Annotated in this window: 54 protein-coding genes and 2 tRNA genes (2 of these 56 only partly in view); 25 read left to right on the top strand and 31 right to left on the bottom strand. The window is 63.2% G+C overall.

The window, feature by feature from the left end; translation table 11 throughout:
* A protein-coding gene (ilvD, locus tag P3T18_RS28705) for a dihydroxy-acid dehydratase (protein ID WP_429303327.1) crosses the window boundary here: on the bottom strand, positions 1-759 show its start. The gene continues 1,104 nt to the left of window position 1, outside the view; only the first 759 of its 1,863 coding nucleotides appear in the window; it begins with the start codon at positions 757-759; its stop codon lies off the left edge, out of view.
* Between the two features lie 197 nt (positions 760-956).
* Here ilvD and ribBA point away from each other — a divergent pair, with 197 nt between their 5' ends.
* From ribBA to P3T18_RS28685, 4 genes are all read left to right on the top strand, one after another.
* On the top strand, positions 957-2,093 hold the full coding sequence (gene ribBA / locus P3T18_RS28700; RefSeq protein WP_429303326.1) for a bifunctional 3,4-dihydroxy-2-butanone-4-phosphate synthase/GTP cyclohydrolase II: 1,137 nt from the start codon (positions 957-959) through the stop codon (positions 2,091-2,093).
* A gap of 51 nt (positions 2,094-2,144) precedes the next feature.
* Positions 2,145-2,651: a 6,7-dimethyl-8-ribityllumazine synthase gene (gene ribH / locus P3T18_RS28695; RefSeq protein ID WP_115098789.1), complete on the top strand. Its 507-nt coding sequence runs from the start codon at positions 2,145-2,147 to the stop codon at positions 2,649-2,651.
* A complete protein-coding gene (gene nusB, locus P3T18_RS28690; protein ID WP_429303325.1) occupies positions 2,648-3,082 on the top strand; it encodes a transcription antitermination factor NusB in 435 nt (144 codons plus the stop codon). Before ribH ends, nusB begins: the two co-directional genes overlap by 4 nt.
* Before the next feature lie 165 nt (positions 3,083-3,247).
* Positions 3,248-4,444, top strand: coding sequence for a pyridoxal phosphate-dependent aminotransferase (locus tag P3T18_RS28685; RefSeq protein WP_429303324.1), 1,197 nt, complete (start codon positions 3,248-3,250; stop codon positions 4,442-4,444).
* Between the two features lie 101 nt (positions 4,445-4,545).
* On the opposite strand, the gene P3T18_RS28680 is transcribed toward P3T18_RS28685, so the two are convergent.
* Complete coding sequence (locus P3T18_RS28680) at positions 4,546-5,730, bottom strand: transglycosylase SLT domain-containing protein (RefSeq protein ID WP_429303323.1); 1,185 nt, start codon at positions 5,728-5,730, stop codon at positions 4,546-4,548.
* 605 nt (positions 5,731-6,335) lie between these two features.
* Between P3T18_RS28680 and P3T18_RS28675 the strand changes: the two genes are divergently transcribed.
* Positions 6,336-7,904, top strand: coding sequence for a UbiD family decarboxylase (locus tag P3T18_RS28675; RefSeq protein WP_429303322.1), 1,569 nt, complete (start codon positions 6,336-6,338; stop codon positions 7,902-7,904).
* 81 nt (positions 7,905-7,985) lie between these two features.
* Positions 7,986-8,663 carry a LysE family translocator gene (locus tag P3T18_RS28670; RefSeq protein WP_429303321.1) on the top strand — a complete coding sequence of 226 codons (678 nt, stop codon included), beginning with the start codon at positions 7,986-7,988 and terminating at the stop codon, positions 8,661-8,663.
* Between the two features lie 32 nt (positions 8,664-8,695).
* Here the strand turns inward: P3T18_RS28670 and P3T18_RS28665 are convergent, their stop codons facing one another.
* Positions 8,696-9,661: a threo-3-hydroxy-L-aspartate ammonia-lyase gene (locus tag P3T18_RS28665; RefSeq protein WP_429303320.1), complete on the bottom strand. Its 966-nt coding sequence runs from the start codon at positions 9,659-9,661 to the stop codon at positions 8,696-8,698.
* Positions 9,662-9,881: 220 nt separating this feature from the next.
* Complete coding sequence (locus tag P3T18_RS28660; protein ID WP_429303319.1) at positions 9,882-10,184, bottom strand: hypothetical protein; 303 nt, start codon at positions 10,182-10,184, stop codon at positions 9,882-9,884.
* A 789-nt stretch (positions 10,185-10,973) separates the two neighbouring features.
* Between P3T18_RS28660 and P3T18_RS28655 the strand changes: the two genes are divergently transcribed.
* The 5 genes from P3T18_RS28655 to trmB all read left to right on the top strand — a co-directional run bounded on the left by P3T18_RS28655 (position 10,974) and on the right by trmB (position 14,235).
* Positions 10,974-11,912, top strand: coding sequence for a Rossmann-like and DUF2520 domain-containing protein (locus P3T18_RS28655; RefSeq protein WP_429303318.1), 939 nt, complete (start codon positions 10,974-10,976; stop codon positions 11,910-11,912).
* A 77-nt stretch (positions 11,913-11,989) separates the two neighbouring features.
* Positions 11,990-12,310, top strand: a complete 321-nt coding sequence (locus P3T18_RS28650; protein WP_429303317.1) for an EthD family reductase — start codon at positions 11,990-11,992, stop codon at positions 12,308-12,310.
* Positions 12,311-12,505: 195 nt separating this feature from the next.
* Entirely contained in the window at positions 12,506-13,069 is a 564-nt protein-coding gene (locus P3T18_RS28645; RefSeq protein ID WP_429303316.1) for a YggT family protein, read from the top strand.
* Between the two features lie 75 nt (positions 13,070-13,144).
* Positions 13,145-13,218: transfer RNA gene (locus tag P3T18_RS28640), tRNA-Gly, on the top strand.
* A 252-nt stretch (positions 13,219-13,470) separates the two neighbouring features.
* On the top strand, positions 13,471-14,235 hold the full coding sequence (gene trmB, locus P3T18_RS28635; protein WP_429303315.1) for a tRNA (guanosine(46)-N7)-methyltransferase TrmB: 765 nt from the start codon (positions 13,471-13,473) through the stop codon (positions 14,233-14,235).
* Between the two features lie 144 nt (positions 14,236-14,379).
* On the opposite strand, the gene P3T18_RS28630 is transcribed toward trmB, so the two are convergent.
* The 3 genes from P3T18_RS28630 to P3T18_RS28620 form a co-directional block, all read right to left on the bottom strand.
* Positions 14,380-15,216 (bottom strand): undecaprenyl-diphosphate phosphatase, encoded by an 837-nt coding sequence (locus P3T18_RS28630; RefSeq protein WP_429303314.1) that lies wholly within the window; start codon positions 15,214-15,216, stop codon positions 14,380-14,382.
* Positions 15,217-15,291: 75 nt separating this feature from the next.
* Positions 15,292-15,885, bottom strand: coding sequence for a DUF1439 domain-containing protein (locus P3T18_RS28625; RefSeq protein ID WP_429303313.1), 594 nt, complete (start codon positions 15,883-15,885; stop codon positions 15,292-15,294).
* 68 nt (positions 15,886-15,953) lie between these two features.
* Positions 15,954-16,277, bottom strand: coding sequence for a YkgJ family cysteine cluster protein (locus P3T18_RS28620; protein WP_429303312.1), 324 nt, complete (start codon positions 16,275-16,277; stop codon positions 15,954-15,956).
* A gap of 248 nt (positions 16,278-16,525) precedes the next feature.
* On the opposite strand from P3T18_RS28620, the gene hemN reads away from it, so the two are divergent.
* The gene (hemN, locus tag P3T18_RS28615) at positions 16,526-17,911 is read left to right on the top strand and encodes an oxygen-independent coproporphyrinogen III oxidase (RefSeq protein ID WP_429303311.1); all 1,386 of its coding nucleotides are present in this window, start codon (positions 16,526-16,528) and stop codon (positions 17,909-17,911) included.
* A 130-nt stretch (positions 17,912-18,041) separates the two neighbouring features.
* Positions 18,042-18,126 (top strand) — tRNA-Leu (locus tag P3T18_RS28610).
* A 98-nt stretch (positions 18,127-18,224) separates the two neighbouring features.
* Here the strand turns inward: P3T18_RS28610 and P3T18_RS28605 are convergent.
* Positions 18,225-18,479, bottom strand: a complete 255-nt coding sequence (locus tag P3T18_RS28605; protein WP_429303310.1) for a DUF6900 domain-containing protein — start codon at positions 18,477-18,479, stop codon at positions 18,225-18,227.
* A gap of 163 nt (positions 18,480-18,642) precedes the next feature.
* Complete coding sequence (locus tag P3T18_RS28600; protein WP_429303309.1) at positions 18,643-20,028, bottom strand: amino acid permease; 1,386 nt, start codon at positions 20,026-20,028, stop codon at positions 18,643-18,645.
* A 227-nt stretch (positions 20,029-20,255) separates the two neighbouring features.
* On the opposite strand from P3T18_RS28600, the gene P3T18_RS28595 reads away from it, so the two are divergent.
* Positions 20,256-21,206, top strand: a complete 951-nt coding sequence (locus P3T18_RS28595; protein WP_429303422.1) for an alpha/beta fold hydrolase — start codon at positions 20,256-20,258, stop codon at positions 21,204-21,206.
* Positions 21,207-21,232: 26 nt separating this feature from the next.
* Here the strand turns inward: P3T18_RS28595 and P3T18_RS28590 are convergent, their stop codons facing one another.
* From P3T18_RS28590 to P3T18_RS28555, 8 genes are all read right to left on the bottom strand, one after another.
* Positions 21,233-22,072: a M55 family metallopeptidase gene (locus tag P3T18_RS28590; protein WP_429303308.1), complete on the bottom strand. Its 840-nt coding sequence runs from the start codon at positions 22,070-22,072 to the stop codon at positions 21,233-21,235.
* On the bottom strand, positions 22,072-23,154 hold the full coding sequence (locus tag P3T18_RS28585; RefSeq protein WP_429303307.1) for a P1 family peptidase: 1,083 nt from the start codon (positions 23,152-23,154) through the stop codon (positions 22,072-22,074). Before P3T18_RS28585 ends, P3T18_RS28590 begins: the two co-directional genes overlap by 1 nt.
* On the bottom strand, positions 23,151-24,056 hold the full coding sequence (gene gsiD, locus P3T18_RS28580) for a glutathione ABC transporter permease GsiD (protein WP_429303306.1): 906 nt from the start codon (positions 24,054-24,056) through the stop codon (positions 23,151-23,153). The genes P3T18_RS28585 and gsiD overlap by 4 nt, the downstream gene beginning before the upstream one ends.
* Before the next feature lie 7 nt (positions 24,057-24,063).
* Positions 24,064-24,984, bottom strand: coding sequence for a glutathione ABC transporter permease GsiC (gene gsiC / locus P3T18_RS28575; RefSeq protein WP_429303305.1), 921 nt, complete (start codon positions 24,982-24,984; stop codon positions 24,064-24,066).
* 116 nt (positions 24,985-25,100) lie between these two features.
* Positions 25,101-26,663: a glutathione ABC transporter substrate-binding protein GsiB gene (gene gsiB, locus P3T18_RS28570; protein WP_429303304.1), complete on the bottom strand. Its 1,563-nt coding sequence runs from the start codon at positions 26,661-26,663 to the stop codon at positions 25,101-25,103.
* 62 nt (positions 26,664-26,725) lie between these two features.
* Positions 26,726-28,648: a dipeptide ABC transporter ATP-binding protein gene (locus P3T18_RS28565; protein WP_429303303.1), complete on the bottom strand. Its 1,923-nt coding sequence runs from the start codon at positions 28,646-28,648 to the stop codon at positions 26,726-26,728.
* Positions 28,649-28,706: 58 nt separating this feature from the next.
* Complete coding sequence (locus P3T18_RS28560) at positions 28,707-29,711, bottom strand: isoaspartyl peptidase/L-asparaginase family protein (RefSeq protein WP_429303302.1); 1,005 nt, start codon at positions 29,709-29,711, stop codon at positions 28,707-28,709.
* On the bottom strand, positions 29,708-30,703 hold the full coding sequence (locus P3T18_RS28555; RefSeq protein ID WP_429303301.1) for a MurR/RpiR family transcriptional regulator: 996 nt from the start codon (positions 30,701-30,703) through the stop codon (positions 29,708-29,710). The genes P3T18_RS28560 and P3T18_RS28555 overlap by 4 nt, the downstream gene beginning before the upstream one ends.
* 159 nt (positions 30,704-30,862) lie before the next feature.
* Here P3T18_RS28555 and P3T18_RS28550 point away from each other — a divergent pair, with 159 nt between their 5' ends.
* A complete protein-coding gene (locus P3T18_RS28550; RefSeq protein ID WP_429303421.1) occupies positions 30,863-31,582 on the top strand; it encodes a pseudouridine synthase in 720 nt (239 codons plus the stop codon).
* A gap of 178 nt (positions 31,583-31,760) precedes the next feature.
* Positions 31,761-31,949, top strand: coding sequence for a hypothetical protein (locus P3T18_RS28545; protein WP_429303300.1), 189 nt, complete (start codon positions 31,761-31,763; stop codon positions 31,947-31,949).
* 66 nt (positions 31,950-32,015) lie between these two features.
* Here P3T18_RS28545 and P3T18_RS28540 read toward each other — a convergent pair whose 3' ends face one another.
* A complete protein-coding gene (locus P3T18_RS28540) occupies positions 32,016-33,092 on the bottom strand; it encodes an NAD-dependent epimerase/dehydratase family protein (RefSeq protein WP_429303299.1) in 1,077 nt (358 codons plus the stop codon).
* Between the two features lie 123 nt (positions 33,093-33,215).
* Between P3T18_RS28540 and P3T18_RS28535 the strand changes: the two genes are divergently transcribed.
* The 3 genes from P3T18_RS28535 to P3T18_RS28525 all read left to right on the top strand — a co-directional run bounded on the left by P3T18_RS28535 (position 33,216) and on the right by P3T18_RS28525 (position 36,297).
* Positions 33,216-34,247, top strand: a complete 1,032-nt coding sequence (locus P3T18_RS28535) for a CDP-6-deoxy-delta-3,4-glucoseen reductase (RefSeq protein ID WP_429303298.1) — start codon at positions 33,216-33,218, stop codon at positions 34,245-34,247.
* A gap of 384 nt (positions 34,248-34,631) precedes the next feature.
* Positions 34,632-35,816 (top strand): acetylornithine transaminase, encoded by a 1,185-nt coding sequence (locus P3T18_RS28530; RefSeq protein ID WP_429303297.1) that lies wholly within the window; start codon positions 34,632-34,634, stop codon positions 35,814-35,816.
* Between the two features lie 16 nt (positions 35,817-35,832).
* A complete protein-coding gene (locus P3T18_RS28525; protein ID WP_429303296.1) occupies positions 35,833-36,297 on the top strand; it encodes a GNAT family acetyltransferase in 465 nt (154 codons plus the stop codon).
* 120 nt (positions 36,298-36,417) lie between these two features.
* Here the strand turns inward: P3T18_RS28525 and P3T18_RS28520 are convergent, their stop codons facing one another.
* From P3T18_RS28520 to P3T18_RS28490, 7 genes are all read right to left on the bottom strand, one after another.
* Entirely contained in the window at positions 36,418-37,122 is a 705-nt protein-coding gene (locus P3T18_RS28520; RefSeq protein ID WP_429303420.1) for an ABC transporter ATP-binding protein, read from the bottom strand.
* Positions 37,123-37,139: 17 nt separating this feature from the next.
* Entirely contained in the window at positions 37,140-37,913 is a 774-nt protein-coding gene (locus P3T18_RS28515) for an ABC transporter ATP-binding protein (RefSeq protein ID WP_429303295.1), read from the bottom strand.
* A gap of 17 nt (positions 37,914-37,930) precedes the next feature.
* Positions 37,931-39,100: a branched-chain amino acid ABC transporter permease gene (locus P3T18_RS28510; protein WP_429303294.1), complete on the bottom strand. Its 1,170-nt coding sequence runs from the start codon at positions 39,098-39,100 to the stop codon at positions 37,931-37,933.
* An 18-nt stretch (positions 39,101-39,118) separates the two neighbouring features.
* A complete protein-coding gene (locus tag P3T18_RS28505; RefSeq protein WP_007180636.1) occupies positions 39,119-40,069 on the bottom strand; it encodes a branched-chain amino acid ABC transporter permease in 951 nt (316 codons plus the stop codon).
* Between the two features lie 227 nt (positions 40,070-40,296).
* A complete protein-coding gene (locus P3T18_RS28500) occupies positions 40,297-41,496 on the bottom strand; it encodes a branched-chain amino acid ABC transporter substrate-binding protein (RefSeq protein ID WP_429303293.1) in 1,200 nt (399 codons plus the stop codon).
* Between the two features lie 542 nt (positions 41,497-42,038).
* A complete protein-coding gene (gene ispH, locus P3T18_RS28495; protein WP_429303292.1) occupies positions 42,039-42,998 on the bottom strand; it encodes a 4-hydroxy-3-methylbut-2-enyl diphosphate reductase in 960 nt (319 codons plus the stop codon).
* 2 nt (positions 42,999-43,000) lie between these two features.
* Positions 43,001-43,456, bottom strand: a complete 456-nt coding sequence (locus tag P3T18_RS28490) for an FKBP-type peptidyl-prolyl cis-trans isomerase (RefSeq protein ID WP_429303291.1) — start codon at positions 43,454-43,456, stop codon at positions 43,001-43,003.
* 284 nt (positions 43,457-43,740) lie between these two features.
* Here P3T18_RS28490 and radC point away from each other — a divergent pair, with 284 nt between their 5' ends.
* The 4 genes from radC (at position 43,741) to nadB (ending at position 46,947) form a co-directional block, all read left to right on the top strand.
* Complete coding sequence (gene radC / locus P3T18_RS28485; RefSeq protein WP_429303419.1) at positions 43,741-44,463, top strand: RadC family protein; 723 nt, start codon at positions 43,741-43,743, stop codon at positions 44,461-44,463.
* A gap of 237 nt (positions 44,464-44,700) precedes the next feature.
* Positions 44,701-44,934 carry a 50S ribosomal protein L28 gene (rpmB, locus tag P3T18_RS28480; RefSeq protein ID WP_007180631.1) on the top strand — a complete coding sequence of 78 codons (234 nt, stop codon included), beginning with the start codon at positions 44,701-44,703 and terminating at the stop codon, positions 44,932-44,934.
* Positions 44,935-44,944: 10 nt separating this feature from the next.
* A complete protein-coding gene (rpmG, locus tag P3T18_RS28475) occupies positions 44,945-45,112 on the top strand; it encodes a 50S ribosomal protein L33 (protein ID WP_007180630.1) in 168 nt (55 codons plus the stop codon).
* 236 nt (positions 45,113-45,348) lie between these two features.
* The gene (nadB, locus tag P3T18_RS28470; RefSeq protein WP_429303290.1) at positions 45,349-46,947 is read left to right on the top strand and encodes an L-aspartate oxidase; all 1,599 of its coding nucleotides are present in this window, start codon (positions 45,349-45,351) and stop codon (positions 46,945-46,947) included.
* Between the two features lie 68 nt (positions 46,948-47,015).
* Here the strand turns inward: nadB and nadC are convergent, their stop codons facing one another.
* From nadC to purN, 6 genes are all read right to left on the bottom strand, one after another.
* The gene (nadC, locus tag P3T18_RS28465; protein WP_429303289.1) at positions 47,016-47,927 is read right to left on the bottom strand and encodes a carboxylating nicotinate-nucleotide diphosphorylase; all 912 of its coding nucleotides are present in this window, start codon (positions 47,925-47,927) and stop codon (positions 47,016-47,018) included.
* Positions 47,927-49,066, bottom strand: a complete 1,140-nt coding sequence (nadA, locus tag P3T18_RS28460; RefSeq protein WP_429303288.1) for a quinolinate synthase NadA — start codon at positions 49,064-49,066, stop codon at positions 47,927-47,929. Before nadA ends, nadC begins: the two co-directional genes overlap by 1 nt.
* Positions 49,067-49,196: 130 nt before the next feature.
* Complete coding sequence (locus P3T18_RS28455; RefSeq protein ID WP_429303287.1) at positions 49,197-50,393, bottom strand: DesA family fatty acid desaturase; 1,197 nt, start codon at positions 50,391-50,393, stop codon at positions 49,197-49,199.
* Between the two features lie 202 nt (positions 50,394-50,595).
* Positions 50,596-51,969: a mechanosensitive ion channel family protein gene (locus P3T18_RS28450; RefSeq protein WP_429303286.1), complete on the bottom strand. Its 1,374-nt coding sequence runs from the start codon at positions 51,967-51,969 to the stop codon at positions 50,596-50,598.
* A gap of 73 nt (positions 51,970-52,042) precedes the next feature.
* The gene (locus P3T18_RS28445; RefSeq protein WP_429303285.1) at positions 52,043-53,302 is read right to left on the bottom strand and encodes an RsmB/NOP family class I SAM-dependent RNA methyltransferase; all 1,260 of its coding nucleotides are present in this window, start codon (positions 53,300-53,302) and stop codon (positions 52,043-52,045) included.
* Positions 53,299-53,952, bottom strand: a complete 654-nt coding sequence (gene purN, locus P3T18_RS28440; RefSeq protein WP_429303284.1) for a phosphoribosylglycinamide formyltransferase — start codon at positions 53,950-53,952, stop codon at positions 53,299-53,301. The genes P3T18_RS28445 and purN overlap by 4 nt, the downstream gene beginning before the upstream one ends.
* A 117-nt stretch (positions 53,953-54,069) precedes the next feature.
* Here purN and P3T18_RS28435 point away from each other — a divergent pair, with 117 nt between their 5' ends.
* Complete coding sequence (locus P3T18_RS28435) at positions 54,070-55,065, top strand: bifunctional riboflavin kinase/FAD synthetase (RefSeq protein WP_429303283.1); 996 nt, start codon at positions 54,070-54,072, stop codon at positions 55,063-55,065.
* A gap of 169 nt (positions 55,066-55,234) precedes the next feature.
* On the top strand, positions 55,235-56,587 hold the beginning of the coding sequence (gene ileS / locus P3T18_RS28430) for an isoleucine--tRNA ligase (RefSeq protein WP_429303282.1). It continues 1,485 nt past the right edge of the window; the window shows 1,353 of its 2,838 coding nt (coding positions 1-1,353); its start codon is at positions 55,235-55,237; its stop codon lies off the right edge, out of view.

Below are 56,587 nucleotides of genomic sequence, written 5' to 3'. Positions count from 1 at the left end.
TTCTTCCTGATAGTAACGGCGGCACAGATCGACCACGAGACGGCCGGCCTGTTCGAACAGACCCTTGCGCCATGCGTGCGTCGCGACGATCGTGCCGTTGCCCGGCAACGCCAGACCGATCGCTTCGGTCAGGCAGTTCATCGAATTGGCGGTGAACATGCCCGAGCACGAACCGCACGTCGGGCAGGCGTTGCGCTCGATTTCCGCCACTTCGGCGTCGCTCACGCGCGTATCCGCCGCCTTGATCATGGCGTCGATCAGGTCGATCTTGGCGATCACCTGGCCGTCCGTGGGCGACTTGACCTTGCCCGCTTCCATCGGACCGCCGGACACGAACACGACCGGGATGTTCAGGCGCATGGCGGCCATCAGCATGCCGGGGGTGATCTTGTCGCAATTGGAGATGCAGACCATGGCGTCGGCGCAATGCGCGTTGACCATGTATTCCACCGAGTCGGCGATCAGTTCGCGCGACGGCAGCGAGTACAGCATGCCGCCGTGTCCCATGGCGATGCCGTCGTCCACGGCAATGGTGTTGAATTCCTTGGCCACACCGCCCGCCGCTTCGATCTCTTTCGCGACCAGCGCGCCCAGGTCGCGCAGGTGCACGTGGCCCGGCACGAACTGGGTGAACGAGTTCACCACGGCGATGATCGGCTTGCCGAAGTCGCCGTCTTTCATTCCGGTGGCGCGCCACAGGGCGCGGGCGCCGGCCATGTTGCGGCCGTGAGTCGAGGTGCGTGAGCGGTAGTGCGGCATGATCTGTCTCGAACGTTGAGCGGGGAAATTGTTGTGAAGGCAGCCTTCGCAGGCGCGACGAATTATAACAACGTCACCCTCGCGGACCGCCGCGGAACGCCCGCCCGCCTGACCGAACGGCCTATACCGTCCAGCGGAGGCGACTTGGACGGCCGCGTGGCGTAAAATACGCGCTTTCTTCGAAAAACTCCGCCAACATGACGCTCGCCTCCACTCAAGAGATCATCGCCGAACTGAAAGCCGGCCGGATGGTGATCCTCGTCGACGAAGAAGACCGCGAAAACGAGGGCGACCTGGTGATCGCCGCCGAATTCGTCACGCCGGAAGCGATCAACTTCATGGCCCGCTACGGCCGTGGCCTGATCTGCCTGACCTTGACGCAGGAACGCTGCAAGCTGCTGAACCTGCCGCTCATGACGTATCGCAACGGCACCCAGTACGGCACCGCGTTCACGGTCAGCATCGAGGCTGCCGAAGGCGTCACCACCGGCATTTCCGCCGCCGACCGCGCCCGCACGATCGCCGCGGCAGTCGCGCCGGACGCGAAGGCGGAGCATATCGTCCAGCCGGGCCACGTGTTCCCGATCATGGCGCAGCCCGGCGGCGTGCTGGTGCGCGCGGGCCACACCGAAGCCGGTTGCGACTTCACGGCGCTGGCGGGCCTCACGCCGGCCGCCGTGATCTGCGAAGTCATCAACGACGACGGCACGATGGCGCGTCTGCCCGACCTGATGGAATTCGCCGCGCAGCACGACCTGAAGATCGGCACGATCGCGGACCTGATTCATTACCGCAGCCGTACCGAGTCGATCGTCGAGCGTATCTGCGAGCGCACCATGCAAACGGCGCACGGCGCCTTCCGCGCGGTCATGTATCTCGACCAGCCGAGCGGCCAGCCGCATATCGCGCTGGTACGCGGCACACCCACGGCCGAGCAGGAAACGCCGGTGCGTGTTCACGAACCGCTGTCGGTGCTGGATCTGCTCGAAGTCGGCGAATCCACGCATTCATGGACGCTCGACGCGGCCATGAAGGAAATCGCACAACGCGATCTCGGCGTGATCGTGCTGCTGAATTGCGGAGACTCGAAAGACCATCTGATCGACGTGTTCAAGGCGTTCGATTCGAAAGAAAAGGCCGAGGCGCTCAAACGCCGGCCGGTCGATTTCAAGACCTACGGCATCGGCGCGCAAATCCTGCGCGAACTCGGTGTCGGCAAGATGCAGGTGCTGTCGAACCCGCGCAAGCTGGGCAGCATGTCGGGCTACGGGCTCGAAGTCACGGGCTTCGTGCCGATGCCCGGCAGCACCGCGCAGGCTCCGCAACAAGGCTGATCCGACCATTCACGCGCTTTACGCGCCCACTCAAAACACTACGGAATTCACATGGAAATCGGACAATACCAACCGAATCTCGACGGCGACGGACTGCGCATCGGCATCGTCCAGGCGCGCTTTAACGAACCGGTCTGCAACGGCCTCGCCGATTCGTGCATCGAAGAACTCGAACGCCTCGGCGTGACCGGCGAAGACGTGTTGCTGGTCACGGTGCCGGGCGCACTGGAAATCCCGCTGGCCCTGCAAAAGCTGGCCGAAAGCGCGCAATTCGACGCACTGATCGCGCTCGGCGCGGTGATTCGCGGCGAGACGTATCACTTCGAACTGGTGTCGAACGAAAGCGGTGCGGGCATCACGCGTATCGGTCTGGACTTCGGCATTCCGGTCGCCAACGCCGTGCTGACCACGGAAACCGACGAACAGGCCGTTGCGCGCATGACCGAGAAGGGTCGTGACGCAGCACGCGTGGCCGTCGAAATGGCCAACCTCGCCGTCGCGCTCGAACAACTCGGCGGCGACGACGAAGAAGAAGACGAAGAAGAGGAAGAGGCATGAAGAGCGCACGCCGACGCTCCCGCGAACTGGCCACGCAGGGGCTTTACCAGTGGCTGCTGTCGGGTTCGCCCGGTGGCGAAATCGACGCGCAATTGCGCGGCGCGCAAGGCTTCGACAAAGCCGACCACGAACATCTGGACGCGATCCTGCATGGCGTGATCCGCGATTCTGAAGCGCTCTCCGCCGACATCGCGCCCTGCCTCGACCGTCCGATCGAGCAACTGTCGCCGGTCGAACGCGCCGTTCTGCTGGTCGCCGCATTCGAGCTGAAAAATCACCTCGATATTCCGTATCGCGTGGTGATCAACGAAGCAGTCGAACTCGCCAAGACCTTTGGCGGCGCGGACGGCTACAAGTACGTGAATGGCGTACTCGACAAGCTGTCGGCAAAACTGCGCACGGCTGAAACGCAGGCCGCCCGCAAATCGTGAGCGCGAGGCGCGTGAAGCACGCCGGTCACGCGCCCTTTCTCGCCCGAAACACCTGAAGCCGGCTTAGCGGATAAAGGTATGGCCGGCACGCCGGCCGCACCGGTTGCCGGCTCGTCGTTCTGCTCTTCGCTTTCTGTATGTCGCTTCTGAACTGGATTTGACCGCATGAACTCCGTGACCGAACCTTTGGTGCGGCTTGCTGCCCGCGTCGACGCCATCCAGCCGTTCTACGTGATGGAGCTGGCCAAGGAAGCGGCGCTTCTCGAACGCGAGGGGCGCGACATCATTCATATGGGAATCGGCGAACCCGATTTCACCGCGCCCGAGCCTGTCATCGAGGCTGCCGCCAGCGCACTGCGCCGCGGCGTGACGCAATACACCAACGCACTCGGTTTGCATGCGCTGCGCGAGGCGATTTCGGCGCACTACGCCGAGGTCTACAACGTCGAGGTCGATCCGGCGCGTATCGTCGTGACCGCGGGCGCTTCCGCTGCCCTGCTGCTGGCGTGCGCCGCGCTCGTCGACCGCGACGACGAAGTGCTGATGCCCGACCCGTGCTATCCGTGCAACCGCCACTTCGTGATTGCCGCCGAAGGCAAGCCCGTCATGGTGCCGAGCGGACCGGCCGAACGCTTCCAGTTGACCGCCGCGGACGTCGAACGTTTGTGGACCGAGCGCACGCGCGGCGTGCTGCTGGCGTCGCCGTCGAACCCGACCGGCACGTCGATCGAGCCGGCGGAACTCGAACGCATCGTCAAGGCCGTCCGCGCGCGCGGCGGCTTCACGATCGTCGACGAGATTTACCAGGGCTTGAGCTACGACGCGAAGCCCGTTTCGGCGCTCTCCTTCGGCGACGACGTCATCACGGTCAACAGCTTCTCCAAATACTTCAACATGACCGGCTGGCGGCTCGGCTGGCTGGTCGTGCCGCCCGGCATGGTCGGCGCGTTCGAAAAACTCGCGCAGAACCTGTTCATCTGCGCGTCGGCGCTGGCGCAACACGCCGCGCTGGCGTGCTTCGAGCCGGAAACGATCGCCATCTACGAAGCGCGGCGCCTCGAATTCAAGCGTCGCCGCGACTTCATCGCACCGGCGCTCGAGTCGCTTGGTTTCTCCGTACCGGTGATGCCCGACGGCGCGTTCTACGTGTACGCAGACTGCACGACCGTCGCGCACCCGGCGGCCGGCGACAGCGCCGCGTTGACGAAGGCGATGCTGCACGACGCAGGCGTGGTGCTGGTGCCGGGCATGGACTTCGGCACGAGCGCACCGCGGGAGTACATCCGCCTGTCTTACGCAACCGCCTATCCGAAGCTCGAAGAGGCGGTCGAGCGGTTGGCCAGGCTGTTCGGCCGGCCCTGAGCCGCCACGGCGCGCGACTCCAGACAAAGTCTCCGCGGAAATGAAAAAAGGACACCCAGTGGGTGTCCTTTTTGTTTGGCGACCGATTTCGCGTTACACGCTCAGGCGCCCAGTTCCGAAGCCGAAGCGACGTGTTTCGTCGCATTGGCGCTGGCGTCGTCTTGCTCCGAGACCGGCGTCTTCACCGGCGTGGCGGAACTCAGCGGATGGCCGCCGTCGAGCGTCATCTGCACACGCTTGCCGTTGCCCGAAGCCGCTGCCGGCGTAGCCGTGTTCGAGGCCGTCAGCACCGGCGCCTGCGGCGCGTTGATCGGCACCTTGCGGCCACGCGCCACGTCGCGCAAACGGCCACGCTCGGCCATGACCTTGGCGCCGTAGCCGCCGTCGTCAGGCGAGGTCGAGCCGACGTACAGACGCAAACCACCCGGCAGCGAGCCGCCGCGTGCGATGCAATCCTTGAGCACCAGCGCGCCCACCTTGATGTTGGCGACCGGTTCGAGCGCCGCGCTCTGTCCACCGAAATACTGGAACTTGTCCGAGTGCACCTTGGACATGACCTGCATCAGACCCTGCGCGCCCACACCGCTCTCGGCGTACGGGTTGAAGCCGGATTCGATAGCCATCACGGACAGCAGCAGCAGCGGGTCGAGGCCGACTTCACGGCCGGTGTCGAACGCCGCCTTTACGAGCTCGCTGACGGGCTCCTGAGCCACGCGATAACGCCGCGCCAGATAGGACGCCACGAGATCCTGCTCGCGGGTCGAAACCAGCACGCGGTCGTCGCGCGCGTCGGCAGACACGCGTTGCGCCGGGATCAGGCGCGCGAGCGCCGTGACGCTCTGCATGGTGCGCGGATCGAGGCCGTTCAGCGCCGCTACGCCCATTCCGGCAGAGCCGGAGCCGTCGAATGCGCCGTCGTAGCTGGTATTGCTGACGGTGACGCTGGTGTTGCCGCTGTTCGCGCCGCTGGCGGCGTCGTTGTTGATCGAGTTCGCCGACAGCGAGTCGTCGGCGGGTGCGCCGCTGGGCGGACCGAAGGCCGGCAGCGGGTTGCCCTGGAGGAGACGGGCGGGTCCGGCTTGCACGGCGGCCGAAATGACCGGCATCAGCTTGGCGGCGAGAGTGCCGCGCCAGGCCGGCATCAGCCACAGTGCGAGTGCCAGCACGACAGCGAAACCGCCGACAATGCTGAACAGGTGATGACTCATTCGCGTCCCGCGACGCAACGCACCACGCACGATCTGCGCAATACGTTCATCGGGACGCCACGATAACCAGGCGTTCATTCAGATCTCCCATGTTGCATGATCCGCGAACATCGCCGGTAGAGCAGGCGCAAACACTTGTTCGCAGAGTCAAGACATCGCGTGCTCTGTCTGGTTAGGGCAGCAGCGACGTCGGGAAAACGGCAAATACCGTCTGTGGGGAGCCATCAAAAAAATGGTCCGCGGCACGCAAATTGCGGGCGGGCGGAAGCTCCCACGCGAAAAACCAGCGTCAGAAAACGCTGGCGAGGACTTCAGTAAGACCGTCAGATACCGTGCAGGGAGTCGGCAAACGGTGACGCGTTGCGTCGAGTGGGACCGGGGGCAGTGGTAAAAAGGTTCACGCCCTGCAACCAATGTGGACGGATTCTATGCAGGGTTTTATAGATCGTCAACACTATAGATGGGCAAATGTATAACTAATTGTAATAATGAACAGTGTTCAGTCCGTCCAGAACCGCGTGCCGCGCGCCTTTTGAGCTATCTCAATTAGGTCTATCGGGATAAGCCGTTTGGCCAATCCACGTGCGCCAGCCAACACAGGTAAAATCGACAATCTTTTTGGCGCCATCATCCAGTCGCGCGCCGCCCTTTTTTGCCGCTTGCGCGGCCTTGAACCGCACCAGATGAAATACAAAGACCTGCGTGATTTCGTCGGCCGTCTCGAGTCGATCGGTGAACTGCGCCGCATCCCGCAGAGCGTCTCGCCCGTCTTGGAAATGACCGAACTGTGCGATCGCGTTCTGCGTGCCGGCGGGCCGGCGTTACTGTTTGAGAGCAAGGCACAGCATGCGTTCCCGGTGCTCGGCAATCTGTTCGGGACGCCCCGCCGTGTCGCGCTGGGCATGGGCATCGATGCCGAGCCCGGCGCAGGCGACGCGGCCGCGCTGGAGTCCTTGCGCGACGTGGGCCGTCTGCTTTCCGCGCTGAAGGAACCGGAGCCGCCCAAGGGTCTGCGCGACGCGGGAAAACTGCTCACGCTGGCGAAGGCAGTGTGGGACATGGCGCCGAAAACGGTGAGCGCGCCGCCATGCCAGGAGATCGTCTGGGAAGGCCAGGATGTCGACCTCGGCAAGTTGCCGATTCAGACCTGCTGGCCGGGCGACGCAGGGCCGCTGATTACATGGGGCCTGACCGTCACAAAAGGCCCAAATAAGAGCCGACAAAATTTAGGCATATATCGCCAGCAGCTAATCGGCCGTAACAAACTCATCATGCGCTGGCTCGCGCATCGCGGCGGCGCGCTCGATTTTCGCGAGTTCGCGCTGCAGAATCCGGGCAAGCCGTATCCGGTCGCCGTCGTGCTGGGCGCCGATCCGGCAACCATCCTGGGCGCGGTCACACCGGTCCCGGATACCTTGTCCGAATATCAGTTCGCGGGCCTTCTGCGCGGCGCCCGCACGGAACTGGCGAAGTGCATTACCCCCGGCGTCGACGGCTTGCAGGTGCCTGCGCGCGCCGAGATCGTGCTCGAAGGCTTCATCTATCCGCAGGAAGGCACGCCCTCGCCCGCCCCGGCGGGCGCGCCGCCGCGTCCGTCGAAAGGCGCCTCGGCCGCCTACGAACATGCGCTCGAAGGTCCGTACGGCGACCACACCGGCTACTACAACGAGCAGGAGTGGTTTCCCGTTTTCACCGTCGAGCGGATCACCATGCGGCGCGACGCGATCTACCACTCCACCTACACCGGCAAACCGCCCGACGAACCCGCCGTGCTCGGCGTCGCGCTGAACGAAGTGTTCGTGCCGCTGTTGCAGAAGCAGTTCACCGAAATCACGGATTTTTATCTGCCGCCCGAAGGTTGCAGCTACCGGATGGCGATCGTGCAGATGAAGAAGAGCTACCCCGGTCACGCCAAACGCGTGATGTTCGGCGTGTGGAGCTTCCTGCGCCAGTTCATGTACACCAAGTTCATCGTCGTGGTGGACGAAGACGTGAACATCCGCGACTGGAAAGAGGTGATCTGGGCAATCACCACCCGCATCGACCCGGTGCGCGACACGGTGCTGGTCGATCGCACGCCGATCGACTACCTGGATTTCGCCTCGCCGGTCGCGGGACTCGGCTCGAAGATGGGCCTCGACGCAACCAACAAATGGCCGGGCGAAACCGACCGCGAATGGGGCCGCCCTATCGTCATGGACGAAGCGGTCAAGCGGCGCGTCGATACCTTGTGGGGCGAGTTGGGACTTTAAGCGTACCTATAAACACGAAGTTCTCGGGCGTCACGCGTTCGAATCGATCAGAAACAGAATAGAGCTGGAGCAGTCGCGCGGATGCATGCCTTTTCAATGATGTCGGATGGTTTCTTTCTGTCGTTGTCGTTGTGCCTCGACATCGGACTCGTCAACGTCGCCATCATTTCGCTGACCTTGTCGCATGGCTTCAAACCGGGCTTCTGGCTCGGTCTTGGTTCGTGCATCGGCGACCTGATCTACGCGGCGCTCGCGCTGGCGGGCATGACCGCGCTGCTGCAGTTCGAGTCGGTGCGCTGGGTCGTGTGGATCGGCGGTGCGGCGGTTCTGCTTTTTCTGACCTGGAAGATGGCGCGCGAAGCGCTGTTTCCGGCGTCGGCGCCACCGGTGAGCGGCGCGGCGGACAGCAAAACGCCGCATCTGTCGGCGTGGCGCGGCTTTCTGCGCGGCGTGCTGCTCGCGGTGTCGTCACCGTCGGCGATCCTGTGGTTCGCGGCCGTGGGCGGCGCGCTGATCGCGAAAGCCGGCGCCACCAGCGTGACGACCGCGCCGGTGTTCCTCGGCGGATTCTTCCTCGGCGGCCTGTGCTGGACCGTCTTCATCTGCGGTCTCGGCAGTCACGGCCGCAAGCGCGCGGGCAACGGTTTGCTGCGCGCTTGCCACGTGCTCTCGGCGTTGCTGTTCGCGTATTTTTCGTACAGCGTGATCGTCAACGGTTATCGCGATCTGATCGTGCAGACGGCGCACGCGGTGAGCTAACTCTGGCCGCATTCGGCGGCCGGCTCGCCCACTCAGGCGAGGTATTGCGCGAGTTTGGCCAGATCGACGTTGCCGCCGCTCACCACCACACCCACGCGCTTGCCCGTCACCGGCACGATGCCGTTCATCACGGCGGCCGCGGCGAGACAGCCGGTCGGTTCGACCACGATCTTCATGCGCTGCGCGAAAAAGCGCATCGTCTCGATCAACTGCTGGTCGCTGACCGTTTCGATTTGCGCCACCCGTTTCTGGATGATGGCGAACGTGTAGTCGCCGAGATGCGTCGAAGCTGCGCCGTCTGCAATGGTGCGCGGTGTGTCGATATGCACGATCTCGCCGCGCGCGAGCGATTGCTGGCCGTCGTTGCCCGCTTCCGGCTCGATGCCGATCACGGTGCAGTCCGGGCTCAACGCCGCCGCGGACAACGCGCTGCCGCCAATCAGACCGCCGCCGCCGAGGCATACGAACAGCATGTCGAGCGGTCCGGTTTCCTCGATCAACTCCTTGACGGCCGTGCCCTGCCCGGCGATCACATGCGGATGATCGTACGGCGGGATCAGCGTCATGCCGCGCTCTTCCGCGAGACGCCGGCCGATCTCTTCGCGGTTCTCTTTGTAGCGGTCGTACGTAATGACTTCGCCGCCGTAGCCCTTGGTGGCAGCCACTTTGGCGGCCGGTGCGTCGTGCGGCATGATGATCGTTGCGTGGATTCCCGCGAGACGCGCCGACAGCGCGATTGCCTGCGCATGATTACCCGACGAAAAAGTCAGCACGCCGGCCTTGCGTTGCTCCGCGTCGAAGTGCGAGATCGCGTTATAGGCGCCACGAAACTTGAACGCGCCCATCCGCTGAAAGTTTTCGCACTTGAAGAAGACCGACGCACCCGTGCGTTCGTCGAACGTGCTCGAAGTAAGAACGGGCGTGCGGTGTGCGACGCCTTCAAGACGCGCGGCGGCGTCGAGTACGTCATCGAAAGTGGGAGCGGGCAGCGCGTGCATCGACGAAATTCTCCGGAAGCGGTGGCAAGGGAAGCCACCATTCTCCCAGCTTCGTGCGTCGTTTGGTATGGCCGCGCTTGCGTCGACGGTTGTGTCGACATGGGCACGAGATCAATATCCCGGAGCCGGTAAAGCCTCAAATGCAAAACGGCGCAGCAGGCTGGAGCCGGCTGCGCCGTCGAACAACTTCAGACGAAATTACTTAAGCGGTCCGCCGCGTTCAGCGACGATAGTAGCCATGGCCGTAACCGTGACCGTAGTAACCGCGGCCGTAATAGCCGTGATGATAATAAGGATGGCCATAGCCGCCGTAATAGCCACCCACTACGACTGCGGGCGGCGGCGCATAGACGACCGGAGGCGGCGGCGGCGCGTAATAAACCGGCGGCGGCGCGGCATAAACCGGATAAGCCGGCGCAATTGGCACCCCGATGCCGATACCTACCGAAACGTGAGCTTCAGCAGCGGTTGCGAATCCGACACCGAGTGCAGCGGCAACAACGAACGGAACGATCTTTTTCACTTTATTCTCCAGAGCGACCACTAAGGCCGCCGACTTCGCATGACTTGCATGCTCTGAATTAAATGTATCGAAAAAGACCGCGTAACGCTGTCTGCATTTGTTGCAAATTGCAATTGTCGAGAATGAGCCGCAACGCCGCCAGCCGCGCCACGACTGCCTCGCGCGCCGCAAGCGGCTGATAATTAAGGGTTCGCAGAGGTCCGTGCGACGGCGCATTCGGGCCAGTTGACGGGTAAGCGCTTAAGCGGCGGTTTATCAGTAATCTTTCATTACAAATTCGCTTCATTGCTGACAGGCGGCAACAAGTACCTGAATCGAAACGACGGAAACGCAAATAAAAAATGCCCGGTGCGCGGGCACCGGGCATTTCGTGAAAGCGCAATTTTCTCAGCCGACTTTAACGTAGGCGAATTCCCTCGAAACATTGGGCGGAACGTAGGCGCCACTAATACGTACGCGTGGCGTCAGACGTTTTTTCTGATCCCACCAGCGACGGCGCTGCGAGTGAGTAAGGAACCGCAAGTGCTTTCGGTAAGAAAAAATATTCATCGTAACCTCCCGAATCTGACTGCGAGACAAAAACCCAGAACGGCAACTGCCAAACCGGCTCATGGAGAAATTCTGAGCAGTTTTTGAGCCTGCGGGGCGCGCGTTTCCGGATAACCGGCGAAGCGCGCCATATCGCGCGAAAACTGTTCCGATGAAAGCGGTCGCGAGGCCGCGCCAATGGCGCAGCGGATGCGCGATACTTCAGCTTTCCGTCAAATGTCCCGTCTGGAGCAGGTCACCATGTCCCAGCCCTCTCTTCCGCGTATCGGTTTCATCGGCGCGGGGCGGCTCGCGCGCTGTCTGGCGCTGAGCTTCTCCCGTGCCGGCTATCCGGTGACGGCGGTGGCAAGCCGCACGGCAACCTCGGCCAGCCGGGTTGCGAGTCAAATCGAGCACTGCACGGCATTCGACGATCCCCAACAGGCCGTCGACGCCGCCGATGTCCTCTTTTTAGCCGTTCCCGACGACATCATCGGTACGACAGCGCACACACTGCGCTTTGCCCCGGACGCGGCGGGCGTCCCGCACGGCAAGGCGCTCGTGCACTGCAGCGGCGCCTCGCCGGTCGAATTGCTGGCGCCGGCGCGAAGCCAGGGCGCGGCAATCGGAGGTTTTCATCCACTCTACCTGTTTAGCGGCGATCCCGCAGACAGCGAGCGGATCGCCGGCTGCTCGGTCACGATCGAGGCCGACGGCGCGCTCAAGGAGACACTGACGGCGCTCACGCTCGCCCTGCGCTGCCACCCTTTGTCGATTCCGCCGGGCGGCCGCATGCTCTATCACGCCGCCGCGCACTACGCGGCGAGTTTTGCGCTGTGCAGCCTCGCGGAATGCGTGGCGCTGTGGCGCACGCTCGGTTTCGCCGAAGACGACGCCTTGCGCGCGCTGCTGCCGATGCTCGCCGGCACCATCGAAACCGCCCGCGACAAAGGCCTGCCGAATGCGCTTGCCGGCCCGGTGTCGCGCGGCGATACGGGCGTCGTGCAGAAGCAGCTGGCGCTGCTGGAAGGCCTCGGCGGCGATCACGCGGCGCTGTACGGATTGCTCACGCGACGCGCCGTCGAGCTGGCCGAGCGACGGGTAACGCCGCCCGCCGCCATCGACGCGATCGCGGCGGCCGTCGAAGATTCGCTCGACCGTTCGCTGAATCAGGCGGCAGCAGGTGCAAGCGTCAAGTAAGCCGTGATAATGTGACGTCCGGCGCTGCGCGCAATCCGCCAGCGACGCGCTTCGGGACCAACAGACGAGAACGCACAATGATCAAGGTCAGCATCCTTTATCCGTATCGGGAAAACGGCCACTTCGACGTGGACTATTACTGCGTCACTCACATGCCGCTTGCAGCGAAGCTGTTCGGGCCGTCGCTCAAAGGCTGGTCGGTGGACGTCGGCATCAATGCGGGGCCGCCCGGAACGCCGCCGCCTTATGTCGCGGCCGGCCACTTCCTGTTCGACAGCACGGAAGATTTCTATAAAGTCTTCAAGCTGGCGTCGGAACAACTGGTCGCCGACATTCCCAACTACACCGACGGCGGCAACGGCTCGATTCTGATCAGCGAGATCAAGGTCTCGCATTGATTCGCGCGGCGCGCGGATCGGCCAGGGCATAACGTGCCTGTCGTGCCGCTCTGCCGCTCGTGAGTCGTGTGACGTAATGCGCCCGATCGCGGGACGGGCGCAGGCAATCCAAATGAAACCGCCGGCGCACCATTCGGTCAGCACCGGCATCCTGCGGCCAATCGAAGGCCGCCATCCGAAGGATAAGGACACGAGATGTTTGGCGATATCGCCCGTTTTCTGCTCAATACCGTCTTTACGCTGTTCGGCGCGGCATTGCTTCTGCGTGCCTGGCTCCAGGTCGTGCGCATGCCGCCGTACAACCCCGTCACCAACGCCGTGCTGCAGGCCACCAACTGGATCGTGCTGCCGTTGAGGCGCATCCTGCCGAGCACGCGCAGCATCGACTGGGCGAGTCTCGTCGCCGCCCTGCTCGCCGCTCTGGTTTATGTGGTGCTGATGGTGGTGCTGACCGGCGCCGATCCGCTCACGCTCGTACCCACGCTTGTGATCGTGGCGGTGCTTACGCTCATCAAATGGGCGCTGAATCTGATCATCTGGATGACGATCCTGATGGCGCTGCTGTCGTGGCTCAATCCGCGCTCGCCGGCCATGCCGATCCTGTATCAGTTGACCGCGCCGTTTCTGAATCCGCTGCGTCGCGTGGTGCCGCAACTCGGCGGGATCGATCTGTCGCCGATCCTTCTGTTTGTGATCGTCCAGGTGTTGCTGATGGTCGTCACGCGTGCGGCCGTTCAACTCACCTACTTCGTGATCTGAACGTCATCGGGAAGGGACCGGTGAGCCGGCGCGATTTGCGCTAAGCACCGGTTCCCGAGTAAAATCGGGCGCTCTGCGGGCGTCGTATAATGGTAATACCCTAGCTTCCCAAGCTAGAGCCGTGGGTTCGATTCCCATCGCCCGCTCCAGATTCTTTCCGAACTCAGCACGAGCCGCCTCCAAGAAGGCGGCTTTTTTGTAATGGCGGCGGCCCGCTGCGGCACAATGCGCATGACGGCCGGCGCCGGCTCGACTGACGCCGTGCGCATGTCATTGGGTCCCTGCGCGCAACTGCGTGAACACATCGCGCAAGCGCCGTCTCACGCCGCCATGACCGCAGACTCGCCTGCCAACGCGCTATCCGTGTTGCGATGGCTTCATCCTTGAAAAGCAGTATCGATATGATTCACGATCCAAACGACACCGCCGCGCCGGACTCGCTTCCGCCCGACTCGAACGAAGCACAAGACCCACCCGTGGACGAAGCGCTGCATCGCCGCCGCATTCGCAGTTTCGTCACGCGCGCGGGCCGCGTCTCGACCGGTCAACGCCGTGCCATGGACGAACTCGGTCCGCGCTTCGTCGTGTCGTACGCGCCGGAACAGCCCGACTGGAACAATGTGTTCGGCCGCGAGGCGCCGCGCGTGCTGGAAATCGGCTTCGGCATGGGCGCGACCACGGCGGAGATCGCTGCGCATCGTCCCGACGACGACTTTCTCGGCGTCGAGGTGCATGAACCCGGCGTCGGCGCGTTGCTGAAGCTGATGGGCGAGCAGAATCTGTCGAACATCCGCATCATTCAACACGACGCCGTCGAAGTGCTCGAACAGATGATCGCGGCAGATAGTCTCGACGGCGTGCACATCTTCTTTCCCGATCCGTGGCACAAGGCACGGCATCACAAGCGCCGCCTGATCCAGCCGAAGTTCGTCGCGCTGCTGGTGTCGCGTCTGAAGCCGGGCGCGTATCTGCATCTCGCCACCGACTGGCAGAACTACGCCGAGCAAATGCTCGAAGTTTTGAGCGCCGACCCTGCACTCGACAACACAGCCGAAGGCTACGCGCCGCGTCCGGAGTATCGCCCGGTGACGAAGTTCGAACGCCGCGGCCTGCGGCTCGGGCACGGCGTGTGGGATCTAGTGTTCAGGAAGCGCGTCGGCGAATAAGCCCTTGGACGGCTCGCCCGGTTCAAGAAGGCGGCCGGGTGCTTGCACCCAAATGAAAAAGGTCCACGCAATGCAATGCGTGGACCTTTTTTCTTGGCGAAGCGTTTTATGAGCGAGCTAAGTCAGCGATCTCAGTTGGCGAACTTAGTCAGCCCAGCTCAGCGCGCCGCTGTAGCCCACCAGCAGGATCAGCAAACCGAAGCCGATGCGATACCACGCGAACGCCGTGAAATCGTGCGCGGCGATGTAGCGCAACAGCCAGCGCACGCAGGCAAACGCGCTCACGAATGCCGCGATGAAGCCAAGCGTGAACGTGCCGAGCGCGTCGACGGACAGGGAATGCCAGTCCTTGTAAAGCTCGTACGCGGTCGCGCCGAAAATGATCGGAATGGCGAGGAAGAAGGAAAATTCGGTGGCAACGCGCCGGTCGAGGCCGAACAGCATGCCGCCGATAATGGTCGAGCCCGAACGCGACATGCCCGGAATCAGCGCGAAGCATTGCGCGAGGCCGACCTTGAGCGCGTCGAGCGGGCTCAGGTCATCGACGTGCTGGACACGGGGCGGCACACTGCCGCGCGAGCGCTGGCGCGCCTCGGCCCACAAGATCACCACGCCGCCGGCCACCAGCGCAAACGCCACGGGCACAGGCGAAAACAGCGCGGCCTTGATGGCCTTTTCGAACAGCAGACCGAGCACGATCGCCGGAATGGTCGCGATGATCACATTGAGCGTGAAGCGGCGCGCGTCGGGACGGCTCGGCAAACCCGACACCACGCTGCCGATGCGCCGGCGGAATTCCCAGCAGACGGCGAGAATCGCGCCCAGCTGGATCACGACATCGAACGTCTTTGCGTGCTCGTCATCGAAATTCAACAGGCTGCCGGCGACGATCAGATGCCCCGTACTCGACACCGGCAAAAACTCCGTCAACCCTTCGACAACGCCCAGAATGAGCGCCTTGCAAGCCAATAGCCAGTCCATCCGTGCCCCTCATCGCTGTTGATAGCAGACGCGGGGTTCGCACGGAAACGCGCGGCCCCGCGGCCGCGCGCCACGTCATTTTTCGACGATTTGCACGCGTATGCCGTTTGTAAGGATAGTGATTGTACCGGGTTCATAACTCACACCGGCAAATTGCAGCTGTTCGGGCTTGAACGTGTAAATCGGATAGTTGGTCAGTAGCTGGGTGGCGAGCAGCGCGGCGGCCGCATTGATCTGCTGGGTATAGGCCTGCGCCTGCCCGGTCACGCTCACATTCTCGACATTCGGCGATTTCAGCACGACTGATTTGCTGGCCGCGTCGTAGGCCAGTTCGCTCGACAGCGTGAACACGCCATCGACAGGTTGCGGCATGAACGGGCTGGCAAGGCGTGCGTCCAGCTTGACGGACACGCGATTGGCGTCCGGCAGGAAGCCGACTACCGGATTGGTCAACGCCACGTCGAACACCTGCGACACCGTGCGCTGATACGGGAATTTGCGCTGTACCGCTTCCTGCACCTGCTGCTGCGAGAACGTGTAGTGCGACGGGATGAACGGGAACGTCGCAGTGGCACAGGCGCTCAGCGAAACCGTGACGCCCAGCGCGGCGCAGCCCGCGAGCGCCGCGGCCAGAAAGCGGCGCCGGGCCGGCGCAGCGGAACGAATCATGCAAATCTCCTGTGGAAGCGATTTCGGTAAATACGCGTGAGTGTGCGCGGGGGCGTCGCCGCGACGGCTCAGACGCGCGCCGCCGGTTGGGTGAGCGTCTCGAGTTGCGTGAGCCAGGCCAGCGCTTCATCGCGATTTTCGCCGCACATGTCCGCTTGCGGCTGCAGACCGGAACAGCATGCGGGCCGCTCGGGAAGGCCGAAGATCGCGCAACGCAGATCGTCGCCGAGTTGCACGCAGCGCACGCCCGCCGGCTTGCCATGCGGCATGCCCGGAATGGGACTCGAAATCGACGGCGCGATACAACACGCGCCGCAATCCGGACGGCATGCATGACCGCTCACGTTGAACGGAGACTCGCGCTTCGCAGCGCTGTTCGACACATCTTTCACGACAATTTTCCTGAATCCAGACTCACGACAACTCACGACATCCCACCATCAGACACGCATTGTGCCACTGCATTCCGTGCGACCTTTTTACACAATGCCGGGCGTGCCCGCTCACTTAAACTCGACGCATACATAAGGCCACTTTCGCTTCTGCAAAAGCGTGCGCGCCATGCGGTCCGGTGAATCGAACGGGCGTCAGCCCGCGCCATCTGCGTAACGTGCTCGGTGGCCGTCAATGCGAGGCTCACATGTCCACCGCCAGCACGCTGTTCCGTCCAGACCTGCTCGCCAGATACGGCGCAAACGGTCCAAGGTATACGTCGTACCCAACCGCCCTGCAGTTCAGCGACACGTTCGACCCCGCCGACTACCTGCGTGCCGCCGCCGACCCCGGCGCGAGCGCCACCGACCTCTCGCTGTACTTCCACATCCCGTTCTGCGACACCGTCTGCTTCTACTGCGGCTGCAATAAAGTCGCGACGAAAAACCGCGCGCATGCCCGGCCCTACGTCGACCGACTGAAGCGCGAAATGGCGCTGCAGGCTGAGCATTTCGACACGCGCCGGCCCGTGTCGCAATTGCATTGGGGTGGCGGAACGCCCACCTTTTTATCGCACGACGAAATGGCCGAACTGATGGCCGCGACGCGCGAGCATTTCACGCTGCTGCCCGACGCCGAAAGCGAGTATTCGATCGAAGTGGACCCGCGCGAAGCGTCGCCCGACACCATCGCACATCTGCGCAGGCTCGGCTTCAACCGGCTCAGTCTCGGCGTGCAGGATTTCGATCTGCGCGTGCAGCAGGCCATCAATCGCGTGCAGCCGCTCGACTTGACGGCGTCGGTCATGCAAGCCGCGCGCGACAACGGTTTTCATTCGATCGGTGTCGATCTGATCTACGGGCTGCCGCATCAAACCGTCGAGAGCTTTACGCGCACGCTCGACACCATGATCGAACTCGCGCCCGACCGCCTCTCGGTGTTCGCCTACGCGCACATGCCGCAGCTCTTCAAGATGCAGCGTCAGATGGACGAAGCCACCTTGCCCGCGCCCGACGTGCGGCTCGCGATCCTGCAACGCGTGGTCGAGCGTTTGACGGGCGCAGGTTACGTCTACATCGGCATGGACCATTTCGCCCTGCCCACTGACGAACTCGCGCTCGCTCAGGCGAGACGCACGCTTCATCGCAACTTCCAGGGCTACAGCACGCGCGCGGAGTGCGATCTCATCGGTTTTGGCGCTTCGTCGATCGGCAAGGTGGGCGACGTCTACGCGCAAAACGCCAAGGACCTGCCAGGCTACGCCGCCGCCATCGACGCGGGCAAGCTCGCCATCGCGCGCGGCATCCGGCTGACCGCCGACGACCGTCTTCGACGCGACGTCATCACGCAGTTGATGTGCAACCTGGAACTGCGCTTCGACGAATTCGAGGCCGCTTATGGCATCCGCTTCGTCAACACCTTCGCGACGGAACTGGAGCGCCTGCGCGACTACGAACGCGACGGCCTCGTCTCGCTCGAGAGCGGCAAACTCGAAGTGCTGACAGCAGGCCGCATGCTCGTGCGCAACATCGCCATGGTGTTCGACCGCTACCTCGGGACGCAAACGCTCACGCGCTTCTCGCGCACCGTCTGAAGCACGCTTCATTCGACAGGCAAGCAACGCGGGTCGCCAGGCACGCGACCGGCTTGCCCGTCGCCGATTTTTCGGACATAATCTGCGTCTTCGCTTCGCGCCGTCATCCGGCGCGTGAGTCGCGAGATCTGCCCAGGTGGTGAAATTGGTAGACGCAGGGGACTCAAAATCCCCCGCCGCAAGGCGTGCCGGTTCGATTCCGGCCCTGGGCACCAATAAGAATTCCGTCGTTCGTCATCGAACTACCGCATCGAATTGAAAAAGCCCCGCGTAGCGCAAGCTCGCGGGGCTTTTTTTGTTTTATCTGGCCTCGTTAGTCGCACGGCGTCGACGGCGCACCGCGTTGCGGCCAGCCGGCGCGTCCCGAACTGCACGAGCCCACTCGATGCCCCACCATCAGACCCGCGTCGTAAGCGGCTTCGAGCGCTCTTGCCAGACTGTCCACGCGCACGATGCGTAGGTCGGCGCTCGGCTTGCCGCTCAGTTCGAACGTCGCAATGCCGAGCGTGTCTTGTGCGATCGACAACAGTAGATCTTCTCGTGTGTCGAGTTCCGCGGTCGTGTTCATCTTCAACTCCAAAAAGGCGACATTGCACTTACCAGCTTAGGCAATAATTGCTTAAGCAGTTTGTGGCGTTCTGTCGCACGTCGGAGTTGCCGGGGGAGCGGCACGCCCGCAAAGCGCGCCACGCTCTCCGCGCGGTTGAATCGTCTCCACGCGAAGCGAACGCTTACCGCCCTGCCGCTCGCGCGCCGCCCTGCAACGCCGCACGCCGGCACTTGAACACATAGCCCGCCCACATCAGGACCAGCCATACCGGCACCAGCCACACCGACACCGAAAGACCCGGCGTCAGCGCGAGAATCACGAGAATCAGCGCCATGAAGGCGAGGCAGATCCAGTTGCTGACCGGAAACCAGAACGACTTGAACACGAGCGTCTCGCCGGCCGCTTCCATGGCCTTGCGCGACTTCAGGTGCGTCAGGCTGATGAGCGCCCAGTTCAGCACCAGCGCGGCCACCACCAGCGCCATCAGCAGACCGAGCGCTTCCGCGGGAATCAGATAGTTGATGATCACGCACGTGAAGGTGGCGAGCGCCGATAAACCGATCGCCATGTAGGGCACGCCGCGCCGGTCAACCTTCATCAGCGCGCGCGGCGCGTTGCCCTGCTCCGCCAGACCGTAGAGCATGCGGCTGTTCGCGTACACGCCGCTGTTGTAGACCGACAGCGCGGCCGTCAGCACGACGACGTTCAACACGTTCGCGGTCAGCGTCGAGCCGATCTGCGAGAAGATCATCACGAACGGGCTGCCGCCCGCCGCGACCTGATTCCACGGATACAGCGAGAGCAACACTGCCAGCGAGCAGATGTAAAAAATCAGGATCCGGTAGATCACCTGATTCACGGCTTTCGGAATGCTCTTTTGCGGCTGGTCGGCTTCGGCTGCGGTAATGCCGATCAACTCCAGGCCGCCGAACGAGAACATGATGACGGCGAGCATCATGAACAGGCCGTGGAAACCGTGCGGAAAGAAGCCGCCGTTCGCCCACAGATTCGTGATCGACGCCTGCGGCCCACCGTGGCCGCTGATCAGCAGATATCCGCCGAACAGGATCATGCCGATGATCGCCACGACCTTGACGATGGCGAACCAGAATTCGGTTTCGCCATACGCCTTGACATTGGCGAGGTTGATCGCGTTGATGACGGCGAAGCACACCAGCGCCGACACCCACGTCGGCACGCCGGGCCACCAGTAATGCACGTAGGTGCCGACGGCGGTCAACTCGGCCATGCTCACGAGCACGTACAACACCCAGTAATTCCAGCCCGACAGGAAGCCGGGGAAATCGCCCCAGTACTTGTAGGCAAAGTGGCTGAACGAACCCGCGACCGGTTCCTGCGCCACCATTTCGCCGAGCTGGCGCATGATCATGAAGGCGATCACGCCGCCGATCGCGTAGCCGAGAATCATCGACGGACCGGCCGATTGCAGCACGCTGGCCGAGCCGAGAAACAGGCCCGTGCCGATCGCGCCGCCGAGCGCGATCAACTGGATATGGCGATTCTTCAGCCCACGCTTCAGGCCGTCTTGATGCTGTGCACTATTCAACGTTGCGCCCCAGTGTATGGATATCGATCACCCGATCGGACTTATGGTCCGGTCCGGCAGAACCGTAAATTTTACCCCGGACGATATTGCCTAAATACTGGGACCAACCCGCGTTGGTCTCGCAGCGCACCGAACGCGGACGATTGTGATTGACACCGCTTGCCGCTTCGGTATGTTCGCGTAGTCGAGGTTTCAGCCTTCGGAGATTCAACATGTCGCCCAAAAACATGTCGCCCAAACGCCTGCTTTGCGCCGCTACCGTGTGTCTCTGGTTCGCTGGGGCCGCTGCCCTTGCGCAAACTCCGGCACCCGGCTCCGAATCAACGACGATGCCCGCCTCGATGCCCGGCATGCAACCGGCCGAACCCGAAACGACTGCGCCGGCGCCGGCCCCTACACCGTCAGCCGCGCCCGCTGCAGCCGCGCCGACACCTGCTCCCACACCGCCCATGACGAAACCCGCCGCCGCGCCGATGGCGGGTCCGGTGCGCAACGTCGTGCTCGTGCACGGCGCGTTCGTCGACGGTTCGAGCTGGAACGGCGTGGTCGCGAAGCTGCAGAAGAAGGGCTATCACGTGAGTTCGGTGCAGAACCCGCTCACCTCGCTCGCCGACGACGTGGCCGCCACCCGTCGCGTGCTCGCGCAGCAGGACGGCCCGACCATGCTGGTCGGCCATTCGTGGGGCGGCGTCGTGATCACGCAGGCGGGCGCGAACGCGCCGAACGTCGCGGGGCTCGTCTATGTCGCGGCCATCGCGCCGGACCTGCATGAGTCGACCATGGATCTGATGAAGCGCGCCGCACCGGCACCGGCCGGGGAGAACATCAGTGCGGACGCCGCCGGTTTTCTGTGGTTCGATCGCGCTCACTATCACGCCGACTTCGCCGCCGACGTGCCCGAAAACGTGACGCGCGTGCTCGCCGCCGCTCAGGCGCCGATTGCCGCCAAGGCGTTCAGCGAAACGGTCAGCGAGGTGGCGTGGCGGGAAAAGCCGTCGTGGTACGTGTTGACCACGCGCGATCGCGCAGTGTCGCCCGAGGTTGAAAAATTCATGGCCGACCGGATGAACGCGAAGGTCGTGCCGATGGCGGCCAGCCATCTCGTGCCGGTGTCGCACGCAGGCGCCGTCGCGGACGTGATCGATCGCGCGGCGCGTGAGTTGAGCCGTCAGCAGTAATCGAACGGTAACGGGCCGGATGCCGCCTAGCGCAGCATGAACGACATCGCCGACAGGCAGTTCAGCATCCGCACCGCATGCTCCACGCTCGCCGCGTCGAAACGCAACGTCACGCCGTCGATTCGCGTGAGCGTCGGCCATTGACAGAACAGGTCGGCCAGCGCCGTGGTCTGAACGCGCAACTCGCACGTCACCGCTTTCACGCGCGCATCGGCGCGGCTGGTTTGCCTGGCGAGACCGCGGGAAAGATGCGACTGCACCGCTTCACGCGCGGCCGCGCCGATGGCTTCGCGCGCGCGAGCGGGTGTTTGCGTGACGCCGCTTGCGTGCCCCGTCGCGGATTTCGTCACGACGAAGCGCGCCTCCGGAAAACGCGGCGCGGTTTCTTCGGCAAACACGTCGTCGCCGGATAAAAGCGCGACACGTGCGCCATATTCTTCCGCCAGCGCGCCGTACAAACCCGCTTCCCCTACTTCCACGCCGTCGAGCGACACGCGGGCGAACGCGAAGCTGTTGATGGTGTGCGCGAGCACGCCGCGCGTTTGCGCTTTCGAGTGATAGCCGATCATGAACACGAGCGCGGCGCCGTATTCGAGTCCGGCCATCATGCCGAGCGTACGCGGTTTGCCGAGCACGACCTCGGCGCGTGCGTCGAGCAGATCGGGCAGCAGATTGCGAAAGCCGCCGTGCGAATCGTTGACCCACACCTGCGTCGCGCCGCCGGCGAATGCGCCTTCGATCGCGGCGTTGGCTTCGAGCGTCATCCAGCGACGCGCGGCTTCGTATTCGCCGTTGCCCGCACGCGTCTGCTCGGGATGAAACACGCCCGCCACGCCTTCGATGTCGGCGGAAATCAAAACTTTCATCAGGAAGTTCGCTTGAGAAGTTGAGCAAGATCGGCCGCGCTATCGCGCAGCGAAACACGCCGATGACCGTCGCGCCCGGTGAGCGACGTGGCGCTCCACAAGGCATCGACGACAGCCTGCTCGACGCTGTCGGCGCACGCGCGAAACAGCGGATCGAGTTGCGCGTCGGCAAGCAGCGGCGGCAGCGGGACGAACGCCGAATCGTGCGGCACGGTATAGGCGGTCGAGAAGGCCAGCGCGATATCGCCGCTGCCGTGACCGTACACCGAACCGGTTCGCGCAAGGCCGGCCGCCGCACGCAGGGAAACGCGCTTGAGCTGGCGCGCGTCGAGCGGCGCATCGGTCGCGACGATCATGATGATCGAGCCCTGCTCGGGTTCTTTCGCCGTGCTCTTGGCAGCCTGCGACGCCCGCTCGGCGAGCACGCGGCCAAGCGGTGCGCCGTCGATGGTCAGCATCGGCAAGCGTCCGAAATTGGCGAGCACGAGTGCGCCGACCGTATAGCGCTGCCCCGCCACGTCGACCACGCGCGACGCGTTGCCGATCCCGCCCTTCAGGTCGAAGCACGACATGCCGCGCCCCGCGCCGACGCAACCGCCCGTCACGTCGGCACTCGCCGCGGCGTACGCCGCATCGTAGTGAGCTTCGCGTACGGCCAGCGCCTGGATATCGTTCAGATAGCCGTCGTTGCATTCGAACACGAGCGGATTCACGGTCGACCATTCGCGGCCGATGCGCGGATTCGCCTTGAACGCCGCGCGAATCTGCGCCTGCGCGAGCGCCGCGACGCCGAACGTGTTGGTCAGGGCAAGCGGCGTTTCGAGCACGCCGAGTTCTTCGACCTGCACGAGTCCGATGCTTTTGCCGAAGCCGTTCATCACCGAAACCGCCGCCGGCACCTTGGCGAGAAACGGATCGCCGTCATGCGGACGGATCACCGTCACGCCGGTTTGCACGGCGCCTTCGTCCAGCGTGCAATGGCCCACCGTCACACCGACGACATCGGCCAGCGAGCCGCGCGCGCCGCTCGCCAGCACGCCGATATGCGGCATGCCGGCGCGTGCGGATTCGATCGGGTTCATGGCCGGTCGAGCTTCGGATCGAGCGCGTCGCGCAGACCGTCGCCGAGCAGATTGAAGGCCAGCACCGTGAGGAAAATGGCCAGGCTCGGGAACAGCGCGATGTGCGGCGCAGTCACCATGTCGGCGCGCGCTTCGTTGAGCATCGCGCCCCACTCGGGCGTCGGCGGTTGTGCGCCGAGGCCGAGAAACGACAGGCTGGCGGCCGTGATGATCGAGGTGCCGATACGCATGGTGAAGTACACCACCACCGACGAAATCGTGCCCGGCAGGATGTGCCGCACGATGATGGTCCAGTCGGACGCGCCGATGCTGCGCGCCGCCTCGACATACGTGAGTTGCTTGAGCATGAGCGTGTTCCCGCGCACGAGCCGCGCGAACGCCGGGATGCTGAAGATCGCCACCGCGCAGATCACGTTGATCATGCCGTTGCCGAGAATCGCCACCACGCCGATGGCCAGCAGAATGCCGGGGAACGCGAACAGCACGTCGGCCACACGCATGGTGATGCGATCCCACCAGCCTTCGTAATAGCCGGCCAGCAAACCGAAAAACGTGCCGATGGCCGCGCCGATCGCAACCGACAGAAAGCCCGCTTCGAGCGAGATGCGCGAACCCGCGAGGATGCGGCTGAAAATATCGCGCCCGAGTGAATCGACGCCGAACCAGTGCGCCGCGGATGGCCCTGCATTGAGCGCGTCGTAGTCGAAGAAATTCTCCGGATCGTACGGCACGATATGGGGCGCGGCGATCGCCACTGCGATCAGCAGCAGCACGAAAATGCCCGCGGCCAACGCCACGTGCTGCTTGCGGAATTTGCGCCAGAACTCGCTCCACGGCGTGCGGATCGCGCTTTCCGGTTTGACGTTACTGGCCGCGTTCGGCCCAGTGGCTGTCGTGCTCATGCGCGCCTCACTTGAAACGGATGGTCGGGTTGATCACGGCGTACAGCACGTCCACGACCAGATTGATGATGATAAATTCGAGCGAGAACAGCAGCACTTCGGCCTGAATCACGGGGTAGTCGCGCATCGACACGGCATCCACCAGCAGACGCCCGAGCCCCGGCCAGTTGAACACCACTTCGACCACGATCGAGCCGCCGAGCAGAAAACCGAATTGCAGACCCATCATCGTGATGACGGGAATCATCGCGTTGCGCAGGCAATGCTTGACGATCACGAGCCGCTCGGGCACGCCCTTGGCGCGCGCGGTACGCACGAAGTCCTCGTTCATCACCTCGACGAACGACGCACGCGTGAAGCGCGCCATCACCGCCGCGACGGCCGCGCCCAGCGTGAGCGAGGGCAACACGTAGCTCTTCCACGAGCCGTCGCCGACGATCGGCAACCAGCCGAGCTTCACCGAGAAAATTTCCATCAGCAGCATGCCGAGCGCGAAGGCGGGAAACGAAATGCCCGACACCGCGAGCGTCATGCCGAGACGATCCGGCCAGCGATTGCGCCAGACCGCGGAGACGATGCCGATGCCCATGCCGAGCACCACCGCCCACACCATACTGGCCAGCGTGAGCAGCAAGGTCGGCATGAAACGTTCGCCGATTTCCTGCGCGACCGGCCGCTTGCTGCGTGTCGAGATGCCGAAGTCGCCGTGCGCGATCTTCACGAAGAAGCTGGCGAATTGCTGCGGCATCGGCTTGTCGAGTCCGAGGTCGGCGCGCACCAGCGAGACGGTCGCTTCGTCGGCTTCGGGGCCGGCGGCGAGCCGCGCGGGATCGCCCGGCAACAGATGCACGAACAGGAACACCAGCACGGCGACGATGAAGAGCGTCGGCAGCAGGCCAAAAAGACGTTTGACGAGAAAGTTCAGCATGAAACCCAATCCGGCAATGATGCGGGCAACGAAAGATCGCGCTCGGCGAAACGGGGATCGCCGGCTTGCGGGTGAGTCAGCGACCCACAAGCCATGCGATCCATGCAGCGCGCGGCTTACTTGATGGCGATCTCGTCGAAATTGAACGAGCCGTCAGGCGCCACGTAGGCACCCGACAGACGTTTGCTGCGTGCGTACACCACCTTTTCCTTGACGAGGAAGATCCACGGCGCGTCGTTCCAGATGCGCTTCTGCGCGTCGGTGTAAAGCTCGGCTTTCTTCGCGCGGTCGGTGGTTTCGAGCGCCTGCTTCAGATCGCCGTCCACCGTGTCGTTCTTGTAGTACGCGGTGTTGACCATCTTCGGCGGGAACGACACCGACGCGAGCAGCGGCGTGATCGCCCAGTCGGCCTCGCCCGTCGACGACGACCAGCCCGCGTAGTACATGCGCACCGGCGCGGTGGCGGCGTCCTGCGCGCTTTCGACCTTGGCGACGCGCTGACCCGCTTCGAGCGCCTCGACCTGCGCCTTGATGCCGACCTGCGCGAGTTGCTGCTGCACGAACTGGATGACCTTCTGCGCCGTCGAGTAGTTATAGGCCGACCACAGCGTCGTTTCGAAACCGTTCGGATAGCCCGCTTCCTTCAGCAGCGCGCGCGCCTTGGCCGGATCGTACGGCCACGGGCCGAGCTTCGTCGCGTACTCGACACCTTGCGGCACCACGCCGTCGGCCGGCGTCGCATAGCCCGCGAACGCAACCTTGGTCAGCGCATCCTTGTTGACCGCGTAGTTCAGCGCCTCGCGCACCTTCGGGTTGTCGAACGGCTTCTGATTCACGTTCAGGCTGATATAACGCTGGATGATCGACGGCGACGCGATCAGATCCACCTTCGGGCTCGACTGCAACTGCGCGGCCTGTTCGAACGGCACCTGGAAGGCGAAGTCCGCTTCGCCGGTACGCATCAGCGCGGCGCGCGTGTTGTTGTCGACCACCGGCTTCCAGTCGATTGCGTCGACCTTCGGGTAGCCCTTCTTCCAGTAGCCGGCGAACTTCTTCACCGTCAGGTCGCCCGCCGGATCCCACTTCACCAGTTCGAACGGACCCGTGCCGACCGGATGGAACGCGATGTCCTTGCCGTACTTCTTCAGCGCGTCGGGCGAAATCATCACCGCCGACGGATGCGCCAGCACGTTCACGAAGGCCGAGAACGGCGCCTTCAGCGTGATCTTCACCGTGTACGGGTCCACCACTTCGGTCTTCTCGATGCGGTTGAACATGTTGTAGCGCTTGAGCTTGTTCGCCGGATCGGTCACGCGATCGAAGTTCGCTTTCACGGCCGCGGCGTTGAAATCGGTGCCGTCCTGGAACTTCACGCCGTGGCGCAGTTTGAACGTGTACACCTTCGCGTCCGGGCTCGCTTCGTAGCTGTCGGCCAGCACATTGACGAGCTTCATGTCCTTGTCGAAACCGAACAGACCTTGATAGAACGACTTCGCGACGGCTTGCGACAGCGTGTCGTTGGCGTCGTACGGATCGAGCGTGGTGAAGGTCGAGGCGACGGCCATCACCGCCGTGGTGTCGGCGTGCGCCGCGTTGCCGGCGAGCATCGCGAACATCACCGCGCCGCCGCTGATCAGCGCGCGCAAACGAAACGAAGAAGACGGGACCAGCAGATTCATGAGGTTGGCTCCAGGCTGCGAATGTGAACGGGTTTGAGTGCTGTCAGGTGCTGCAAAGGAATCTAGTAAGCGCCGCCGACGCGATGCTGTGCGACGAAGTGATCGGGGCCCACTGCGATCAGTGGCGCGACGACCGGTTCGTCGTCGAGCGCGCGAATCGGGCTCGGAATTTCGTCGGCGGCGAGCATGCGTTTGGCGTGACGGCGCGCCGGATCGGCAACCGGCACCGCGCCCATCAGCTTCTTCGTGTACGGATGTTGCGGCGCTTCGAACACCGCCCGGCGCGGACCGATCTCGACGATCTGACCGAGATACATCACCGCCACGCGATGACTGACGCGCTCCACCACCGCCATGTCGTGCGAGATGAACAGATAGGCCACGCCGAGTTCGCGCTGCAGATCGAGCATCAGATTGACGATCTGCGCCTGCACCGAAACGTCGAGCGCGGAGACGGATTCGTCGGCGATCACCACTTTCGGATTCAGCGCGAGCGCGCGTGCAATGGCAATGCGCTGCCGCTGACCGCCGGAGAATTCGTGCGGATAGCGGCGCGCCGCCTCGGGCGGCAAACCGACCTTCTCCAGCAGCCACGCCACCCGCGCCTGCGCTTGCGCACCTTCCGCCACGCCATGCACGAGAAGCGGTTCCATGATGGAAAAGCCCACCGTCAATCGCGGATTGAGCGAGGCAAACGGGTCCTGAAAAATGAACTGGATGTCACGGCGCAGCGCCTGCAAGGCCGGACCGGTGAGCGAGCTGATTTCGCGGCCGTCGAATTCGATCGAACCGCTCTGGCTTTCCACCAGACGCAACAGCGAGCGGCCGGTAGTGGACTTGCCGCACCCCGATTCGCCGACCAGCGCCAGCGTTTCGCCCGGCCGCAGATCGAAGCTCACTTTCTCGACGGCATGCACACGTCCGGTCACGCGGCCAAAGAGCCCGCTCTTGACCGGAAAGCGCGTGACCAGATCGCGCACGCGCAGGATCGGCGGCGTGCTTTCGCGCACTTCGGGCTGCGGTTCTTCGGCGACTGCCGCAGCCGGCCGCACGGCGGCGTCGGCGCCCGTCAGCGCAGCCTGCTCGACGGTCAGGATCGGGAAGCGCGCGGGACGATCCGTGCCCTGCATCGCACCCAGACGCGGCACGGCGGCGAGCAAGGCTTTCGTATAAGGATGCGACGGCGCGGCGAACAGCGCGTCGGACGCGCCCTCTTCCACCTTCTCGCCGCGGTACATCACCAGCACGCGGTCGGCCACTTCGGCAACCACACCCATGTCGTGCGTGATGAAGACCACGCCCATGTTCATCTCGTCCTGCAAGCCGCGAATCAGTTGCAGGATTTGCGCCTGAATCGTGACGTCGAGCGCGGTGGTCGGTTCGTCTGCGATCAGCAGCGCGGGTTTGCACGAGAGCGCCATGGCGATCATCACGCGCTGCCGCATGCCGCCCGAAAGTTGATGCGGAAAACGCGCGGCCACGCGCCGCGCTTCGGGAATCCGCACCAGTTCCAGCAGACGCAGCGTTTCCGCGTGCGCGGCCGCGCGGCTCTTGCCCTGATGCAGGGCAATCGCTTCGCTGATCTGATCGCCGACCGTGAACACGGGATTGAGCGACGTCATCGGCTCCTGGAAGATCATCGCGATGTCGGCGCCGCGAATCGAGCGCATCGTGCCGGCCGACGCTTTCGCGAGATCGAGCACGCTGCCGTCGCGGCGCCGGAATGCGATGCCGCCGCCGGCAAGGCGCCCACCGCCATGCTCGATCAGCCGCATCAACGCGAGCGACGTCACCGATTTGCCCGAACCCGATTCGCCGACGATCGCCAGCGTCTCGCCGCGTTCAACGGTGAACGACAGATTGCGCACCGCGTTGAAGGTCGTCTCGCCGCTGCGAAACGCGACCGACAGATCGTCGACTGCGAGCACGCGTTGCGGCGGCAAGGTGTCGATCAGCGGGCGGGCGGAGTGCGATGTAGTCGGCACAATGATTCCTTTGAATTCGTACGCGGCAAAAAGCGGCAGGCGGCGTGAGTGATATCGGCTAGCGGTAGATCGCCGTCACCGGCGTCTCGCCGAAGCGGGCAAAGCCGCGATACATGCCTTCGGTGTTGAACGGCAGCGTGACGTTGCCTTGCGCATCCACGGCGATGAGTCCGCCGCGGCCTTCGATCTTCGGCAGGCGGTTCATCACCACATCGCGCGCCGCTTCTTCCAGCGACACGTTGCGGTAAGCCATCTGCGCCGCCACGTCGTAGGCGGCGACCATGCGCATGAACATCTCGCCGGAACCCGTGGTCGAGACCGCGCAGGTGGCGTCGTCGGCATAGCAGCCCGCGCCGATCAGCGGCGTATCGCCGACGCGTCCGACCTGCTTGTTGGTCACGCCGCCGGTGGAGGTTGCCGCGGCCACGTGGCCGTGCCGGTCGAGCGCCACCGCGCCGACCGTGCCGAACTTGCGGTTCGGGTCGATCGGTTCGTGCGGCACCGGATTTTGACCAGCGGGCTGGTCAGCGGACGCCATGCCCGATGCCAGCGTCGCGCCGTCGTGATCGAGCACCGCGCGTTGCTGGTCTTTCGCCAGCAACCATTGACGATGCCGCGCCTCGGTATGGAAATAATCCTGCTCGACGAATTCGAGCCCTTGCGCCGCGGCGAAAGCTTCCGCGCCTTCGCCGGTGAACAGCACGTGTTCGCTGCGTTCGAGCACGCGGCGCGCCGCGAGAATCGGGTTGCGCACGCGCTTCACGCAGCAGATCGCGCCGGCGTCGAGCGTGCTGCCGTCCATGATGGCGGCGTCGAGCTCATGCGTGCCGGCCGCGGTGTAGACGGCGCCGTGTCCCGCGTTGAAGAGCGGGCAATCTTCGAGCAGACGAACGGCTTCGCTGACGGCGTCGAGCGCGCTGCCGCCATCGGCGAGCACGCGTTGGCCTGCGCTCAGCACGGCATGCAAGGCGGCGTGATAGTCGGCTTCGGCGCTCGCCGACATGGACGCGCGCAGGATCGTGCCGGCGCCGCCGTGAATGGCAATGACTGCGTTGGAATTCATCGTTTTGCTTTGCGGGTGCGGGTAGTTCGGTTGCTTGAAGAGGTGACGCGCGCGGACTCGCCGTCGGTGGACGGCGTGGTGTCCTGATGGGTCGATGGCTTGTTCTGCGGCTCGACGAGCCACGGCAGCACGAATTCGCTGACGCCGGCAGCCGCCTTCACGGAACGCTTCGCGCGATACGCCACCGCGTCGCACAGGGCTTCGATCACGGCCAGTACGGCGGAATCGGCATTGGCCGCGAGACGACGTTCGGAGCGGATGTACAGCGAAAGATCGGCGAACTGCGCGAGCGGCGAGCGCGAGCTGTCGGTCAGCGCAAGCACGCGCGCGCCCCGGCTGGCAGCGCGACGCGCCAGTTCGATGGTGTCTTCGACATAGCGCGGAAACGCGATGCCGATCACGAGGTCGCGCTCGTCGGTGGCGAACAGACGGCGCGCGGCGTGCGACGGACCGCCGATCAGCGCAAGCGACTGCACGTTGTCGTGATACGGCATCAGGCCGTGTTCCATCAGACCGGCGAGAAACGCGCTCGCGCCGTAGCCGAGCACGAACACGCGGCGCGCCGCGATGATCGCCTCGACGGCGGCCTCGGCGGCGGCGCTGTCGATGGCGGTGCGCGTGGTGTTCAGATTGGCGGCGGCCTGTTCGAGCAAGGCGTCGAGCAGGTTTTCGCCTGCTGCCAGCGACTCCTGCGCGCTGCGCAGCCGCTCGACCGGCGCGAGAGTGGCTTCGAAGCCGCGCACGAGCGCGTCACGAAACTGCGGATAGCCGTCGAAGCCGAGGGCGCGCGCGAAACGGTTCGCCGTTGCCACCGACGCGCCCACCACGCTCGCCAGTTCGTCGATTCGCATGGTCGCGGCACGGAACAGATTCGCCAGGACGTACTCGCCCATGCGCCGATGGATCGGTGTGAGGACCGGCATGGCGGCGACGATGCGCGCGGCGATCGCCTGCTCGGCCTGGTTCTCGGCATTGGACGGGTGATGGATCATGCAAGCGGTCCGACGGACGGTCTGTAATCGAAATGAATGAAAGTATATTTACATGAATTCGCTCTGGAAAAAAATTCATTTTCATTTCCGAGGGTTTTCACCCAATCCGCGAGACCCTGAATGCATCGCGTCCGGCGCGCGGTGCTATGCTCGCTCGCCATGAATCTCGAAAGCATTCTCTTCACTCAGGGCTTCGGCTCGCGGCGTCAGTGCCGCGCGTTGATCGCCGACGCGCGCGTCGCCGTCGGCGAGACGGTTTGTACCGACGCCGACGCCGATTTCCTCATGACGGACGGCGCCTTCAGCTTCACTGTGGACGGCGTGGAATGGCCGTATTGCGAGCACGCTTATCTGCTGCTGAACAAGCCCGCGGGCTACGAATGTTCGCGCGATCCGCAGCATCATCTGAGCGTGTTCAGTCTGTTGCCGCCGCAGTTTGCCGAGCGCGGCGTGCAATGCGTGGGACGTCTCGATCAGGACACAACCGGCCTTCTGCTGCTCTCCGACGACGGCAAGTTCGTGCACCGGTTCACGTCGCCCAAGCGCAAGGTGCCGAAGCTCTACGTGGCGACCACTCGCCATCCGCTCGACGACACACAACTCGCCGCGTTGCGCGACGGTGTGTTGCTGCACGGCGAGCCCAAACCGATCGCGGCGGTGGCGGCCGAAGCGCGCGGCGAGCATTCGCTGGCGCTCTCCGTGATGGAAGGCAAGTATCACCAGGTCAAGCGCATGATCGCGGCGGTCGGCAATCGCTGCGAAGCCTTGCATCGTGAACGGATCGGCGGACTCGCATTGCCAGCGTCGCTCGCGCCGGGCGCGTGGCAATGGCTCGATCAGACCGGACTCGACGCCCTCGGATCTTTACCGAGCGGGTAAACCGGTAGCGCACCGGTAGCGCCCCTTTAAAGCCTTGATCTGTCGAAGAAAGTGGACGCGGGCTCGCAGGCCGCATGCAGCCACGCGCTCGCCTGCGCTGCGCCGCAGCATGCCCTTCGTCGCGAGTCGCCCTATACTCGTTTAAACAAAGACTACAAAGGTTTCAAGGAGGGGCGCCATGGCTATCCATGACACGATCGCGATACCGTATGCGATGCTCGTTTTCACGTGCCTCGGGCTGGTGCTGGTGGGCGGGCTGCTGGTCGTGATGCGACTGCGCCACAAATATCATCCGAACCTGATCGGCGCTCTGATCGGCGCGATGCTGTGCTTCCTGCTGCTCGAAGCACTGCCCGCGCTGACCTGACACCGTCCGTTGGCTTGAGCCTGGTTTCGGCCGGGCTCGGCCGGGTTCAACCCGATTCTGGCGTGGCTATTTCCGGCGCCGCAGCGCGCGACGCGGCACGCCCGGCAAGATTCCGGGCGACGCCGGCGGAGTTGCGTTTTGCAAAAAATCTTCCACGCTCGGATAGCGCAGGTTCACGCGCAACTCGTCCTTGAGCCGTCTGTTCACGAGCCGCCTCGATTCGCGCATGAAGGACAGCAAGGTCGGTTCGATCTGCTGTTCGGCTTCCGCCCGCGTGATCCGTGGCGGATGCTTCAGGCCGTAGGCGTCGGCCACCACGTCGAAGTATTCGCCCATTTTCAACGCCGAGTCGTCGGACGCATGGATCACGCGACCGGGACGCGCGTGCGTGGTCATGCGCACGAGAATGGCGGCGAGGTCGTCCGCGTGAATGTGGTTGGTGTAGACGTCGTCGGCGTCGATGAGCGCCGGGGTGCGCTTTTCGAGTCGCGCGAGCGGCAGACGATTGCCCGCGTAGATGCCGGGAATGCGCGCAATGCTCGCGGACACGATGCGGCGGGAAGTCGCGCGGCGCAGTTGCCGCTCGGCCGAAACGCGGCGTTTCGCGCGGGGATTGGCGGCCTGGGTCGCGCGCGTCTCGTCGATCCATGCGCCGCCGCAGTCGCCGTAGACGCCCGTCGTGCTGGCGTAGACGAGCCGCACCGGCGCACGGGAAGCGGCGGTCCAGCGAGTCCTGTCGGGTACAATATTGGCTGTCTCAGATTCGGCCCACGAGGCGCGAATGCGGCGCAACCGCCCTACCGGCGCCACCGCGCCACGCGCGGCACGCGGCGTGCGTTCCCGGGTAGCGAGTGTGGCAAGCAGCGCGCGGGTGCGGCGGTCGTCGTCGCCGGTTTTTTGCGGCGGCGCGAGGTGCAGCACGGTCGGCGCGAGGCCCGCGAGACGTTTCAGGCTGCGCGGGTCGTCGAGGTCGCCCACCAGCGGCGTCACGCCGGCGGCGCGCAACTCGGCGCAGCGCGCGGCGTGGCTGGTCAGCGCGAAGATATGCGCGCCAGGCCGCAGCAGGGGCACGCAGCGCATGCCGACATCGCCGCAGCCCACAATCAGCACGCGCGGCCGGCGTAAGTTTCGTGTCGCTTTCATGGTGGACGCATTGTAGCCGTCAGGCGCTGCATGCATGGCACATCGGACCGCGAGTCCGATAATGCGAGCCTCACGAACGCCCGACGAATCCCCAACGAACCCCCAATTTTTCGATTTCACGCTATGGCATTTAACGTCACGCTCCGGCAAAGCGGCCGGCAGTTTCAGGTAGAACAGGACGAACCCGTGTTGAGCGCAGCCCTGCGCCAGGGCATCGGCCTGCCGTATGGCTGCAAGAACGGCGCCTGCGGTTCGTGCAAGGGCACCGTGGTCAGCGGCGAGGTCGAGCAGCGTCCGCACTCGTCGTCGGCGTTGTCGAACGACGAAAAAACGCGCGGTATGGCGCTGCTCTGCTGCGCGACCGCCTGCACGGATCTCGAAGTGGACATCCGCGAAGTGGCGGGCGTGGGCGACGTGCAGGTCAAGAAATTGCCCTGCCGCGTGAACGCGATCGAGCGCAAGGCCGACGACGTCATCGTGCTGAAGCTGCAGTTGCCCGCCAACGAGCGTCTGCAATATCTGGCCGGCCAGTACCTCGAATTCATCCTCAAGGACGGCAAGCGCCGCAGCTATTCGATGGCGAGCGCGCCGCACACGGAAGGTCCGATCGAACTGCACATCCGCCACATGCCCGGCGGCGCGTTCACGGATCACGTGTTCAACACCATGAAAGAGCGCGACATCCTGCGCTTCGAAGCACCGCTCGGCACGTTCTTCCTGCGCGAAGATTCCGACAAGCCGATCGTGCTGCTCGGCTCGGGCACCGGCTTCGCGCCGCTCAAGGCGATCGTCGAGCATGCGGTGTTCAAGAATCTCGACCGGCCCATCACGCTGTACTGGGGCGCGCGTCGCAAGAAAGACCTGTATCTGCTCGACCTCGCCGAACAATGGGCGCGCGAGATTCCCAATTTCAAGTTCGTGCCGGTGCTGTCGGAACCGGACGCGGGCGACGCATGGACGGGCCGCGTCGGCTTCGTGCATCGCGCGGTGATCGAAGATCTGCCGGACCTGTCGGCGTATCAGGTTTATGCGTGCGGCGCGCCGGTGATGGTCGAATCCGCGCAGCGCGATTTCACCCAGCATCACAAGCTGCCGGAAGACGAGTTCTACGCGGATTCCTTCACGAGCGAAGCCGATCTGGCCAACGCCGTCTGAACGCCGTTTGAAGACCGGAGCGGCTCGACGGACATCCGTTCGGGCCGTTCATCAAAACGCCATCGGCACGCTGGCAGACTGACGCCAGGCCGTCTTTCATGCGGCATCGTGCAAATTCATGGTTTACACCGGCGCTTTGATTGTCGTATTCTTTCGCGCATGAACCGCATCCAGTCCGAACTCCGACGTCGCCGCTCGCCGCTCCCTTAGGGACGCCGCTGGCTTCGTCACGGATTCGCGCCGCACAAGGGCGCAAGCAGTTCGAATCATGAAAGCCACGGCATGCCGTGGCTTTTTTATTTGGTTTTTCGTTTGTCCGGCTTTGCTTCGTCTCCCGAGCCAGCCGTTTTCAACCTTTCATCCCGTTGTCTGGAGCCTGCCGTCATGAATTTCAATGAATATCCGATCGAGTCGCTGATGTACATCACGAACCGGCCCGAAATCGTTTTCACGCACGGCAAGGGCTCGTGGCTCTATGACAATAACGGCAAGCGATATCTGGACTTCATTCAGGGTTGGGCCGTCAACAGTCTCGGCCATTGCAACGACGGCATGATCGAAGCGCTGAACGCGCAATCGAAGCTGCTGCTGAACCCGTCGCCGGCCTTCTACAACGAACCGATGGCGAAGCTCGCCAACCTGCTCACGCAGCACAGCTGCTTCGACAAGGTGTTCTTCGCGAACAGCGGCGCCGAAGCCAACGAAGGCGCGATCAAGCTCGCGCGCAAGTGGGGCAAGAAATTCAAGGACGGCGCGTTCGAAATCATCACGTTCGATCACAGCTTCCACGGCCGCACGCTCGCCACCATGTCGGCAAGCGGCAAGCCGGGCTGGGACACGATCTACGCACCGCAAGTGCCGGGCTTCCCGAAAGCGGATCTGAACGACATCGCGTCGGTCGAAAAGCTGATCAACGCGAAGACCGTCGCGGTGATGCTCGAACCGATCCAGGGCGAAGGCGGCGTGATTCCCGCTTCGCGTGAATTCATGCAGCAACTGCGCGAACTGACGAAGAAGCACAACCTGCTGCTGATCGTCGACGAAGTGCAAAGCGGCTGCGGCCGCGCCGGCACCCTATTCGCGTACGAACTGTCGGGAATCGAGCCGGACATCATGACGCTCGGCAAAGGCATCGGCGGCGGCGTGCCGCTCGCGGCGCTGCTCTCGAAAGCGGAAGTCGCGGTGTTCGAAGCCGGCGATCAGGGCGGCACGTACAACGGCAATCCGCTGATGACGGCGGTCGGCTATTCGGTGATTTCGCAACTGACGGCGCCGGGTTTTCTCGAAGGCGTGCGCGCTCGCGGCGAATATCTGCGCGCGAAGCTGCTCGAACTGTCGGAAGAGCGCGGCTTCAAGGGCGAACGCGGTGAGGGTCTGCTGCGCGCGTTGTTGCTCGGCAAGGACATCGGCAACCAGATCGTCGAAAAGGCGCGCGACATGCAACCGGACGGCCTGCTGCTGAACGCGGCGCGTCCGAACCTGCTGCGCTTCATGCCCGCGTTGAATGTGACGAACGAAGAAATCGACCAGATGATGGCGATGCTGCGTTCGATCCTCGACACGCTGTAAGCGCCGGAGATTGCCGATGACAGCCGCCGTCACGCTATCGATCCGCCGCTTCGACGCGCGCGACACCGACGCCGTGATTGCGCTGTGGCAGGAAGCGTTCCCCGAGTACCGGGACGTGACGCGGCCGCAGCGCAACCCGCATCTGTCGATCGCCAACAAACTGGCGACGCAGCCGGAACTGTTCTTCGTAGCGGTGCTCGGCGAGCGTATCGTCGGCACGGTGATGGGCGGCTACGACGGCCATCGCGGCTGGCTGTATTCGCTCGCGGTGGACGAGTCGCTGCGTCGTCACGGCATCGGCACGCGGCTGGTCGCGCATGTCGAAGAAGCGTTGACCGCGCGCGGCTGCCCGAAACTGAATCTGCAGATTCTTTCTGCGAAGACCGAGTTGCGCAAGTTCTACGAAGCGCTCGGCTATCGCGCCGACGAAGTGATCAGTCTCGGCAAGCGACTCGGCGAGGTCGCGACGTCACCGGCGTGAATTCCCAGAGCCGGCAGATTGCCCGAAAAGAAAAAGGCTGCATTCTTCGAAAAGCATGCAGCCTTTTTTGTGGGCTCATTCACACTGAACGGAGCGACCGGCCCCGCTCAGTCAGTTGGCTTATTCACCCAGATACGCAGCACGCACCTTCGGATCGTCGAGCATCTGCTTCGCGTCGCCCGACATCGTGACCAGACCCGAGTCCATCACGTAGCCGCGGTTCGCCGCCTGCAGCGCGAGTCGCGCGTTCTGCTCGACCAGCAGCACGGTCATGCCTTCAGCGGAAATGGCGCGCACCACTTCGAAGATCTTCTCGACCATGATCGGCGAGAGACCCATCGACGGTTCGTCCAGCAGCAGCAGTTTGGGACGCGAGATGATCGCGCGCGCCATTGCCAGCATCTGCTGTTCGCCGCCCGAAAGCGTACCGGCAAACTGCGTCGCACGTTCCTTCAGACGTGGGAAGAAGCCGAACATGCGATCCACGTCCGCCTTGATGCCGTCGGTGTCGGTGCGCAGATACGCGCCCATCTGCATGTTTTCGACGATCGACATACGCGCGAAGATACCGCGGCCTTCCGGCACCATCGCCAGACCTTTCTTCAGCAGCAGATGCGGCGGCACGCCCTTGATCGACTCGCCCATGTATTCGATGTCGCCGATCGTGTAGGGCTTCAGGCCCGTGATCGCCTTCATCGTGGTCGTCTTGCCCGCGCCGTTCGCACCGATCAGCGTGACCAGTTCGCCCTGCGCGACTTCGAGATCGATACCCTTGACTGCCTGGATGCCGCCGTAATTGACCTGCAGGCCCTTGATTTTCAACATTGCTTGCGTTGTGGACATCAGTGGACTCCTGCACCCAGATAAGCTTCGATCACCTTCGGATCCTTCTGCACGTCTTGCGGCAAACCTTGCGCAATCACCTTGCCGTAGTCGAGCACCGTCATCTGGTTGCACAGACCCATCACGAGCTTCACGTCGTGCTCGATCAGCAGAATCGTCTTGCCGTCAGCGCGGATCTTGTCGAGCAGCTTGGTCAGCTCGACCTTTTCCGTCGCGTTCATGCCGGCCGCCGGTTCGTCCAGCGCGAGCAGCTTCGGATCCGTTGCCAGCGCACGGGCGATTTCCAGACGGCGCTGGTGACCGTACGACAGATTGCGCGACGTGTAGTCCGCGTACTGCGCAATGCCGACGTACTCCAGCAGTTCGATTGCGCGCTCCTTGATCTCGCGCTCTTCCTTGCGCTCGGCCGGCGTCTGGAACACGGCGCCGATCAGGCCGTGTTTCGTGCGGACGTGCCGGCCCACCATCACGTTTTCCAGCGCGGTCATGCCGCCGAACAGACGGATGTTCTGGAACGTGCGCGCAATGCCGGCTTTCGCCACCTGATACACCGCGGTCGGCGTGTAGTTCTCGCCGTCGAGCTTGAAGTCGCCCGAATCAGGCGTGTACAGACCCGTGATCACATTGAAGAAGGTGGTCTTGCCGGCGCCGTTCGGGCCGATCAAACCGTAAATCTGGCCGGACTTGATCTCAAGCCCGACGTCGGACAAAGCCTGCAAGCCGCCGAAGCGCTTGTTGACGCCCTTCACGGACAGTCGAATGTTGTCGCTCATCTTTTTCTCCTCGGTGCTCAAGCCCGCACCGGCTTCTTGCCGTTACGCTTCGACAGTTTCGCGATCTTGTCTTCGTGCTTCGGCGACGGCCACAAGCCTTCCGAGCGGTACAACATGATCAGCACCATCGCGAGTGCGTACACCAGCTGACGGATCACTTCCGTGTCGACGATTTCGTGACCGAACACCATGTTCTGCAGCGGACCCATGGTCGAGCGCAGGAATTCCGGCAGCACGGCGAGCAGCACGGCGCCGAGAATCACGCCCGGGATGTGGCCCATACCGCCCAGCACCACGCACGCCAGCACGACGATCGATTCCGGCAGCGTGAACGATTCCGGCGACACGAAGCCCTGGAACGAGCCGAACATCGCGCCCGACAGACCGCCGAACGACGCGCCCATCGCGAACGCCAGCAGCTTCACGTTGCGGGTGTTGATGCCCATCGCCTTGGCGGCGATTTCGTCTTCGCGGATCGCGGCCCATGCGCGGCCGATACGCGAGTGCTGCAAACGCGTACACACCCAGATCACCAGCAACGCGGCCAGCACGAACAGGTAGTAATACGAGTACACCGACGGGAACTGGAAGCCGAGCAGCGAGTGCGTCTGCGCGAGGCTGAAGTCGCCGAAATGCACCGGGTCGATCGCCGTGATCCCCTTCGGGCCGTTGGTGATGTTCACCGGACGGTCGAGGTTGTTCATGAAGATCCGCACGATTTCCCCGAAGCCCAGGGTCACGATGGCGAGGTAGTCGCCACGCAGACGCAGGGTCGGTGCACCGAGCAGCACGCCGAACAGCGCAGCCAATGCCATCGCGCAAGGCACGATGATGAGGAACGGCACGTGCAGCCCGTTCGGTGCGAGGTGAGCGATCCACTCGAATTGCGACGACAGGTGCGGCGAGCTCAGCAAGGCGGCCACGTAAGCGCCGACTGCGTAGAACGCGATGTAGCCCAGGTCGAGCAGGCCGGCGAAGCCGACCACCACGTTCAGGCCGAGCGCCAGCATCACGTACAGCATCGCGAAGTCGAGCACGCGGACCCAGTAGTTGCCGCCGGCCGTGCCGATGATCATCGGCGCCGCGATCACGAAGATCGCGGTGATGATGCCGACGGTCCACGTCTTCGTACGGTTCTTTTCAGGGATGAGCGTCGTGGACGGCTCGATCGGTTGAATTGAGGTCATGTTTATTTACTCCCTGGATCAGGCTCGATCCGCAACGCGTTCGCCGAGCAGGCCCGACGGTCGGAACACCAGCACAATGATCAGCACGATGAAAGCGAACACGTCCTGATAGTTACTACCGAACACACCGCCGGTGAGGTTGCCGATGTAGCCGGCGCCCAGCTGTTCGATCAGGCCGAGCAGCACGCCGCCCACCATCGCGCCGCCGAGATTGCCGATACCGCCGAGCACTGCCGCGGTAAAGGCCTTCAGGCCGGGGATGAAGCCCATGTAGAAGTGTGCGTTGCCGTATTCGGACGCGATCATCACGCCGGCCAGCGCAGCGAGCGCCGAGCCGATCATGAAGGTGGCCGAGATCACGAAGTTCGGGTTCACGCCCATCAGCGACGCATTGCCCGGATTCTCGGCAATGGCGCGCATCGCGCGGCCCAGCTTGGTCTTGTGCACGAGCAGCAGCAAGCCGCCCATCACGAGGAACGCCACTACGATGATCACGATTTCAGTCATCGAGATCACGGCGCCCGGCGTGGTGTCCGTGGCCTTGATCACGTTGAGCGGATCGGTGGGCAGCAGCTGCGGGAACGGCAGCGGGTTGCGCGACCAGATCATCATGGCCAGCGTCTGCAGCAGGATCGACACGCCGATCGCGGTGATCAGCGGGGCGAGACGCGGTGCTTTACGCAACGGCCGGTAAGCCACGCGCTCGATCGTATAGCCGACGACCGCGCACACGATGGCGGCGATGATCAGCGCGATGACGAGCGTCGGCACGTTGCCGAGGCCGGGGAAGTGGTTCTGCAGCACGCCGATGGCCGAGAGCGCAACCATCGCGCCCACCATCAACACATCGCCGTGCGCGAAGTTGATGATGCCCAGAATGCCGTAAACCATCGTATAGCCCAGTGCGATGATGGCGTAAACGCTGCCAAGCACCAGCCCGTTGAGGACCTGCTGGATGAAGATATCCATTTAATGCTCCTTAGCCCGTGCGACTGGATTCGCGTTCTTCATCAGCCGGTGGGCGGTGATGCGGTACGCCAATCTCAACGGCACTGCGGGTACTGATAAAAGACCGGTAAGGGTTATCCGCCGCCGGTTCGTCCGACGACTGTCATGCAGTCGCGGCCTCGCCTTGAGCGGATGCAAAAACGGCACCGTTGGGTGGTTTCGGTGCCGTCAGGCTGAACGTCCCGTCATCACATCTTGACGACGTCGAGGACCGCTTTCTTGCCGTCCTTGAAGTCGTAAAGCGTAATGGCGCCCTCTTTCAAATCACCCTTGTCGTCGAACGCGATGTGTCCGATTACCCCGTTGTAATCGGTGGACGGCATCGCAGCCAGCACCTTGGGCGCCTCGATCGAATTAGCGCGCTTCATTGCATCGACGATCACGTATACAGCGTCATACGTGAACGGCGCGTAAATCTGCACCGGCGTGTGGAAGCGGTCGACGTACTTCTTTTCGAAGTCCGCTCCCTTGTCCATTTTCGAAAGCGCGAGTCCCGCCTCCGAACAGACCAGGTTTTGCACGGCGGTTCCCGCCAGCTCCCCCACCTTGTCGGTACACACGCCGTCGCCGCCAAGGATTTTTGCCCTGATACCGAGCGCCGCCGCCTGTTTGGTAAACGGCCCGCCCGTCGCGTCCATGCCGCCGAACATGATGACGTCCGGCTGAACACTCTTGATCTTCGTGAGGATGGCCCGGAAATCCGTGGCCCGGTCGTTCGTCGCTTCCCGAGCGACGATCTTTGCCCCGTTCGCCTCGACGGTCTTCGCGAATTCGTCCGCGAGCCCCTTACCGTAGGCGGTTGCATCGTCCACTACCGCGATGCGTTTGGCGCTCAACGCCTTCGTGGCGTAATTGGCGAGCGCCGGACCTTGTTGTGCGTCAGTGGCAACCACGCGATACGTGGTCTTGAAACCCTGCTGCGTGTACGCCGGATTGGTCGACGACGGCGAAATCTGCACGATGCTCGCGTCGCTATAGATCTTCGACGCCGGAATCGACACGCCCGAGTTCAGGTGTCCGACTACCGCGACGACATGATCGTCGACCAGCTTCTGCGCGACCGCCGTTCCCGTCTTCGGATCCGCGGCGTCGTCCTGAGCGTCGAGTTCGAGCTGGATCTTGTGACCGTCGATGGTCAAACCCTGCGCGTTGATTTCCTCGACGGCCAGGCGCGCGCCGTTTTCATTGTCTTTGCCCAGATGAGCGATGCCGCCCGTCAACGGGGCCGCATGACCGATCTTGACGATAGTCGCTTCGCTTGCCGGTGCTGCTGCCGCCGTGGCCGCCGATGCACCCGCTCCCGCCTCGCCATCCTGTTTTTTGCCGCACGCGGTCAACATCGCAACCGCGGCCGCGATGGACACGGCGTAAGCAAATCTGACTCGCATTAAATAGGTCTCCCGCGCCTTGCAAAATCTATTGTTCGGGACCCGGAGGCCTTGAGAACGCGCGCATTGTAACTCCAATTTTGCGACGGGCAATATTGTTGAAGCGACAGGGTTTTCCTGCATTGCAACCATATTTAAAGAGCGGAATTTGCTCGCCGTCGCAACCGGGTTGCGACTATTTTTCGTGCATCAGTTGCACCAGCGTTGCAGCCCGTAGCATCAAGTGTTGCGGCGATATCGCCAAACGCCCGATTACACCGTGGTTTTGCTTAAGTATTACGTTTGCCGTGTTATCGAGGCCTACGCACAATCTTAGTGCGTCAAAATTAGATGTGGCCGCTTTGACCATTTATTAACGGGGTCACATCAATAAAAAGTAGCTGAAAAAATGAATGGGTATTCAAAATAATTTCTGTCCCGATGCGGGATTCGCTTCATTTTTTGATGATGTGGCACTTTTTATTTAAGCACCGATGGAACTGACGGGCGAAAAAAAAGCGCGCCATCGGGCGCGCTTTTCTTTCAAAACTGTCGATTGCCTGTCAGGCAGGCAGACCCAAGCCTCGCGGCAGCGGAAACGCAATGTTCTCCTCGATGCCTTCGAGCGCGCGCACATTGCGCACGCCGAGTTCACGCAGACGGGCAATGACCGCTTGCGCGAGGACTTCCGGCGCGGACGCACCCGCCGTCACGCCGATGCGACGTTTGCCTTCCACCCAGACCGGATCGATCTGGTCGGGCGAGTCCACCATATAGGCCGGCACGCCCAGCTTTTCAGCCAGTTCGCGCAGACGGTTCGAGTTCGAACTGTTCGGGCTGCCGACCACGATCACCACGTCGCATTGCGGCGCCATGAACTTCACCGCGTCCTGGCGGTTCTGCGTGGCGTAGCAGATGTCCTGCTTCTTCGGCTCGCGGATGGACGGATACTTGGCCTTCAACGCGCCGATGATCTCGGCCGCGTCGTCCACCGACAACGTGGTTTGCGTGACGAACGCGATCCGCTCGGGATCGGCCAGCTGCAGCGCCTGCACGTCTTCGATATCTTCGACCAGATGCATGCCCTCGCCGGCCTGCCCCATCGTGCCTTCGACCTCGGGGTGGCCCTTGTGGCCGATCATCACGATGTCGAAACCGTCCTGGCGCATTTTCGCGACTTCGATATGCACCTTGGTGACCAGCGGACAGGTGGCGTCGTACACGCGCAGACCACGCGACTCCGCTTCGGCGCGAACCGCCTTGGACACGCCGTGCGCGCTGAAAATCACGGTATTGCCCGCCGGCACTTCTTCCAGTTGCTCGATGAAGATCGCGCCCTTCTTGCGCAGATCTTCGACCACGTAGGCGTTATGGACAATCTCGTGGCGCACGTAAATAGGCGAGCCGTACAGCTTGAGGGCGCGCTCGACGATCTCGATAGCGCGGTCGACGCCGGCACAGAACCCGCGCGGCTGCGCCAGCAGGATCTCGGCTTCGGCAAGAGTCGTATCCGTCATGCTCATGTTTACAGAATCCCGATGATTTTCACTTCGAACGCCAGCGCCTGGCCGGCAAGCGGGTGATTGAAATCGAACAGTGCGGAGGTTTCGCCCACTTCCTTCAGGACGCCAGCGTAACGACCGCCGCCCGGGGCGTTGAATTCGACCAGGTCGCCCGGCGAAAAATCCTCACCAATCATGCTGTTTTCGCGCAGCGTGGCTAACGACACGCGCTGGATCAGTTCCGGGTTGCGGGGCCCGAACGCTTGCCCGGGCGCTAGCTGAAAGGTCGAATGGTGGCCGACCTTCAAACCCATCAGAATGTCTTCCAGCGGCGGCGCGAGTTGGCCGGCACCAAGCAGAAGCGTGGCCGGCTTTTCGGCAAACGTATTGATGACTTCGGCGCCATCGGCAAGGGAAAGCCGGTAGTGAAGCGTGACGTGTGAACCGGGTTTCACTTCGGAAATGTCGATGATGCTCATGCAATGCTCGCTCAGTCGAAGCGCGCTGCACGCGTGCGCCACGGGCGCAGTGGACGCGTGTGGCAAACCGTCGGCCTGCCGTGCGCAAAGCGCCTATTGTAAGCCACATAGCGGACGACGGTTTGGCTCCGTCATGTGCGCCTCCGCACGCTGGCGAACCCCGAACTACAGGATGGACAATTATGGACGCACATCTGCGCGCGATAGACGAAGCCGAGCTGGACATGCCCTTACCCGCGACGCGACCACGCGGCGCAACGCGGCACGAACCTGCGCTCACGTTGATGCCGAACTGCACGACGCCGGACGAAATCCGTGCGCGGCGTCGCCATGCGTCCCGCGCCAGATGGCCGCATTACGACATGCCGCGCGAACGGCTGATCGACGGCGGCCCCGCCCTGCTTTCCGACACGGAGCTCGTGGTGCTGGTGCTCGGCACAGGCTTGCCCGGTCACAATGTCTTCGATGTGGCACGGGCGCTACTCGAACACTTTGGTTCATTACGCGCCATGCTCGACGCCAGTTACACGGATTTTCAAGGTCTGCGCGGCATTGGCCCGGCAAAGGCCGCGCAGTTGCTCGCCATCATGGAAATGGCGCGACGCTCGCTCGTCGACAAAATGCGCGAGCGCTCACTGATGAACTCGCCCGAAGCCGTCGAAGACTACTTGCGGTTGCTGATAGGTGGGCGCCCGCAGGAAATCTTCGTCGCGCTCTTTCTCGACGCGCGGCATCGGCTGATCCGCTGCGAGGAATGCGCGCGCGGCACGCTGACCCGCATGGCGGTCTATCCACGTGAAATCGTGCGGCGGGCGCTCTCCTTGAATGCAGCCAGCCTGATCGTGGCGCATAATCACCCTTCCGGCGCCGTCCAACCCAGCGCCAGTGACTGCGCGCTGACCCACACCTTGCGTGAGGCGCTTGCTTTGATCGACGTGCGGCTGATCGACCATCTGGTGATTGGCATCGATAGCACTTATTCGTTTGCCCGCGCCGGCTGGCCCTGACAGCAAGGATCGCGCGCACGAAGGCGAAGACCCAGGGTCTTCATCGCAAATAAGGTTTGATTTTGCGGCTTTTTTTCCGCTATAATCCCGGTTTGCCTATTTCCAACCCCCCTGTTCCGAAGCCACCAAGGCGTTCCGGAAAGGAAAAGCGACTGAAGTTCATAAACTTAAGCGCGGCTCTTTTCGGGAAACTTTCACGGCGTTCGAACTCAGAATTAGCGTATTAGGAGTGCTCTCATGGCACGCGTATGCCAAGTAACTGGGAAAGCGCCGATGAGCGGCAACAACGTTTCCCACGCGAACAACAAAACCAAGCGCCGGTTCCTCCCGAACCTGCAAAACCGCCGTATTTGGGTGGAAAGCGAAAACCGTTGGGTGCGTCTGCGCGTTTCGAACGCCGGCCTGCGCCTGATCGACAAGAACGGTATCGACGCTGTGCTCGCAGATCTGCGCGCACGCGGTGAAGCCTAAGGAGTAAATCATGGCGAAAGGCGCACGCGACAAGATCAAGTTGGAATCGACCGCAGGCACGGGTCACTTCTACACGACGACGAAGAACAAACGCAACATGCCGGAAAAGATGCTGATCAAGAAGTTTGATCCGGTCGTCCGTAAGCACGTTGAGTACAAAGAAACCAAGATCAAGTAAGTCTGGGTTTCTGCCTGACGAAGGCAAAAAGTTATGCAAAAGGCCTCGCATTCGTGCGAGGCCTTTTTGTTTCTGGCAGCCGCTTTCGCAGGATCGCGTCCTACGCGCTAGAAGCTTAACTTCCTATTCCATTTGGCCAGCTTTCCCTACCCCGTCGCGACGCGTATCCTTTCTCGTTTTAGCGACGTGTGCACAGTACACTGTCACGGCAAAACAGAAAGACGGAGATGCAGGCGATGGAATTCGATGTGGCGATTGTCGGAAGCGGGCTGGCAGGTTTGAGCGTCGCGCTCAATCTCGCGGAGACGCGCAGGGTTGCAGTGGTCGCCAAGCGCTCGATGACAGAAGGCGCGAGCGACTGGGCACAAGGCGGCATCGCGGCCGTACTGGATTCGGCAGACAGCATCGACAATCACGTGCGCGACACGCTGATCGCAGGCGGCGGCTTGTGTGACGAAGCCGCCACGCGTTTCATCGTTGAAAATGGCCGGGCTGCGATCGAATGGCTGATCAATCAAGGCGTGCCGTTCACGAAAGACGACGCCGCCGAACTCGGCTTTCACCTGACGCGCGAGGGCGGCCACAGCCATCGCCGCATCATTCATGCCGCAGACGCTACCGGCCACGCAGTCGTGGCTACGCTCAGCGAACGGGTGCGCCGTCACCCGAACATCACGCTGCTCGAAGATCACTACGCAATCGACCTGATCACCTCGGACCGCATTGGCCTACCCGGACGACGCTGCCACGGACTGTACGCGCTCGATCTGCAAAGCGGTCGCACGGTAACGATCGAAGCACCGCACACGGTGTTGGCCACCGGCGGTGCCGGCAAGGTCTATCTGTACACAACCAATCCGGACACGGCAACCGGAGACGGCATCGCGATGGCGTGGCGCGCCGGCTGCCGGGTATCGAACATGGAGTTCATCCAGTTCCACCCAACCTGCCTGTTCCATCCCTACGCCAAGTCATTTCTGATATCGGAAGCCGTGCGTGGCGAAGGCGGCATTCTGAAATTGCCCGATGGCACGCGCTTCATGCCGAACCACGACGAGCGCGCCGAACTCGCACCACGTGACATCGTCGCGCGTGCAATCGACTTCGAGATCAAGAAGCGCGGTATCGACTGCGTGTATCTCGACATTAGCCACCAGTCGCCCGAATTTCTGCGCGAGCATTTCCCGACCATTCTGGCCCGCTGCCTCGAGTTCGGCATCGACATCACGAAAGAGCCAATCCCCGTCGTGCCGGCCGCCCATTACACCTGTGGCGGCGTCGTCAGCGATCTTGCCGGTCGCACGGATCTCGCGGGTCTTTACGCAGTCGGCGAGACTTCGTGCACGGGTCTGCACGGCGCGAATCGCCTCGCGAGCAACTCGTTGCTCGAGTGCCTCGTCATCGGACGATCGGCTGCACAAGCCATCGAGGAAGAAGGCTTTAGCGCGGCCGTGCATGCTCCGCTGCCGGACTGGGACGAAAGCCGCGTGTCCGATCCGGACGAAGAGGTCGTGGTGGCCCACAACTGGGACGAACTGCGCAGATTGATGTGGAACTACGTCGGCATTGTCCGCACGGACAAGCGTCTGGCTCGCGCAAAGCACAGGCTCGCGCTGCTGCGCGACGAGATCCACGAGTACTACGCCAACTTCAAGGTAAGCCGCGATCTGCTCGAGCTACGTAATCTCGTCGATGTCGCCTCGTTGATCGTCGAAGGCGCCCGCTCGCGTCGCGAAAGCCGCGGCCTGCACTTCAGCCGCGACTGGCCGGCCACGCTGCCGAAGGCGTTGCCGTCGGTTCTGTCGCCGGAGCACGTGCGTAATCGCAACGTTTAACCGACCGCCAATAAAAAAGGCCATTGCCCGTACTGTCGGCAATGGCCTTTTTTCGCGCCCGACAGGGATCAGACGATACGCATCGAGTAATCCGTCGCACGTACGTCTTTTGTGAGCGCACCGATCGATACGCGGTCAACGCCGGTTTCCGCAATTGTCCGCACGGTGTCGAAGTTCACGCCGCCGGACACTTCCAGGACCGCTCGCCCAGCTGTGATTCGCACGGCGTCGCGCATGGCGTCGAACGAGAAATTGTCGAGCAGGATAGATTGCGCCCGATGCGCCAACGCGCTTTCCAACTGCTTAAGCGTTTCCACCTCGATCTGAATCGAGACGCCGGCATTCAATGCAAGCGCCGCGTCCATTGCCGCGCCCACGCCGCCGGCAGCGGCAATGTGGTTTTCCTTGATCAGGATGCCGTCGTAAAGCGCAAGGCGCTGATTCGCGCCACCACCGACGCGCACCGCGTATTTCTGCGCGAGGCGCAAGCCCGGCAACGTCTTGCGCGTATCGAGAATGCGCGTTCCGGTGTGCGCAATTGCGTCGACGTAGCGACGCGTCGCGCTCGCCACACCCGAGAGCAGCTGCAGAAAGTTGAGCGCGTTGCGTTCGGCCGTGAGCAGCGCGCGCACGGGACCACGCAGTTCGCAGACCGTACTGTCAGCCGACATCCGATCGCCTTCCCGATAATGCCAGCTCACCTCGATACGCGGATCGACCGCGCGCAGCACCGCGTTGAACCAGGGCACGCCGCATAGCACGGCATCTTCGCGAACGAGAATGCGCGCCTCGCGCACGGCGTCCGCGGGAACGAGCCGACCGGTCTGGTCGCCCTTGCCGACGTCTTCCGCAAGCGCGTCGCCTACGTTGCGCGCCAACGCGGCGTCGAACGCCGCGCCATACTGAGCATGAATTTCCGCAAACAAAGGGGACACGGCGTCGGTCTGAGCGTGCCCGGTGACAACTTCCAAAGCGCTCATCAAGCCGCCCCCACGTTCGAATACAGTTGCGTGTCGCGCGCAAGATCGCCGCTCGCCTGCACGCGCTTCTTGTGACGTGCGGCAAAGTCGAGCATACGGTCGATCGGCAGGCGCGCCCGTTCGCCGATCGCGCGATCGACGAAAATTTCGTTGTGACCGCGCTCGAGCACCTCGGCCAGATTCGCCAAACCGTTCATGGCCATCCACGGACAATGCGCGCAGCTCTTGCAGGTCGCACTATTGCCCGCCGTGGGCGCGGCGATCAGCGTCTTGCCGGGCGCGGCGAGTTGCATCTTGTGCAGGATGCCGAGGTCCGTTGCGACGATGAAATGCGTGGCGTCGAGTTTCTGTGCAGCGTCGATCAACTGGGTAGTCGACCCGACCACATCGGCCTGCGCGACCACGTTGGCCGGTGATTCCGGATGCACCAGGACTTTCGCGCCCGGATACTCCGCGCGCAACAAATCGAGTTCGATGCCTTTGAATTCGTCATGCACGAGACACGAGCCCTGCCAAAGCAGCATGTCCGCGCCAGTCTTACTCTGAATATAGCTGCCGAGATGGCGGTCGGGTGCCCAGATGATTTTCTCGCCGCGCGCGTGCAGGTCGGCGACGATCTCCAGCCCAATTGACGACGTCACCATCCAGTCCGCGCGAGCCTTAACCGCCGCACTGGTATTCGCGTAAACAACGACCGTTCGATCAGGGTGAGCGTCACAGAACGCGGAAAATTCGTCCACCGGACAGCCGAGGTCGAGCGAGCAGGTCGCATCGAGATCCGGCATCAGAATGCGCTTCTCGGGGCTCAGAATCTTTGCGGTTTCGCCCATGAAGCGCACGCCGGCCACCACCAGCGTCTGCGCTTCGCGATCGCGGCCGAAGCGCGCCATTTCCAGCGAATCGGCCACGCAACCGCCGGTTTCGTCGGCGAGTTCCTGCAACTCCGCGTCGACATAATAGTGAGCGACGAGCACGGCCTTTTCGCGTTCGAGCAACGCGCGAATGCGTGCCTTCAACGCCACTTTTTCTTCCGCCGACGGCGTACTGGGCACTTTTGCCCACGCCTGCCCGATCCCGCAGCTGCTGCCCTGCGCTTGCGGCCGGTCGTACTCGACCGCCCTGATCGCCTGCTGATCCATGTTCTCCTCTGCCTTCGCTCTGCCGCCTCGGCCTGTCAATCGTGCGTTGTTGCAGTTTCTGCGGCCCAAAAAGCAAAACCCCGCCAACGCGGGGTTTTGTGACGTAACGAAATTTTAATGGATTTCGCGATCAAGCATAACGGCGCAAACGCAGCGCAAATTCCTGCAGCGCCTTGATGCCGCTTTGTTCAGCGCGGTGACACCAATCTTGCAACTGAACCAGCAACTGGTCGCGCGACGCATTCGAACGCTCCCACATGGCCGCAAGTTCGTTGCGCATGTCGATGTAGGTCTTCAGCTTCTGACTGTTCGCAAAGATCTGCGGCAGCTGACGCTTCTGCGGTTCGTCGAGCCCGGCCTCTTCCTTGTGGAACCAGCTGCGCGCACCGCGCATGACCTGATACTTCTCACGCGCACCGACTTCCTTCAGATGCGCCAGTTCCTGACGGTAAGCGCGCTTGAGCGCCTTGCCGTAACGCGCCATGACTTCATAACGGTTGGCCAGAACCGCTTGCAGCGTGTCCTGATCCAGCACCAGCTTGCCCGTAGTAAGACGCGGCGTCGGCGCAATCTTCTTGACCTTGGCCAGACGGAACGCCTGCATGATGCGGATGTACATCCAGCCGATATCGAACTCGTACCACTTGTTCGACAGCTTGGCCGACGTCGCATACGTGTGGTGATTGTTATGCAGCTCTTCGCCACCGATGATGATGCCCCACGGGAAGATGTTGGTGCTCGCATCCGACGAATTGAAGTTGCGATAACCCCACCAGTGCGCGAGACCGTTCACCACGCCGGCCGCCCAGAACGGAATCCAGATCATTTGCACGGCCCAGATGGTCAGGCCGACGATGCCGAACAGCGCAACGTTGAGCACCATCATCAGGCTGACGCCGAGGATCGGGTATTTCGTGTAGACGTTGCGTTCCATCCAGTCGTTCGGCGTGCCGTGACTGAACTTGCGCATGGTTTCTTCGTTCTTGGCTTCGGAACGATACAACTCAGCGCCTTCGAGCAGCACCTTCCAGATGCCGCGCGTTTGCGGGCTGTGCGGATCTTCTTCGGTCTCGCACTTGGCGTGATGCTTACGGTGAATCGCGGCCCACTGGCCGGTCAACATGCCGGTGGTCATCCACAGCCAGAAGCGGAAAAAATGACTGACGATCGGATGCAGCTCCAGCGCGCGGTGCGCCTGGCAGCGGTGCAGATAGACCGTTACGCCAATAATCGTGATGTGCGTCGCGACGAGCGTGTACACAACGAGTTGCCACCACGAAAAGCGAAGCAGGCCGTGGGCAAGGAAATCGAGCAAGGAATTCAACAAGGCAATTTACCTGTGGAACGAGAGACACGAGACACACGCAAAATGCGCGTGTCAAGAAAGTGAAAGCATACAGCTGGATTGGACGATATTCTACTTGAAGCGTTCCAAGTGTTTGTAACAAATAGGGATTTTTTGTGCGACATCAACCTGCGAGCACTCTACGGCGACCCATTTCGCATCGCCGGAAGGCTGCGGAAGCCCGTCAGAGGGCTTTGTCGGCGGGATTGACCGTTGATGCGGTCATTGTTACCGGGCGCGACACGGTGTCGCTGATTTCGCCAGGATTGGCGACGCCGCCAACGATTCGCACTTCGCGTTGCGCGAACGGAATCGAAATATCGTGCTCCGAAAAAAGGCGCCAGATGTTGCGGTTGACGGTCGAGCGCACGCCTGAAGTGCCGGTCGCCGCGTCTTCGATCCAGAAACCCAGTTCCAGATTGATGCCGTCCGAGCCGAAGCTTGCGAGATAGGCCGTCGGTGCGGGCTCCTGCAAGACGCGCGGAACGCCCTGCGCGGCCTGCGTGAGCAGCGCCATGGCCTGTTCGACGTCCGATCTGTAGGCCACCTGCACAGCCAGCTTCGCGTAGCCGCGCGTCAGATACGATGACTGGTTCTGTACGACGTCCGTAATGAGCTTCTCGTTTGGAATCAGCGTTTCGATGCCGTCGAGACCACGCACCACGGTGTAGCGCGTGCGGATTTGCGTGACCATGCCCTGCAGGCCCGCCACGTTGATCGTGTCGCCGATCCGCAACGACCGGTCGATCAGAATGATGAAACCCGACACGTAGTTGCTGGCGATTTTCTGCAAGCCGAAACCCAGCCCGACGCCCAGCGCGCCGCCGAACACGCCCAGCACGGTGATGTCGATGCCGACCAGCGACAGGCTGATCAGCACCGCCGCCAGCATGAACGCCGCGCGCCCGACCCGTGCCACCACGACCTTCAGATTCGCATCGAGCGTGGTGGAGCGAATCAGGCGGTCTTCGAAGGCCGAGCCGAGCCACATCGCGACGATCATGGTCACACAGACCCACAGCAAGCCGGTGATCAGCGAAAGCAGCGTCAAATGCGCGTTGGCGACCCGGAAATGGACGCTGCCCATCCATTCGATCACGTCTTCCTGAATGCCCATGACCGTGAGCACCATGCCGATCCACACGACCAGGGAAACGATCTTTTCGACCAGAAACAGCCACGGATGCGTGGCGCCGTCGCTGCTGAAAACCCGGCGCGCAAAGAAAAACACGATGTAGATCAAGCCGATGCCGAACAGCGGCACCAGCGCGAGATCGAGCAGCGCAGTGTGCATGAACGGCCCGGCGACCGTACGCGCGAGCCAGACCAGCGTCGCGCCGATCAGCGGAAAGAAGGCCCGGTTCAGGCTCTCCGCGCCGAAGCGCAGCGTCTGGTAGCGCGTTTGCCGGCGCAGGTCCAGCGTCCGGCGCAACAGGCGCGCGATCAGCCACGCGAGGCCCAGCGTGCCGAGCAGCAGACCGACCTGCCAGAGCATCACGGGCGCGCCGAAGTCGCGTACGAGGTCTCCGAACATATGAGGAAAAATGCGGTTTTGCATGATGTTGCCGGACTTGCCGGCGCGTCGGGTTCGGGATCAAACCGCGGCACGCGCCGGCCAATGGCCATTACGCCTAGCTCTGGCGTTCCAGCACGGCTGCGAAGAAGCCGTCGGTGGCATGGCGATGCGGCCACAGCGACAGGTAGTCGCCCATTTCGAGTTCGATCCGTTGCTCGGCCAGCACGTCGCGTGCGGGCACCAGCGCGAAATCCGGGTGGTCGGCGAGGAACTGCTGGACGACCGCTTCGTTTTCCGCTTCCAGAATCGAACACGTTGCGTAGACCAGACGGCCGCCCTTCTTCACCAGACGCGAGGCGCTCGCGAGAATCGACGCCTGCTTCGGCGCCAGTTCGGCGACCGATTCCGGCGACTGGCGCCACTTCAGGTCGGGATTGCGGCGCAGCGTGCCCAGGCCGCTGCACGGCGCGTCGACCAGCACGCGGTCGATCTTGCCCGCGAGCCGCTTGATCTTGGCGTCGTGTTCGCTATCGATCAGCACCGGATTCACGTTCGACAAGCCGCTGCGCGCAAGGCGCGGCTTGAGCTTGGCGAGGCGTCGCTCGGAAATGTCGAACGCATAGAGACGGCCGGTGGAGCGCATCGCCGCGCCCAGCGCCAGCGTTTTGCCGCCGGCGCCCGCGCAGAAGTCGACGATCATCTCGCCGCGCTTGGGCGCTACCAGCGAGCACAGCAACTGGCTGCCTTCGTCCTGCACTTCGAGCCAGCCGTGCTGGAAAGCGTCGAGCTTGGTGAGCGGCGGCTTGCCGACCACCCGCACGCCGAACGGCGCGAACGGCGTCGCGCCGGCTTCGATACCGGCCTTCGACAGAGCGTTCAGTACGTCGTCGCGGCTTGCCTTGATGGGGTTCGCGCGCAAATCGAGCGGCGCGGGGTAGTTCAGCGCGGCGGCCAGTTGCGCCAGTTCCGCGGGTTCGAAGCGCTTGGACAGCGCCTGATAGATCCAGTCGGGCAAGTTCAGGCGAATGCGCAGCGGCAGGCTTTCCGGGTCGATCATCGACACGTGTTCCAGCCACCGCGATTCGGCTTCCGACACGAACGGCTTGAGCGCGTTGCGGCCGGCGGTCTGCATCAGACCCAGCAAGGCCATACGGCGCGCCGGACTGCCCGCGCCGCTTTCGGCCAGATGCGCGAATTCCATACGGCGGCGCAGGACGGCAAAAACCGCCTCGGCGATCACGCCGCGTTCGCCGTGTCCGAGCTTCGGATGGGCGCGGAAGAAACGGCTCGTGGTGGCATCCGCCGGGCCGTTCAGTCGTAGGACTTCAGCCAGCAAAGTCTCGGTTTGTCCAATCAAAAAACCATGTAATCTCATGCGCCCTCTCCGGCGGTGTGACCGGCAAAGAGCCATTGCGGCTCTGACGGCGTAAGCGTGACGCGCAGGCCATCGAGGGCAAGACGCCCTTCGACGAACCAGCGCACCGCGCGTGGATAAATAATGTGTTCGGTTGCCAGCACGCGTTCGGCGAGCATGGCGGGCGTATCGCCAACCTCGACGGGAACCGCCGCCTGCGCGACGATCGGCCCGTGGTCCAGCTGCGACGTGACAAAATGTACCGACGCGCCGTGCAGCCGCACGCCGGCGTCGAGTGCCTGTTGATGCGTTTTCAGACCTGGAAAGCTCGGCAGCAGCGACGGATGCACGTTTAGCATGCGTCCGGCGTAGCGGTCGACAAAGCCGGCCGTCAGCACCCGCATGAAACCCGCGAGCACGACCAGATCGGGCGCGAAGGCGTCGATTTCGCGCGCCAGCGCGGCGTCGAAGCTCTCGCGGTCGGGATGCTGGCGGTGGTCGACCACCGCCGTGGCAATACCGTGCGACGCCGCGAACGCAAGGCCCGCGGCATCGGGACGGTTGGCAATCACGGCGGCGATTTGCGCCGGCCAGGCCTCGTCCGAGCAGGCTCGAACGATGGCTTCCATGTTGCTTCCCCGTCCGGAAATCAGGATGACGAGTTTTTTCATCCGCGGATTTTATCATTCGGGGACCCCGAAACCGCGACGCGCCGCCGTCTCATGCGCTGAGCGTTTATAATCGTTTGTTTTGCGGCACCCCGGCCGCCCTACCTCAAACCCGCTATCGTGAGAGTCTTCCGCGGTCTTCCCAATGCCGAGAGCCGTGCGCCCTGCGCCCTGACCATCGGCAACTTCGACGGTGTCCACCGCGGCCATCAGGCTTTGCTCGCCCACGTGCGGGCCGCCGCCGATGCGCGCGGCCTGCCCGTCTGCGTGATGACCTTCGAGCCGCACCCGCGCGAGTTCTTCAATCCGGCCGGCGCGCCGCCGCGTATCGCCATGCTGCGCGACAAGCTCGAGGCGCTGCGCACCAACGGCGTCGATCGCGTGGTGGTCGAGCACTTCAATCACACCTTCGCCAGCCAGTCGCCGGATGCATTCGTCGAACGCATCATCGTAAACGGACTGCATGCGCGCTGGATCATGATCGGCGACGACTTCCGCTACGGCGCCAAACGCGCCGGCGATTTCGCGTCGCTACAGGCCGCGGGTCAACAGTACGGTTTCGAAGTCGAACAGATGGCCACGGTCGCCGACCCGTCCGGCGCGCGCATTTCCAGCTCGGGCGTGCGCACGGCGCTGGTGGCGGGCGACCTCGACGCGGCGCGTGCCGCGCTGGGCCGCGATTACCTGATCAGCGGCCACGTCGTGCACGGCATGAAGCTCGGCCGCGACCTCGGGTTTCCCACGCTGAATCTGCCGATCGCCCACAAGCGCCCTGCGCTCGCAGGCATTTTCGTCGTGCGCGTGCACGGCGTGGCCGATGAGCCGCTGCCGGGCGTCGCCAGTCTCGGCCTGCGGCCCACGGTCGACGATTCCGGCCGCGTGCTGCTCGAAGTGCATCTGCTCGACTGGCACGGCGACGCGTATGGCAAACTCGTGCGCGTCGAATTCCTGAAGAAGCTGCGCGACGAAGAAAAGTACGTGGACCTCGAAACGCTGACCGCCGCCATTTCGCGCGACGTCGCCAACGCGCGCGCGTGGTTCGCGGCCGTCGGCGCCGGCACGCCGGGCAGCCGCTCGACCGGGTTCGCCACCTCGGCCACCGACCGAATTAGATAGCCGCCGCGGTACGCGCTGGCGCTGTTCGCGTCACACGTACCCTCGCTGCGCGCATCGAAGGGCGTCCGTGAATCACGCGACATGCCTGCCGGGCGCGCCCAACGCCCTTGCGCATTCCGCGCATCCCGCAGCCCTGCTGCGCATAGAAAGCATTCAACGCGACCTCATCATGAGCAACAAGAAAGCCGATTCGAAACCGCAGTCACGCTATCCGGTCAACCTGCTCGACACGCCGTTCCCGATGCGCGGCGACCTGCCCAAGCGCGAGCCGCAATGGGTCAAGGAATGGCAGGAACGCAAGATCTACGAAAAGATCCGCGCCGCCAGCAAGGGCCGCAAGAAATTCATCCTGCACGACGGCCCGCCGTATGCGAACGGTGACATCCACCTCGGCCACGCGGTGAACAAGATCCTGAAGGACATGATCGTCAAGGCGCGCAATCTGGCGGGCTTCGACGCGGTCTACGTGCCGGGCTGGGACTGCCACGGCATGCCGATCGAAATCCAGATCGAAAAGCAGTTCGGCAAATCGCTGCCGGCCGCCGAAGTGATGCAGAAAGCGCGCGCCTATGCAACTGAGCAGATCGAAAAGCAGAAGGTCGGCTTCCGCCGTCTGGGCGTGCTCGGCGACTGGGACAACCCGTACAAGACCATGAACTTCACGAACGAAGCCGGCGAAATCCGCGCGCTCGCGAAGATCATGGAAAAGGGCTATGTGTTCCGCGGCCTGAAGCCGGTCAACTGGTGTTTCGATTGCGGCTCGGCGCTGGCCGAGGCGGAAGTGGAATACAAGGACAAGAGCGATCCGACCATCGACGTTCTCTTCAGCTTCGCCGAACCTGAAAAGACCGCGCAGGCGTTCGGGCTCGCCGCACTGCCGCGCGCCGAAGGCGGCATCGTGATCTGGACCACCACGCCGTGGACCATCCCGGCCAACCAGGCGTTGAACCTGCATCCGGAAATCGTCTACGCGCTCGTGGATACGCCGCGCGGCCTGCTGATCCTCGCGCAGGAACGTGTCGAAGAATGCCTGAAGCAATACGGTCTCGAAGGCACGATCATCGCCACCACGCCGGGCGCGAAGCTGGTCGAACTGCGCTTCAACCATCCGCTCGCGTCGGCCCATCCGGCGTACAAGCGCACGGCGCCGGTCTACCTCGGCGACTACGTCACGACGGAAAGCGGTACGGGTGTCGTGCACTCTTCGCCGGCGTACGGCGTGGAAGACTTCGTGTCGTGCAAGGCGCACGGCATGTCCGACTCCGACATCATCAACCCGGTGATGGGCGACGGCCGTTATATCGAATCGCTCGCGCTGTTCGGCGGCCTGTCGATCTGGGCGGCGAATCCGCAGATCGTCGAGGCACTGCAGAACGCCGGTTCGCTGATGCGCACCGAGAAGTACACGCACAGCTACATGCACTGCTGGCGCCACAAGACGCCAATCATCTACCGCGCCACCTCGCAGTGGTTTGCCGGCATGGACGTCAAGCCGAACGACAGCGACCGCACGCTGCGCGAA

Source organism: Paraburkholderia sp. GAS199, from assembly GCF_050436585.1.
Taxonomy (GTDB): domain Bacteria; phylum Pseudomonadota; class Gammaproteobacteria; order Burkholderiales; family Burkholderiaceae; genus Paraburkholderia.
The sequence above is the reverse complement of the archived record's forward strand: the minus strand, read 5'-3'. Positions and strand labels throughout refer to the sequence as shown.

Coding starts and splice junctions, on each gene's coding strand:
- P3T18_RS28585 (WP_429303307.1), bottom strand. CDS start 23,154: ATGAACCCGATCGAATCCGCACGCGCCGGCATGCCGCATATCGGCGTG.
- gsiD (WP_429303306.1), bottom strand. CDS start 24,056: ATGAGCACGACAGCCACTGGGCCGAACGCGGCCAGTAACGTCAAACCG.
- gsiB (WP_429303304.1), bottom strand. CDS start 26,663: ATGAATCTGCTGGTCCCGTCTTCTTCGTTTCGTTTGCGCGCGCTGATC.
- trmB (WP_429303315.1), top strand. CDS start 13,471: ATGATTCACGATCCAAACGACACCGCCGCGCCGGACTCGCTTCCGCCC.
- P3T18_RS28540 (WP_429303299.1), bottom strand. CDS start 33,092: ATGAAAGCGACACGAAACTTACGCCGGCCGCGCGTGCTGATTGTGGGC.
- P3T18_RS28670 (WP_429303321.1), top strand. CDS start 7,986: ATGCATGCCTTTTCAATGATGTCGGATGGTTTCTTTCTGTCGTTGTCG.
- P3T18_RS28605 (WP_429303310.1), bottom strand. CDS start 18,479: ATGAACACGACCGCGGAACTCGACACACGAGAAGATCTACTGTTGTCG.
- nusB (WP_429303325.1), top strand. CDS start 2,648: ATGAAGAGCGCACGCCGACGCTCCCGCGAACTGGCCACGCAGGGGCTT.
- P3T18_RS28520 (WP_429303420.1), bottom strand. CDS start 37,122: ATGTTGAAAATCAAGGGCCTGCAGGTCAATTACGGCGGCATCCAGGCA.
- P3T18_RS28655 (WP_429303318.1), top strand. CDS start 10,974: ATGTCCCAGCCCTCTCTTCCGCGTATCGGTTTCATCGGCGCGGGGCGG.
- nadC (WP_429303289.1), bottom strand. CDS start 47,927: ATGAGCGCTTTGGAAGTTGTCACCGGGCACGCTCAGACCGACGCCGTG.
- P3T18_RS28445 (WP_429303285.1), bottom strand. CDS start 53,302: ATGAGATTACATGGTTTTTTGATTGGACAAACCGAGACTTTGCTGGCT.
- P3T18_RS28515 (WP_429303295.1), bottom strand. CDS start 37,913: ATGAGCGACAACATTCGACTGTCCGTGAAGGGCGTCAACAAGCGCTTC.
- P3T18_RS28500 (WP_429303293.1), bottom strand. CDS start 41,496: ATGCGAGTCAGATTTGCTTACGCCGTGTCCATCGCGGCCGCGGTTGCG.
- P3T18_RS28450 (WP_429303286.1), bottom strand. CDS start 51,969: ATGCAAAACCGCATTTTTCCTCATATGTTCGGAGACCTCGTACGCGAC.
- purN (WP_429303284.1), bottom strand. CDS start 53,952: ATGAAAAAACTCGTCATCCTGATTTCCGGACGGGGAAGCAACATGGAA.
- P3T18_RS28665 (WP_429303320.1), bottom strand. CDS start 9,661: ATGCACGCGCTGCCCGCTCCCACTTTCGATGACGTACTCGACGCCGCC.
- P3T18_RS28595 (WP_429303422.1), top strand. CDS start 20,256: ATGTCGCCCAAACGCCTGCTTTGCGCCGCTACCGTGTGTCTCTGGTTC.
- P3T18_RS28550 (WP_429303421.1), top strand. CDS start 30,863: ATGAATCTCGAAAGCATTCTCTTCACTCAGGGCTTCGGCTCGCGGCGT.
- P3T18_RS28535 (WP_429303298.1), top strand. CDS start 33,216: ATGGCATTTAACGTCACGCTCCGGCAAAGCGGCCGGCAGTTTCAGGTA.
- P3T18_RS28490 (WP_429303291.1), bottom strand. CDS start 43,456: ATGAGCATCATCGACATTTCCGAAGTGAAACCCGGTTCACACGTCACG.
- P3T18_RS28630 (WP_429303314.1), bottom strand. CDS start 15,216: ATGGACTGGCTATTGGCTTGCAAGGCGCTCATTCTGGGCGTTGTCGAA.
- rpmB (WP_007180631.1), top strand. CDS start 44,701: ATGGCACGCGTATGCCAAGTAACTGGGAAAGCGCCGATGAGCGGCAAC.
- P3T18_RS28675 (WP_429303322.1), top strand. CDS start 6,336: ATGAAATACAAAGACCTGCGTGATTTCGTCGGCCGTCTCGAGTCGATC.
- P3T18_RS28625 (WP_429303313.1), bottom strand. CDS start 15,885: ATGATTCGTTCCGCTGCGCCGGCCCGGCGCCGCTTTCTGGCCGCGGCG.
- P3T18_RS28510 (WP_429303294.1), bottom strand. CDS start 39,100: ATGACCTCAATTCAACCGATCGAGCCGTCCACGACGCTCATCCCTGAA.
- P3T18_RS28650 (WP_429303317.1), top strand. CDS start 11,990: ATGATCAAGGTCAGCATCCTTTATCCGTATCGGGAAAACGGCCACTTC.
- P3T18_RS28545 (WP_429303300.1), top strand. CDS start 31,761: ATGGCTATCCATGACACGATCGCGATACCGTATGCGATGCTCGTTTTC.
- P3T18_RS28590 (WP_429303308.1), bottom strand. CDS start 22,072: ATGAAAGTTTTGATTTCCGCCGACATCGAAGGCGTGGCGGGCGTGTTT.
- P3T18_RS28525 (WP_429303296.1), top strand. CDS start 35,833: ATGACAGCCGCCGTCACGCTATCGATCCGCCGCTTCGACGCGCGCGAC.
- radC (WP_429303419.1), top strand. CDS start 43,741: ATGCCGAACTGCACGACGCCGGACGAAATCCGTGCGCGGCGTCGCCAT.
- ribBA (WP_429303326.1), top strand. CDS start 957: ATGACGCTCGCCTCCACTCAAGAGATCATCGCCGAACTGAAAGCCGGC.
- nadB (WP_429303290.1), top strand. CDS start 45,349: ATGGAATTCGATGTGGCGATTGTCGGAAGCGGGCTGGCAGGTTTGAGC.
- hemN (WP_429303311.1), top strand. CDS start 16,526: ATGTCCACCGCCAGCACGCTGTTCCGTCCAGACCTGCTCGCCAGATAC.
- P3T18_RS28530 (WP_429303297.1), top strand. CDS start 34,632: ATGAATTTCAATGAATATCCGATCGAGTCGCTGATGTACATCACGAAC.
- P3T18_RS28505 (WP_007180636.1), bottom strand. CDS start 40,069: ATGGATATCTTCATCCAGCAGGTCCTCAACGGGCTGGTGCTTGGCAGC.
- rpmG (WP_007180630.1), top strand. CDS start 44,945: ATGGCGAAAGGCGCACGCGACAAGATCAAGTTGGAATCGACCGCAGGC.
- P3T18_RS28645 (WP_429303316.1), top strand. CDS start 12,506: ATGTTTGGCGATATCGCCCGTTTTCTGCTCAATACCGTCTTTACGCTG.
- P3T18_RS28685 (WP_429303324.1), top strand. CDS start 3,248: ATGAACTCCGTGACCGAACCTTTGGTGCGGCTTGCTGCCCGCGTCGAC.
- ispH (WP_429303292.1), bottom strand. CDS start 42,998: ATGAGCATGACGGATACGACTCTTGCCGAAGCCGAGATCCTGCTGGCG.
- P3T18_RS28555 (WP_429303301.1), bottom strand. CDS start 30,703: ATGATCCATCACCCGTCCAATGCCGAGAACCAGGCCGAGCAGGCGATC.
- ribH (WP_115098789.1), top strand. CDS start 2,145: ATGGAAATCGGACAATACCAACCGAATCTCGACGGCGACGGACTGCGC.
- P3T18_RS28680 (WP_429303323.1), bottom strand. CDS start 5,730: ATGAACGCCTGGTTATCGTGGCGTCCCGATGAACGTATTGCGCAGATC.
- P3T18_RS28560 (WP_429303302.1), bottom strand. CDS start 29,711: ATGAATTCCAACGCAGTCATTGCCATTCACGGCGGCGCCGGCACGATC.
- gsiC (WP_429303305.1), bottom strand. CDS start 24,984: ATGCTGAACTTTCTCGTCAAACGTCTTTTTGGCCTGCTGCCGACGCTC.
- nadA (WP_429303288.1), bottom strand. CDS start 49,066: ATGGATCAGCAGGCGATCAGGGCGGTCGAGTACGACCGGCCGCAAGCG.